Annotated in this window: 57 protein-coding genes (2 of these 57 running past the window's edge); 27 read left to right on the forward strand and 30 right to left on the reverse strand. The window is 60.3% G+C overall.

Translation table 11 applies throughout. The features are described 5' to 3' along the window. The 8 genes from FHX08_RS07075 to FHX08_RS07110 all read left to right on the forward strand — a co-directional run. A protein-coding gene (locus tag FHX08_RS07075) for an RNA methyltransferase (protein WP_132651635.1) crosses the window boundary here: on the forward strand, positions 1–620 show its 3' portion. Its footprint begins 211 nt before the window's first position; only the last 620 of its 831 coding nucleotides appear in the window; its start codon lies off the left edge, out of view; it ends in the stop codon at positions 618–620. Beyond that, positions 601–1,401 (forward strand): glutamate racemase, encoded by an 801-nt coding sequence (murI, locus tag FHX08_RS07080; RefSeq protein WP_132651634.1) that lies wholly within the window; start codon positions 601–603, stop codon positions 1,399–1,401. Before FHX08_RS07075 ends, murI begins: the two co-directional genes overlap by 20 nt. 130 nt (positions 1,402–1,531) lie before the next feature. Beyond that, the gene (locus tag FHX08_RS07085; protein WP_132651633.1) at positions 1,532–3,043 is read left to right on the forward strand and encodes an ATP-binding protein; all 1,512 of its coding nucleotides are present in this window, start codon (positions 1,532–1,534) and stop codon (positions 3,041–3,043) included. A gap of 225 nt (positions 3,044–3,268) precedes the next feature. Continuing rightward, the gene (rpsD, locus tag FHX08_RS07090) at positions 3,269–3,886 is read left to right on the forward strand and encodes a 30S ribosomal protein S4 (RefSeq protein WP_132651632.1); all 618 of its coding nucleotides are present in this window, start codon (positions 3,269–3,271) and stop codon (positions 3,884–3,886) included. A gap of 166 nt (positions 3,887–4,052) precedes the next feature. Beyond that, positions 4,053–4,982, forward strand: a complete 930-nt coding sequence (locus tag FHX08_RS07095; RefSeq protein ID WP_132651631.1) for a glutaminase — start codon at positions 4,053–4,055, stop codon at positions 4,980–4,982. Between the two features lie 59 nt (positions 4,983–5,041). After that, positions 5,042–5,908, forward strand: coding sequence for a tRNA 2-thiocytidine(32) synthetase TtcA (gene ttcA / locus FHX08_RS07100; protein WP_132651630.1), 867 nt, complete (start codon positions 5,042–5,044; stop codon positions 5,906–5,908). A 44-nt stretch (positions 5,909–5,952) separates the two neighbouring features. Further along, complete coding sequence (locus FHX08_RS07105) at positions 5,953–6,783, forward strand: inositol monophosphatase family protein (RefSeq protein ID WP_132651629.1); 831 nt, start codon at positions 5,953–5,955, stop codon at positions 6,781–6,783. 18 nt (positions 6,784–6,801) lie between these two features. Continuing rightward, positions 6,802–7,626, forward strand: a complete 825-nt coding sequence (locus FHX08_RS07110) for an inositol monophosphatase family protein (protein ID WP_132651628.1) — start codon at positions 6,802–6,804, stop codon at positions 7,624–7,626. A gap of 4 nt (positions 7,627–7,630) precedes the next feature. On the opposite strand, the gene hisC is transcribed toward FHX08_RS07110, so the two are convergent. The 5 genes from hisC to FHX08_RS07135 form a co-directional block, all read right to left on the reverse strand. After that, entirely contained in the window at positions 7,631–8,689 is a 1,059-nt protein-coding gene (hisC, locus tag FHX08_RS07115) for a histidinol-phosphate transaminase (protein ID WP_132651627.1), read from the reverse strand. 85 nt (positions 8,690–8,774) lie between these two features. Further along, the gene (locus tag FHX08_RS07120) at positions 8,775–10,055 is read right to left on the reverse strand and encodes a multidrug effflux MFS transporter (protein ID WP_132651626.1); all 1,281 of its coding nucleotides are present in this window, start codon (positions 10,053–10,055) and stop codon (positions 8,775–8,777) included. Positions 10,056–10,187: 132 nt separating this feature from the next. Continuing rightward, on the reverse strand, positions 10,188–11,435 hold the full coding sequence (locus tag FHX08_RS07125) for a multidrug effflux MFS transporter (RefSeq protein ID WP_184327369.1): 1,248 nt from the start codon (positions 11,433–11,435) through the stop codon (positions 10,188–10,190). Between the two features lie 137 nt (positions 11,436–11,572). After that, positions 11,573–11,908 carry a Grx4 family monothiol glutaredoxin gene (gene grxD / locus FHX08_RS07130; protein ID WP_112567585.1) on the reverse strand — a complete coding sequence of 112 codons (336 nt, stop codon included), beginning with the start codon at positions 11,906–11,908 and terminating at the stop codon, positions 11,573–11,575. 146 nt (positions 11,909–12,054) lie between these two features. After that, a complete protein-coding gene (locus FHX08_RS07135; protein ID WP_132651625.1) occupies positions 12,055–12,876 on the reverse strand; it encodes a c-type cytochrome in 822 nt (273 codons plus the stop codon). A 435-nt stretch (positions 12,877–13,311) separates the two neighbouring features. Between FHX08_RS07135 and FHX08_RS07140 the strand changes: the two genes are divergently transcribed. Continuing rightward, positions 13,312–14,523 (forward strand): hypothetical protein, encoded by a 1,212-nt coding sequence (locus tag FHX08_RS07140; RefSeq protein ID WP_245508210.1) that lies wholly within the window; start codon positions 13,312–13,314, stop codon positions 14,521–14,523. Positions 14,524–14,593: 70 nt separating this feature from the next. On the opposite strand, the gene FHX08_RS07145 is transcribed toward FHX08_RS07140, so the two are convergent. The 4 genes from FHX08_RS07145 to FHX08_RS07160 form a co-directional block, all read right to left on the reverse strand. Beyond that, complete coding sequence (locus FHX08_RS07145) at positions 14,594–14,827, reverse strand: BolA/IbaG family iron-sulfur metabolism protein (protein ID WP_007826248.1); 234 nt, start codon at positions 14,825–14,827, stop codon at positions 14,594–14,596. A gap of 19 nt (positions 14,828–14,846) precedes the next feature. Continuing rightward, positions 14,847–17,081, reverse strand: coding sequence for a phosphoribosylformylglycinamidine synthase subunit PurL (gene purL, locus FHX08_RS07150; protein ID WP_132651624.1), 2,235 nt, complete (start codon positions 17,079–17,081; stop codon positions 14,847–14,849). A gap of 239 nt (positions 17,082–17,320) precedes the next feature. After that, entirely contained in the window at positions 17,321–17,902 is a 582-nt protein-coding gene (locus FHX08_RS07155; RefSeq protein ID WP_132651622.1) for an acyloxyacyl hydrolase, read from the reverse strand. A gap of 124 nt (positions 17,903–18,026) precedes the next feature. Then, positions 18,027–19,445 (reverse strand): PLP-dependent aminotransferase family protein, encoded by a 1,419-nt coding sequence (locus tag FHX08_RS07160; protein WP_132651621.1) that lies wholly within the window; start codon positions 19,443–19,445, stop codon positions 18,027–18,029. Positions 19,446–19,525: 80 nt separating this feature from the next. Between FHX08_RS07160 and FHX08_RS07165 the strand changes: the two genes are divergently transcribed. Further along, entirely contained in the window at positions 19,526–19,780 is a 255-nt protein-coding gene (locus FHX08_RS07165; protein WP_132651620.1) for a DUF1127 domain-containing protein, read from the forward strand. Between the two features lie 17 nt (positions 19,781–19,797). Here the strand turns inward: FHX08_RS07165 and FHX08_RS07170 are convergent, their stop codons facing one another. The 7 genes from FHX08_RS07170 to FHX08_RS07200 form a co-directional block, all read right to left on the reverse strand. Next, positions 19,798–20,202 (reverse strand): hypothetical protein, encoded by a 405-nt coding sequence (locus FHX08_RS07170; RefSeq protein ID WP_132651619.1) that lies wholly within the window; start codon positions 20,200–20,202, stop codon positions 19,798–19,800. 46 nt (positions 20,203–20,248) lie between these two features. Beyond that, complete coding sequence (gene purQ, locus FHX08_RS07175; protein ID WP_132651618.1) at positions 20,249–20,920, reverse strand: phosphoribosylformylglycinamidine synthase subunit PurQ; 672 nt, start codon at positions 20,918–20,920, stop codon at positions 20,249–20,251. Beyond that, on the reverse strand, positions 20,917–21,471 hold the full coding sequence (locus tag FHX08_RS07180; RefSeq protein ID WP_132651617.1) for an RNA 2'-phosphotransferase: 555 nt from the start codon (positions 21,469–21,471) through the stop codon (positions 20,917–20,919). Before FHX08_RS07180 ends, purQ begins: the two co-directional genes overlap by 4 nt. 44 nt (positions 21,472–21,515) lie before the next feature. After that, positions 21,516–21,758, reverse strand: a complete 243-nt coding sequence (purS, locus tag FHX08_RS07185; protein WP_132651616.1) for a phosphoribosylformylglycinamidine synthase subunit PurS — start codon at positions 21,756–21,758, stop codon at positions 21,516–21,518. A 17-nt stretch (positions 21,759–21,775) separates the two neighbouring features. Next, positions 21,776–22,540: a phosphoribosylaminoimidazolesuccinocarboxamide synthase gene (gene purC / locus FHX08_RS07190; RefSeq protein ID WP_132651615.1), complete on the reverse strand. Its 765-nt coding sequence runs from the start codon at positions 22,538–22,540 to the stop codon at positions 21,776–21,778. 244 nt (positions 22,541–22,784) lie between these two features. Beyond that, positions 22,785–25,100: a putative bifunctional diguanylate cyclase/phosphodiesterase gene (locus FHX08_RS07195; protein WP_132652000.1), complete on the reverse strand. Its 2,316-nt coding sequence runs from the start codon at positions 25,098–25,100 to the stop codon at positions 22,785–22,787. 82 nt (positions 25,101–25,182) lie between these two features. Beyond that, the gene (locus FHX08_RS07200) at positions 25,183–25,737 is read right to left on the reverse strand and encodes an RBBP9/YdeN family alpha/beta hydrolase (protein ID WP_132651614.1); all 555 of its coding nucleotides are present in this window, start codon (positions 25,735–25,737) and stop codon (positions 25,183–25,185) included. Between the two features lie 161 nt (positions 25,738–25,898). Between FHX08_RS07200 and FHX08_RS07205 the strand changes: the two genes are divergently transcribed. Both FHX08_RS07205 and FHX08_RS07210 read left to right on the forward strand, forming a co-directional pair. Continuing rightward, positions 25,899–26,693: a DUF2189 domain-containing protein gene (locus FHX08_RS07205; RefSeq protein ID WP_132651613.1), complete on the forward strand. Its 795-nt coding sequence runs from the start codon at positions 25,899–25,901 to the stop codon at positions 26,691–26,693. A 115-nt stretch (positions 26,694–26,808) separates the two neighbouring features. Continuing rightward, positions 26,809–27,279: a low affinity iron permease family protein gene (locus FHX08_RS07210; protein ID WP_132651612.1), complete on the forward strand. Its 471-nt coding sequence runs from the start codon at positions 26,809–26,811 to the stop codon at positions 27,277–27,279. A 44-nt stretch (positions 27,280–27,323) separates the two neighbouring features. On the opposite strand, the gene purB is transcribed toward FHX08_RS07210, so the two are convergent. The 5 genes from purB to FHX08_RS07235 all read right to left on the reverse strand — a co-directional run bounded on the left by purB (position 27,324) and on the right by FHX08_RS07235 (position 31,734). Beyond that, positions 27,324–28,631: an adenylosuccinate lyase gene (purB, locus tag FHX08_RS07215; RefSeq protein WP_132651611.1), complete on the reverse strand. Its 1,308-nt coding sequence runs from the start codon at positions 28,629–28,631 to the stop codon at positions 27,324–27,326. 61 nt (positions 28,632–28,692) lie between these two features. Next, on the reverse strand, positions 28,693–29,178 hold the full coding sequence (locus FHX08_RS07220) for a hypothetical protein (RefSeq protein WP_184327058.1): 486 nt from the start codon (positions 29,176–29,178) through the stop codon (positions 28,693–28,695). 2 nt (positions 29,179–29,180) lie between these two features. Then, positions 29,181–29,912: a DUF2259 domain-containing protein gene (locus tag FHX08_RS07225; RefSeq protein ID WP_132651609.1), complete on the reverse strand. Its 732-nt coding sequence runs from the start codon at positions 29,910–29,912 to the stop codon at positions 29,181–29,183. Continuing rightward, positions 29,913–30,590, reverse strand: coding sequence for a ribulose-phosphate 3-epimerase (rpe, locus tag FHX08_RS07230; RefSeq protein ID WP_132651608.1), 678 nt, complete (start codon positions 30,588–30,590; stop codon positions 29,913–29,915). A 61-nt stretch (positions 30,591–30,651) separates the two neighbouring features. Beyond that, positions 30,652–31,734 (reverse strand): branched-chain amino acid ABC transporter substrate-binding protein, encoded by a 1,083-nt coding sequence (locus FHX08_RS07235; protein ID WP_132651607.1) that lies wholly within the window; start codon positions 31,732–31,734, stop codon positions 30,652–30,654. A 172-nt stretch (positions 31,735–31,906) separates the two neighbouring features. Here FHX08_RS07235 and FHX08_RS07240 point away from each other — a divergent pair, with 172 nt between their 5' ends. Together FHX08_RS07240 and FHX08_RS07245 are read left to right on the forward strand one after the other, a co-directional pair. Then, positions 31,907–32,401: a flavin reductase gene (locus FHX08_RS07240; protein WP_132651606.1), complete on the forward strand. Its 495-nt coding sequence runs from the start codon at positions 31,907–31,909 to the stop codon at positions 32,399–32,401. 130 nt (positions 32,402–32,531) lie between these two features. After that, the gene (locus FHX08_RS07245) at positions 32,532–32,849 is read left to right on the forward strand and encodes a TfoX/Sxy family protein (RefSeq protein ID WP_132651605.1); all 318 of its coding nucleotides are present in this window, start codon (positions 32,532–32,534) and stop codon (positions 32,847–32,849) included. Here FHX08_RS07245 and FHX08_RS07250 read toward each other — a convergent pair whose 3' ends face one another. The 5 genes from FHX08_RS07250 to FHX08_RS07270 all read right to left on the reverse strand — a co-directional run bounded on the left by FHX08_RS07250 (position 32,850) and on the right by FHX08_RS07270 (position 37,640). Further along, complete coding sequence (locus FHX08_RS07250; protein WP_132651604.1) at positions 32,850–33,272, reverse strand: NUDIX domain-containing protein; 423 nt, start codon at positions 33,270–33,272, stop codon at positions 32,850–32,852. Positions 33,273–33,279: 7 nt separating this feature from the next. Next, positions 33,280–34,827 (reverse strand): DEAD/DEAH box helicase, encoded by a 1,548-nt coding sequence (locus tag FHX08_RS07255; RefSeq protein ID WP_184327059.1) that lies wholly within the window; start codon positions 34,825–34,827, stop codon positions 33,280–33,282. Between the two features lie 98 nt (positions 34,828–34,925). Next, positions 34,926–36,245: a peptidoglycan DD-metalloendopeptidase family protein gene (locus FHX08_RS07260; protein WP_132651602.1), complete on the reverse strand. Its 1,320-nt coding sequence runs from the start codon at positions 36,243–36,245 to the stop codon at positions 34,926–34,928. Positions 36,246–36,351: 106 nt separating this feature from the next. Then, positions 36,352–37,167 (reverse strand): ferritin-like domain-containing protein, encoded by an 816-nt coding sequence (locus FHX08_RS07265; protein WP_132651999.1) that lies wholly within the window; start codon positions 37,165–37,167, stop codon positions 36,352–36,354. Beyond that, positions 37,167–37,640 carry a peroxiredoxin gene (locus FHX08_RS07270; protein ID WP_132651998.1) on the reverse strand — a complete coding sequence of 158 codons (474 nt, stop codon included), beginning with the start codon at positions 37,638–37,640 and terminating at the stop codon, positions 37,167–37,169. Before FHX08_RS07270 ends, FHX08_RS07265 begins: the two co-directional genes overlap by 1 nt. Before the next feature lie 139 nt (positions 37,641–37,779). Here FHX08_RS07270 and FHX08_RS07275 point away from each other — a divergent pair, with 139 nt between their 5' ends. Then, positions 37,780–41,169, forward strand: a complete 3,390-nt coding sequence (locus tag FHX08_RS07275; RefSeq protein WP_132651601.1) for a DUF3971 domain-containing protein — start codon at positions 37,780–37,782, stop codon at positions 41,167–41,169. Positions 41,170–41,184: 15 nt separating this feature from the next. Then, on the forward strand, positions 41,185–41,667 hold the full coding sequence (locus FHX08_RS07280) for a GNAT family N-acetyltransferase (protein ID WP_132651600.1): 483 nt from the start codon (positions 41,185–41,187) through the stop codon (positions 41,665–41,667). A gap of 72 nt (positions 41,668–41,739) precedes the next feature. Here FHX08_RS07280 and tyrS read toward each other — a convergent pair whose 3' ends face one another. After that, positions 41,740–42,996, reverse strand: coding sequence for a tyrosine--tRNA ligase (gene tyrS / locus FHX08_RS07285; protein ID WP_132651599.1), 1,257 nt, complete (start codon positions 42,994–42,996; stop codon positions 41,740–41,742). A gap of 121 nt (positions 42,997–43,117) precedes the next feature. Between tyrS and FHX08_RS07290 the strand changes: the two genes are divergently transcribed. After that, the gene (locus FHX08_RS07290; RefSeq protein WP_132651598.1) at positions 43,118–44,242 is read left to right on the forward strand and encodes an anhydro-N-acetylmuramic acid kinase; all 1,125 of its coding nucleotides are present in this window, start codon (positions 43,118–43,120) and stop codon (positions 44,240–44,242) included. Beyond that, positions 44,239–44,766 (forward strand): GNAT family N-acetyltransferase, encoded by a 528-nt coding sequence (locus tag FHX08_RS07295; RefSeq protein ID WP_132651597.1) that lies wholly within the window; start codon positions 44,239–44,241, stop codon positions 44,764–44,766. Before FHX08_RS07290 ends, FHX08_RS07295 begins: the two co-directional genes overlap by 4 nt. Here the strand turns inward: FHX08_RS07295 and FHX08_RS07300 are convergent. Continuing rightward, on the reverse strand, positions 44,759–45,436 hold the full coding sequence (locus FHX08_RS07300; protein ID WP_132651596.1) for an alpha/beta hydrolase: 678 nt from the start codon (positions 45,434–45,436) through the stop codon (positions 44,759–44,761). The two genes, FHX08_RS07295 and FHX08_RS07300, sit on opposite strands and share 8 nt — an antisense overlap. Before the next feature lie 216 nt (positions 45,437–45,652). On the opposite strand from FHX08_RS07300, the gene FHX08_RS07305 reads away from it, so the two are divergent. The 8 genes from FHX08_RS07305 (at position 45,653) to FHX08_RS07340 (ending at position 53,562) form a co-directional block, all read left to right on the forward strand. Continuing rightward, complete coding sequence (locus tag FHX08_RS07305) at positions 45,653–46,819, forward strand: cysteine desulfurase family protein (protein ID WP_184327060.1); 1,167 nt, start codon at positions 45,653–45,655, stop codon at positions 46,817–46,819. Between the two features lie 146 nt (positions 46,820–46,965). Next, positions 46,966–48,435 carry a Fe-S cluster assembly protein SufB gene (sufB, locus tag FHX08_RS07310; protein ID WP_132651594.1) on the forward strand — a complete coding sequence of 490 codons (1,470 nt, stop codon included), beginning with the start codon at positions 46,966–46,968 and terminating at the stop codon, positions 48,433–48,435. Between the two features lie 234 nt (positions 48,436–48,669). Further along, positions 48,670–49,425, forward strand: coding sequence for a Fe-S cluster assembly ATPase SufC (gene sufC, locus FHX08_RS07315; protein WP_132651593.1), 756 nt, complete (start codon positions 48,670–48,672; stop codon positions 49,423–49,425). A 23-nt stretch (positions 49,426–49,448) separates the two neighbouring features. After that, positions 49,449–50,723 carry a Fe-S cluster assembly protein SufD gene (gene sufD / locus FHX08_RS07320; protein ID WP_132651592.1) on the forward strand — a complete coding sequence of 425 codons (1,275 nt, stop codon included), beginning with the start codon at positions 49,449–49,451 and terminating at the stop codon, positions 50,721–50,723. Positions 50,724–50,735: 12 nt separating this feature from the next. Then, the gene (locus tag FHX08_RS07325; protein ID WP_132651591.1) at positions 50,736–51,977 is read left to right on the forward strand and encodes a cysteine desulfurase; all 1,242 of its coding nucleotides are present in this window, start codon (positions 50,736–50,738) and stop codon (positions 51,975–51,977) included. A 10-nt stretch (positions 51,978–51,987) separates the two neighbouring features. Further along, positions 51,988–52,362: an SUF system Fe-S cluster assembly protein gene (locus FHX08_RS07330; RefSeq protein ID WP_132651590.1), complete on the forward strand. Its 375-nt coding sequence runs from the start codon at positions 51,988–51,990 to the stop codon at positions 52,360–52,362. Positions 52,363–52,438: 76 nt separating this feature from the next. Continuing rightward, complete coding sequence (gene sufA, locus FHX08_RS07335) at positions 52,439–52,834, forward strand: Fe-S cluster assembly scaffold SufA (protein WP_132651589.1); 396 nt, start codon at positions 52,439–52,441, stop codon at positions 52,832–52,834. Positions 52,835–52,941: 107 nt separating this feature from the next. Beyond that, on the forward strand, positions 52,942–53,562 hold the full coding sequence (locus FHX08_RS07340; protein ID WP_132651588.1) for a LysE family translocator: 621 nt from the start codon (positions 52,942–52,944) through the stop codon (positions 53,560–53,562). A gap of 14 nt (positions 53,563–53,576) precedes the next feature. Here the strand turns inward: FHX08_RS07340 and FHX08_RS07345 are convergent, their stop codons facing one another. Continuing rightward, positions 53,577–53,882, reverse strand: coding sequence for a flagellar basal body protein (locus FHX08_RS07345; protein ID WP_132651587.1), 306 nt, complete (start codon positions 53,880–53,882; stop codon positions 53,577–53,579). Positions 53,883–54,005: 123 nt separating this feature from the next. After that, complete coding sequence (locus FHX08_RS07350) at positions 54,006–54,590, reverse strand: TetR/AcrR family transcriptional regulator (RefSeq protein ID WP_132651586.1); 585 nt, start codon at positions 54,588–54,590, stop codon at positions 54,006–54,008. A 135-nt stretch (positions 54,591–54,725) separates the two neighbouring features. Here FHX08_RS07350 and FHX08_RS07355 point away from each other — a divergent pair, with 135 nt between their 5' ends. Continuing rightward, a protein-coding gene (locus FHX08_RS07355) for an SDR family NAD(P)-dependent oxidoreductase (RefSeq protein ID WP_132651585.1) crosses the window boundary here: on the forward strand, positions 54,726–55,279 show its 5' portion. Its footprint extends 415 nt past the window's final position; only the first 554 of its 969 coding nucleotides appear in the window; its start codon is at positions 54,726–54,728; its stop codon lies beyond the right edge, outside the window.

Here is a 55,279-nt window from a genome sequence, read left to right on the forward strand (position 1 = left end):
CCAAGGTCTTCGATACATTGGAAGAGGCGATCGCCGATCTCAACTTCGTCTACGCGACGACGGCGCGCAGCCGGGACAATTACAAGCCTGTCCGTTCTCCGGTTTTTGCCGCGCAAACGCTGCGTACGAAATTCCGGGCAGGCGAGGCGACCGGCATCCTCTTCGGCCGCGAGCGCTGGGGGCTGACGAACGAGGAAGTGGCGCTTGCCGACGAGATCGTCACGTTCCCGGTCAATCCGGCCTTCGCCTCGCTCAATATCGCGCAGGCCGTGCTCTTGATGTCCTATGAGTGGATGAAATCGGGCATGGAGGATCTGGAAGCGGTGCCGTTCCAGGCGCTCGAACAGCGGCCCTCGACCAAGGAGCAGTTGTTCGGCCTGTTCGACCAACTCGAGGAAGCATTGGATTCGCGCAACTATTTTCATCCGCCCTCGAAAAAGCCGAAAATGGTCGACAATCTCCGCGCCGTTCTCTCCCGCCGGGCATTCACGGAGCAGGAAATCAGCGTGTTGCGCGGTGTCATCTCCTCCCTCGACCGCTTTTCGCGCAACAGTCCGCGCAAGGGCGGTTTCACCAGATCCCGCAAGGAAGCGCCCACAGATGACAGCGCCGACGAATGAGCTGAAACCCGTCCTCGTCTTCGATTCAGGCATAGGCGGGCTGACCGTGCTGCGCGAGGCGCGCGTGCTGATGCCGGAACGCGGCTTCATCTATGTCGCCGATGATGCCGGTTTTCCCTATGGCGGATGGGAAGAGCAGGCGCTGAAGGAGCGGATCATCGGGCTCTTTGCCAAGCTGCTCGCAGACTACGATCCGGAAGTCTGCGTCATCGCTTGCAACACGGCCTTCACGCTCGTCGGCGCGGATCTGCGCGCAGCCTTCCCGCAGATGACCTTCGTCGGCACGGTACCGGCCATCAAGCCTGCGGCCGAGCGCACGCGCTCCGGCCTCGTCTCCGTGCTTGCGACCCCCGGCACGGTCAAGCGCGCCTATACACGGGATCTCATCCAGTCCTTTGCGCAGCAGTGCCATGTGCGGCTGGTCGGCTCGGAAAACCTGGCGCGCATGGCGGAGGCCTACATCCGTGGTGACGCCGTTTCCGACGACGCCGTGCTTACCGAAATCGACCAGTGCTTCGTCGAGAAGGACGGACGCAAGACCGATATCGTCGTGCTCGCCTGCACACATTATCCCTTCATGGCCAACATGTTCCGGCGGCTCGCTCCATGGCCGGTGGACTGGCTTGACCCTGCGGAAGCCATCGCGCGGCGGGCGCGCTCGCTGGTGCCGCAGGTTGCGGATGCGGTTCATCCCGATAATTTCGACTTTGCCGTCTTCACGTCCGGCAATCCGGATTTTGCCACGCGACGGCTGATGCAGGGGTTCGGGCTGAGCGCCTGACAGGGCGGCACAATCTCTGTGGGTTGCCTCAATCCGCTCCTGATATCAGTCGGATTCTTTGATAGACGGAAGGCCGCCATTTCTGGAAGGATGGCACGTCGCTGATTTGAGTCTCTGAAGAGGTTTCGCATTGCAGGTTGGGATCGATATGGGATTGGCGTCCGGCGCTCCGGCGACACTCGATATCGAGGAGTTGCTGGCGACGCGTCTGCTCGTGCAGGGCAATTCCGGTTCCGGCAAATCGCACCTGTTGCGGCGCCTGCTGGAACAATCCGCCCAATGGGTGCAGCAGGTCATTATCGATCCCGAAGGTGATTTCGTCACGCTGTCCGATCGCTTCGGCCATGTCGTCGTCGATGGCGAGCGCACCGAGGCCGAGCTTGCCGGCATTGCCAACCGTATTCGCCAGCATCGTGTTTCCTGCGTCCTGACGCTGGAAGGGCTCGATATCGAGCAGCAGATGCGGGCGGCAGCGGCCTTCCTCAACGGCATGTTCGATGCCGATCGCGAATATTGGTATCCGGTTCTGGTCGTGGTCGACGAAGCGCAGATGTTTGCGCCTTCTGTCGGCGGTGACGTGTCCGAAGATGCGCGCAAGGCTTCGCTCGGCGCCATGACCAACCTGATGTGCCGTGGGCGAAAGCGCGGCCTTGCCGGCGTCATCGCCACGCAGCGTCTCGCCAAGCTTGCCAAGAACGTCGCGGCAGAAGCCTCCAACTTCCTGATGGGCCGAACCTTCCTTGATATCGACATGGCGCGCGCGGCCGACCTGCTCGGCATGGACCGCCGTCAGGCGGAAATGTTTCGTGATCTCAAGCGCGGCCATTTCGTCGCCCTCGGCCCCGCACTTTCACGCCGCCCGCTGCCGATTCAGATCGGAAGCGTCGAGACCTCGGCGCGTTCCTCCAGCCCCAAGCTGATGCCGCTGCCGGAATCGCCGCAGGATGTAGAAGACTTGATCTTCACGCCCGACCCAGAAGAATTCCAGCGTCCGGTCGTACGCCGCGCGCCGCCGGCGCCGCGCCCGACCACCGATATCCTTGCTGAGCTTTCACGCTCGACGCCGGCAGCCAGCCCCATCCAGGCAGAGCCGCGGGTGGTGCAGCCGGAGATCTCGGCCGAGGAGCGCGAAGAACGGCTTGCCGGCGTGCTGTCGGAAATCCTCGACGATCCGGGCTCCGGTTTCCGCACCGATGCGGTTCTCTACCAGGATTTCCTGGTACGGCTGCGCATGCGCCGCGTTCCCGGGCCTCCAATGTCCCTGCCGGAGTTTCGACGCCGCGTGGCAGTTTCGCGCTCCGGCGTCGATGCCGAGACGGCTGCTTCGGAAAACTGGTCGACGGCGCTGTCGCTCTCTGCCTCTGTGACCGACGATCTGCAAGGCGTATTTCTGATGCTCGCCAAGGCCGCAGTCTGCGGCGAGCCTTGCCCGTCGGATGCGCGGATCGCACGCGCCTACGGCACGCATTCAGCCCGGCGCGCTCGCCGGCTTCTCGGCTATTTCGAGGAGCAGGGGAGCATTGTTGTGCATACCGATTTCTCCGGCAAACGGATCGTGGCTTTCCCCGATATCGGCTGCCAGACGGCTCCCGGCGATGCCAATGCCCCCGATGACAGCAACGGCCGGGAAGCGGCGGAATAAAGGCTTTCAGCGCCTTGTCGCTGTTGACATTTTCATGATGCCCGACTAAAGACCGCGCCAGCACCGGGCAGCAATGTCCGGTGTTTCATTTGACATGTCCCGTGGATCAGATCCGTTCGCGTAATGGAAAGATCCTGTCGGCTCCCGGAAACGGGATCAAAGGAGGGCGTGTTTCCTTCGCGCGGTTTGGCAACAAACCGTCACAACACCTTGAAAGGAAATACGATGAGCAAGCGCGAATCGTCCAAGTACAAGATCGACCGCCGTATGGGCGAAAACATCTGGGGCCGTCCGAAGTCCCCGGTGAACCGCCGCGAATACGGCCCGGGCCAGCATGGCCAGCGCCGCAAGGGCAAGCTTTCGGACTTCGGTGTGCAGCTGCGCGCCAAGCAGAAGCTGAAGGGTTACTACGGTGACCTGCGCGAGAAGCAGTTCCGCGCCATCTTCGCCGAAGCCTCCCGCCGCAAGGGTGACACTTCCGAAAACCTGATCGGTCTTCTGGAGTCCCGCCTCGATGCGATCGTCTACCGCGCCAAGTTCGTTCCGACGGTCTTTGCCGCCCGTCAGTTCGTCAACCATGGCCACGTCACGGTCAACGGTGTGCGCGTCAACATCGGTTCTTACCGTTGCAAGGTCGGCGACGTCATCGAAGTTCGTGAAAAGTCCAAGCAGCTCGTGACTGTTCTGGAATCCGTTTCGCTTGCAGAGCGCGACGTTCCTGACTATGTCGAAGTCGACCACAACAAGATGGTTGCCACGTTCGCACGCGTTCCGACGCTGTCTGACGTTCCGTACCCGGTCGTCATGGAACCGCATCTGGTCGTCGAATTCTATTCGCGCTAACGCATAACCTCGACAATCGATTCGATTGTCGGAAAGGCTTATGCGTCTCTAAAGTGCTACTGCGTCCTTAGCACATTTTCGATGTGCGGCGCAGCAGAGCGCGAGGCGTTTTCGCATTCTGGAAAAGCCGCCTCTCGGGGCGGCTTTTTCGTATCCGGAGGGGAAGATGGTGGATTTGCAGGCAGTCCTCGACAGCATCTACAGGGAATTGGCGCCCCGTATCGGCGAGGGCAAGGTCGCGGATTATATTCCCGAGCTCGCCAAGATCGATCCGAACCAGTTCGGCCTGTCGATCGTCACCGTCGACGGCAAGGTCTACAGTGTCGGCGAAGCCAATATACCCTTTTCCATCCAGAGCATTTCCAAGGTCTTCATGCTGACTTTGGCCCTCGGCAAGGTGGGTGAGGGGCTGTGGAAGAGGGTCGGCCGCGAACCTTCAGGCTCGGCCTTCAACTCCATCGTCCAGCTCGAGCATGAACATGGAATTCCGCGCAATCCCTTCATCAATGCCGGCGCGATTGCCGTCACCGATGTCGTCATGGCCGGCCACGCGCCGCGCGAGGCGATCGGCGAACTGCTGCGCTTCGTGCGCTACCTTGCCGACGACGAATCCGTCACCATCGATGAGAAGGTGGCACGCTCGGAGACGGCGACCGGCTACCGGAACTTCGCGCTTGCCAATTTTATGCGCTCCTATCGCAATCTCGATCATCCGGTCGATCATGTGCTCGGCGTCTATTTCCATCAATGCGCGTTGTCCATGACCTGCGAGCAGCTGGCGCGCGCCGGCCTGTTCCTGGCGGCGCGCGGCGGCAATCCGCTGACAGGCCATTCAGTGGTATCGCCCAAGCGTGCGCGACGCATCAACGCGCTGATGCTGACCTGCGGCCATTACGACGGGTCTGGCGATTTCGCCTATCATGTCGGCCTGCCGGGCAAGAGTGGCGTCGGCGGCGGCATCTTTGCGGTAGCACCCGGCATTGCCTCGATCGCCGTCTGGTCGCCCGGGCTGAACAAGGTCGGCAATTCGCAGCTTGGGGCGGTTGCGCTGGAAATGCTGGCGGCGCGCACCGGCTGGTCGGTTTTCGGCGATTGAGGCTGGGTTGGACTGCCGCTTTCTGTTAGAGAGGGCAGGCATATCGAACGGATGAAACAATGAATATCGCAGCCAATATCGCCGATGACCTGGAAACGGCGGATGCGGGCATCGGTCATGCGCTGTTTGCCGATGCGCCGCAATCGGTCTCCTTCAACAAGCTGCGTAAGCGCCTGCTGCGCCAAGTACGTCAGGCTTTCGAAGATTTCGACATGCTGAAGGACCAGAAGCGCTGGCTGATCGGCATTTCCGGCGGCAAGGATTCCTACGGGCTATTGGCGCTGCTGCTCGACCTGCAATGGCGCGGGCTGCTGCCGGTGGAGCTGATTGCGTGCAATCTCGATCAGGGTCAGCCGAATTTTCCGAAGCATGTGCTACCTGAATACCTTTCGAAGATCGGCGTCAAACACCGCATCGAATATCGCGACACCTATTCGATCGTGAAGGAAAAGGTGCCTGAGGGGGCGACCTACTGTTCGCTCTGCTCGCGCCTGCGCCGCGGCAATCTCTATCGTATTGCCAGGGAGGAAGGCTGTGATGCGCTGGTGCTCGGCCACCATCGCGAGGACATCCTCGAAACCTTCTTCATGAACTTCTTCCATGGCGGCCGGCTTGCCGCCATGCCGGCGAAACTTCTGAATGACGAAGGCAACCTGATGGTGCTCAGGCCGCTTGCCTATTGCGCCGAGGACGACATGGCGAAGTTTGCTGCTGCCATGCAGTTTCCAATCATTCCCTGCGATCTCTGCGGCTCGCAGGACGGTCTGCAGCGCAATGCGATGAAGGACATGCTGGCCGATATCGAGCGCCGCATGCCCGGCCGGAAGGACACGATGCTGCGCGCTCTCGCGCATGTAAACGCGTCACATCTGCTTGACCCAAAACTTTTCGACTTTTCCGCGCTCGCAGTCACCCAAACGTCATAATGGACTTGCTATGAACCTCAGCAGTTCCATGCAACGAGTCCAAAATGATTTTCTCAGACAGAGACATAGAGTTTCTCGGTGATTGCCTCCGGCATGTCGCTGAAGAAGAAATCATGCCGCGCTTCCGCAATGCGGCCGCGGCCAATGTTTCCGAAAAGACATCTTCCATCGATCTCGTCACGCAGGCCGACCTGCGCTCCGAAGCTTACCTGACAGCCGCCATCCGCGAGCGCTTTCCGAGTGCGCTGATCGTCGGCGAGGAGGCCTATGAGGCGGATCGTTCCGTCGTGCCGGCGCTGGCCGATGCCGATCTTGCTTTTGTCATCGACCCCGTCGACGGCACCTTCAATTTCGCGGCTGGCCTGCCGGTGTTCGGCACGATCCTGGCCGTGACCGCGAAGGGCGAGACGGTTGCGGGCATTATTCACGATCCGGCGCTTGGCGATACGGTCGTTTCGCTCAAGGGCGCTGGCGCCTTCCTGCAGAAGCGCAATTGTGAGCCTGTGCGCCTTGCCGTGGCAGAGCCAATCGAACTCGGCCGTATGGTTGGCGCCATGTCTTTCAGCCACATGGACGAGCCGGACCGTTCGCGCATTGCCGGCAATATGGCCAAGACCCGCATGACCTTCGCCTTCAATTGCTCTGCCTATGAGTATTGGATGGTTTCATCGGGCAAACTGCATTTCATCGGCCATGAGAAGCTGATGCCCTGGGATCACCTTGCCGGTGTGCTGACGCATCAGGAAGCCGGCGGCCATACCGCGAAATTCGACGGAACACCCTATCGGCCCGGCGAGATTTCCGGCGGCATCATCTCGGCTCCCGACAAGGAAAGCTGGCAGATGATCCGCAAGGAGATCGTCGGCTACCGATAAACCGAAAGGAACGAGGCCATGACGACTGCCATAGAGACGATGAAGCTTGCCGATCTTATGCGGCAGGCAGCGAAAGCGGAAATCCTGCCCCGCTTTCGCCGGCTGGGCAGCAGTGATGTGCGCGCCAAGACGGAAGCGACCGACCTCGTGACCGAGGCGGACGAACAGGCCGAACGCTTGATGAAGTCGGAGGCCCAGCGCCTCTGGCCGGATGCGCTCTTCATCGGCGAGGAATCGGTTGCCGCCGATGCCTCGCTGCTGGACAAGCTCGCAGGTGCGGATCTCGCCATTATCGTCGACCCCGTCGATGGAACCTTCAATTTCGCCTCGGGTATTCCGGCCTTCGGCGTCATGGCCTCGGTTGTCTCAAAGGGCGAGACCGTTGCCGGCATCATCTACGATCCGATGGGCGACGACTGGGTCATGGCGGAAAAGGGCGGGGGCGCCTGGCTGCGCCGGCCTGATGGAGAAGCGCAGCGGCTGCGGGTGGCCGAGCCTGTCGCGCTCGACCAGATGGTCGGCATGGCCTCCACCGGTTACCTGCCGCAGGCAAAGCGCGCTGAAATCCTCGGCAATCTCGCCAAGGTGCGCTTCCTCACCAACTACCGTTGTGCGGCCCACGAATACCGCACCTTTGCAGGCGGCCATGTTCATTACCTGATATACAACAAGCTGATGCCCTGGGATCATCTGGCCGGCACGCTGATCTCTCAGGAAGCAGGCGGTTATGCCGCCCGCTTCGACGGCTCGGCCTATCTGCCGCATCATGTTACCGGCGGATTGCTGATCACGCCTGATAAGGAGAGCTGGGACATCCTGCGCCGCGAGGTCGTCACAGTCTGAGCCGTCAGGCGAGAATCTGCTTCAGCGCGTCCAGAAGCTTGTCACATTCGGCATCGGTGCCGATGGTGATGCGCAGGAAATCCTGGATGCGTTCCTTGCGGAAATGCCTGACGAGGACAGCCTTCTTGCGCAGCTCCGCAGTCAGTTCCGCACCGCCCCGTTCGGGATGACGGGCGAAGACGAAATTGGCAGAGGAGGGCAGGACCTCGAAGCCGAGCTCATTAAGCTCGACAATCAGGCGCTCGCGGCTTGCAACGATCAGGTCGCAATGTTTCCCGAACCAGTCCCAATCCTCCCAGGCAGCCACGGCGCCAGCCTGGGTCAGCCTGTCCAGCGGATAGGAATTGAAGCTGTCCTTGACCCTTTCAAGCGCATCGATCAGCGGCCGCTGGCCGACGGCGAAACCGACGCGCAAGCCGGCGAGGCCGCGCGATTTCGAGAAAGTCTGGATGACCAGCAGGTTCGGATATCTCCTGACCAGCGGAATGGCGCTCTCACCGCCGAAATCCACATAGGCTTCATCGATGACGACAACCTGATCCGGATGTTCCGCGATCAGTGCCTCGATCGCTGCAAGCGGTAGCGCCGTACCTGTCGGCGCGTTCGGGTTGGGTAGGATTATGGCGCCGCAGGGCTGCCGGTAATCCTCTATGCGCACCTGCATCTTCTCGTCCAGCGGGACCTCACGGAAATCGATGCCGTAGAGGCCGCAATAGGTTGGATAGAAGCTGTAGGTGATGTCGGGATAGAGCAGAGGCATCTCGTGCTTCAAGAGTGCCTGGAAGGTGTGCGCCAGAACCTCGTCCGAACCGTTGCCGACGAAGACTTCGCCCGGATCGAGATCGTGGGTGGAGGCGATCGCCTTGCGCAGCTTCAGGCCCGTCGGCTCAGGATAGAGCCGCAGCGTGTCGTTGACCGCTTCCGAGATCGCCGCGAGCGCGCGCGGCGATGGACCGTAGGGGTTCTCATTGGTGTTCAGCTTGACGAGCCCATCGATAATGGGCTGTTCGCCCGCCACATAGGGCGTCAGCACATGGACAACGGGGCTCCAGAAACGGCTCATGGCAAACTTCCAGTCTAAACATGTCGCGCAAGAGTGCGCAGCGGTTTTGCGAAAGATCGCTGCACGCTTTAGGTCTGCTGCAGCATTACATGTGAACGGCGCCAGGGTCGATCTGTGGGCTGTCACCGGGATGGGTGAAAAGCTTGCCTTTTTCCGCCCAGAGGACCACGACGACAGTGATGGCACCAAAGAGCGCAAAGCCACCGAAAAGGGGCTGGACCGTGCCATTGAAGAGCTGGCCCACACCGCCGCCGAGAATGGCGCCGAACGTCGTCGAGACGAAACCGGTGATTGCCGTTGCCGTACCAGCGAGGTTGCCCATCGGCTCCAGGCTGATCGCGGTGAAATTGGTGGCGATCACGGCAAACATCATCAGGAGGATCGAGAAGAGCGCATAGGAGAAAGCGAACGCTGGCGTGCCGCCGAGTGCGACGACAAAGCCCAGCGCCGAAATGATGGTGAACAGCAGCATGGCGGCATGCGAGATGCGGCGCATGCCGAAGGTGCGCACTAGCATGCCATTGGCGAAATTGGCGACGGCAATGCCGCCGGCCGTTGCCGCAAAGGCGATCGGCAGCCAGTCGCCAAGACCATAGACTTCACCGAAGACCTGCTGCACCGAGATCACATAGGCGCTGATGACCCCGGTGAACATGGTCAGCCCGATCATGTAGCCGCAGGTGATGCGGTTGGTGAGAACCGTCTTGAAACCGTCGGCAACAGCAGCGACCGACAAGGGAATGCGCTCTTCCGGCGGCAGGGATTCCTTCAGGCGCAGTAGCGCCCAGACGAAGAGAATCGTGGCGACGATGCCGAGCAGGATGAAGATCCAGTTCCAATGGGCATAGGTGATGATGAGCTGGCCGACAGAGGGGGCGACGATCGGCACGATCATGAAGACAATCATGACATAGGACATGACGCGGGCCATCTCGCGGCCGCCAAAGCAGTCGCGCACGATCGACATGGTGGTGATGCGGACAGCCGCACCGCCGATGCCCTGAACGAAGCGCATGATCAGCAGCATTTCAAAGCTGCCAGTGGCGGCGGCCGCAAACATACCGATCATATAGCAAACCAGGCCGCCGAGCAGAATGTTGCGGCGGCCGAAAGCATCCGAGAGGCTGCCGAAGATGATCTGCGAGGCGCCGAAGCCCAAGAAGAAGACGCCGATGACGAGCTGCGCGTCATTGTTGCTGGTCACACCAAGCGAATGGCCGATATTGGGCAGCGCCGGTAGCATGCTGTCGATTGCCATGGCGATGCTGGCCGTCATGATGGCGATGGTGACAACGAATTCGACGAAGCCCATGCCGATACGGGCCGAGCCCTGGTTTTCCGTGTGCGGTTTGTGTGTCAGAGTCATTCGAACCCCCTGAATGACGGAAGAGCGGCCGGAAACCGGCCGAATATTGTGCGGGAGGGCGGCGAGCCCCTACCAAGATGCGCCGCCGCCTGATGTGTCTGTAGGCTTCAGTCCAGATATCGGCGCCCGGTATCAGTGCCCGACATCGGCGAAGCTTGAAATCGAATCGTCGTGCGAGAGCGGCGCGTGCTGCGCCCTGAACAGCCGACCTTTCTCGGCGATCAGCACGAAGACGATGCCGATCAGCGAGACGACGAAATAGCCCGCGATCATCGGCGTCGCCGTGCCGTCAAAGGCCTGTCCGATCAGAGCTCCGATCAAGGCGCCGCCGATCGTGCTCATGAAGCCGATCACCGAGGAGGCGGTGCCGGCAAGGTGACCGAGCGGCTCCATGGCGAGCGAGTTGAAGTTGGAGCCGATCCAGCCGAACTGGAACATGACCAGCGCGAAGAACACAATGAAGATCACGAAGGGCATCGGCTGCGGCCCTGATATCTGCACCACCAACCAGATGAAGCTCAATGCGCAGAAACCAAGGACTGATGCGTGCGACAGGCGGCGCATGCCGAAGCGGCCGACCAGTTGCGAATTGATGAAGGACGAAAAGGCCATGAACAGCGCCACACCGGCAAAGGCGACGGGCATATAGACACCGAGCCCGTAGATGCCGACATAGACCTGTTGGGCGGAGTTGATGAAGCCGAACAGCGCGCCGAAGAGGATCATGCTGGCAACGGTGTAACAGAGTGCGATGCGGTTGGAAAAGAAGATCGCAAAGCCCTGCGCCACCGAGCGGACTGTGAACGGACGGACATTGGCAGGATCCAGCGTTTCCGGCAGGCGCAGATACATCCAGATGCCGACGGCCGTCGCCATGGTGCCGATGAAGACGAAGATCATGTGCCAGGTGCTGACGAGCATGATGATCTGGCCGCTGCCCGGCGCAATGACCGGCACGACCATGAAGACCATCATGATGAGCGACATGACTTCGGCCATCTGTCTTCCGCCGTAGACATCGCGGACGATGGAAATAGTAATGACGCGGGTGGCGGCCGAACCGAGACCCTGGATGAAGCGCAGTGCCAGAAGCCCCGCGAAGGTCGGGACGACAGCGATGCCGAAGGCGGCAACAACGTAAACGCCGAGGCCGATCAGCAGCGGAATACGGCGGCCGAACCGATCGGAAAGCGGCCCGTAGAAAAGCTGGGCGAGACCGAAGCCGAAGAGATAAGCGGAAACGACATATTGGCGATGATTTTCGTTTTCGACACCAAGGCTGGCGCCGATCTGCTGCAGGGCAGGCAGCATGATATCGATTGCCAGCGAGTTCACGGCCATCAGGAAAGCCGCAAGCGCGATAAATTCCAGCTTGCCCATGGGCAAGCGGCCCGCGGACATGGCTTGTGATGAATGTGTCACAATGAAAATCCCATAAACAGGTCAAGGCGCTGCTTGGTGCAGCGCCTCGAACTCAAGATATAGATGTGGAAACCGGACGGACGCCCGGTGACCGATCAGGCGGCGCCCTTAACCGTGACGCCGTTTTCCTGGAGATGCTGCTGCAGCTCACCGGCCTGGAACATTTCCCGGACGATGTCGCAGCCGCCGATGAACTCGCCCTTAACGTAGAGCTGAGGGATGGTCGGCCAGTTGGAATAATCCTTGATGCCCTGGCGGATTTCCGAATCGGCGAGCACGTTGATACCCTTGTAGTCGACGCCGAGATAATCGAGGATCTGCACGACCTGGCCGGAGAAACCGCACTGCGGAAACTGCGGCGTGCCCTTCATGAAGAGGACGACGTCGTTGCTCTTGACTTCGTTGTCGATGAATTCGTTGATGCCGCTCATGGGACCTAATCCTTTCAACAGGCGGGTTAAAGGCCCGCCGTTTCAATCGTTTTTCTTAGATAGCATGTGGGGGCGGGAATTCCACCCGCCAAAACCAAAAAAAGACCAATCCGCGACACTCTGTGACTCGGATTGTTGCCCAAGCGTTACGGCTGCTTGGCGAGGTAGGCCTGGATCTGTTCGATCTCGGCATCGGTGAAGTGGCTGAAATCCCATTGGGAGACTTCGGTCATGACGCCGAGATCGCGTCCGCCCATGCCCTTGCCGGTGCGCAGCAGCGCCTTGAATTGCTCGGGCGGGTAGGATTGCGCCAGCGGCCGAAGGGCAGGGGCCTTGAAGGCCGGCGACTGCTTTTCGGTATCGAGATTGTGGCAGTGGCTGCAGTCCGTCTTCCACATATATTCGCCGATATCGGCTGGTCGGGCGGCAACCGGCTTGAAAGTCGGCGCGACGTCGTCGGCCTCGAAGGGAATCTGGTCGAGAGCCAGACCGATCCGGCCGACCGGACCCCAGCTCGTACCGCCCTGCACGGCATCCGGAAGCGGCTTCAGGCTGCGCAGCCAGGCAATGATGCCGGCCATATCCTCGTCCGAGATGTTCGAGAGATTGCTGGCGGGCATGATTACGACGCCGGTCCCGTCCCGCTTTATGCCATGGCGGACGAGGCGCACCAGTTCTGCATCGGTATAGCCGGGAACCACGCGCGTCAGGTTCGGCGCGACGATGCGGCCAAGGGCCGGATCATCCAGAAGGACGTTGCCGGCATCATGATGACAGCCGCCGCACATGAAGGTGCGGGCGCGCCGTTCCGCCTCATCAGGCGACAGCACCGTCTTCACGGCAAAATCGGTGGACGCTTGATCATATGTCTTGGCAAGCCGCCTCTCGGACAGCGCATAAATCGCGCCGACCGAGACAAGACAGAGCACGACCAGCGTTGCGAGAATGATTTTCAGAATGCGAACCATTTCTTGAGACCCCCCGGTAGAATACAGATCAGGCGACGCCCGGGCTGAACCTTACGGAGGCAGCCCGTTCGAATTGACTATAAGGCTTGAGCCGCGACACTCCCTCAGCGTTGCAAGCCAGTGTGTGACATTGGGGAAAGCGGAGAGATCGGCATCAGCGAAAGCGCGTGGGGCATCCTGGCATCGTCGTCCTGCCGAACGTCCTCTTCAGGAAATCCGTCAGCACGCGGCCGACGAGGTCGGACACCTGTTCATGCACGAGTTCGGCTGCAAAATCCCCTCAATCCCATCGAAACGAACCGTTCCCTATTGAATTCCGGAGGAGTTCGATTAGCAAGGCGGCTCGAAGATTTTATCCGGTTTTTCGCCGTATTTTCAGGCGAACCCGTCATCAGGTAGCGGCGCTCCCAACCCGCCGGAAAGAAGAAAAAGACTATGAAACTCGTCAATAAGCGGGTTGTGCTGCATTTCCCCGGCTTCGAGCCGCTTGATGGTGCAGCGCATCGGGCGCGGTATGAGCGTACCGCCCGGCAGAGTGCATCCGTCTGGGGCTATGATGTCGAAACAGGTGCAGCAGGCGAAGGGCACTATGTTTCCTTCGATGTCGGCACTGGCGCCGATGGCTGGCAGACGCGGACGCGCGTGCATGTGTTCGATCATAACGAACTGGTGCAGCAGTTGCGCATGGGCAATACGGCGAGCCGCATCGCGGCAGGCTTTCTAAGCTTCTTGCAGGTGGTGCGGGAAGGTGGCATGGCCGGCTATTTCCGCCACGCCTGGCGTTTCGGCCTGTTCTTTATCTTTCCCTTCCTGCTGACGGCATTTGCGATCCTCATCACGCTGCAGATCCTGACGCTGCCCTACTGGCTCGGACTTTCCGGCTGGCATTTCGGCTGGAGTGCGCCGCTGGCGGCGATCTTCTTCACCTTCGGCTTCCTGCCGTTTTCGGAACGTTTCCATACCCTGCATCTTTTCGCCGACTGGGACATGGCGGTGGCGCTGGCGCGCATGGACAGGACAGACTTCAACGACTGGCTCGAGCAATGCGCGACGTCGATGCGCGAGGCGCTCAACGAGGAGGCCGATGAATATGTCATCTCCTCGCACAGCATGGGATCCAGCGTCGCAGCCCATGTCGTCGGCATTCTGCTGGAACGGGAACCTGATGTCTTCAAGAGCAAGCGCGTGGTGTTTGCGACGCTTGGCTGCGCCATCCTGCAATGCGCGCTGATGTCATCGGCGACGCTGCTGCGCTCGCGCGTCGGCCTGATTGCACGTTGCCCGAATATTTTCTGGCTGGACGTACAGTGCCTGACGGACTCGATCAACTTCTACAAGGTGCCGGTCGTCAGTGTTTCCGGCCATCCGGATGCGCCGCAGGCCAGCATGATCCATATCCGCGTGCGGCAGATGCTGACACCGGAGCACTACAAGAAGATCCGTGCCGATCAGTTGCGTGTGCATCGCCAATATGTGCTGGGGCCGGACATGAAATCCTCCTTCGATTTCACGCTGCTGACGGCTGGACCCATGCCGGCCTCGGTCTTTGCCTATCCCGATGTGAGCAAACTGCCAGCCCGGGAGCACGAGGACAAAGAGGCGAGGGGCGCCGACCATTTCGTACCAATCGCTTCCGCTCCAAAATAAAGACCCGGCGGGATTTCCTGCCGGGTCGGTTCATTTCCGATCTTCGATCGGCCGAAGCCAGGATGTCGGCTCAATCCGGCGCCGAGGTCTGCAGAGCAAGCGCATGCAGAATGCCGCCCATATTGCCCTTCAGCGCCTCATAGACCATCTGGTGCTGCTGCACGCGGCTCTTGCCGCGGAAGGCTTCCGCCACGACTTCTGCGGCGTAATGGTCGCCATCGCCGGCCAGATCGCGGATCGTTACCTTGGCACCGGGAATACCGGCCTTGATCATATCTTCGATATCGCCGGGTTTCATGGCCATGATCGTTACTCCTTGCGCATCATTCCGCGGCGACAATTTCGCCGCGGTTATCCATGAAATCAGGGAACCACGATTCATAGGCATCGCGCAATTGCTGAATCGGCAGCGCAATCAGATCGTCGACGACAAGCGCATCGCCCTGCACGGTGCCAAGGCGGCGGAAGGGCACGCCGGCGCCTTCTGCGTTGGCGCAGACGAAATCGGCGACATCCTTCGGAACCGACAGCACATAGCGCGCCTGATCCTCGCCGAAAAGCAGGGCATGCGGCGCGCCCTTTCCTTCACTGAGGCTGATCTTGAGGCCCTTGCCTGATGCCATCGCCATTTCGGCAAGCGCGATCGCAAGACCGCCGGAGGAAATGTCGTGGCAGGCAGTCGCCTGGCCGTTGCGGATGACTGAGCGAACGAAATCGCCGTTGCGGCGCTCGGCAAAGAGATCGACGTGCGGGGCCGGGCCATCGGTGCTGCCGACGACATCACGCAGATAGACGGACTGGCCGAGATGGCTGCCATCGGAACCGATGAGCAGGACCCTGTCGCCTTCGGCAGCGCTGCCGATGCGGGCCATCTTGCGCCAGTCGGGCATCAGGCCGACGCCGGCAATGGTGGGGGTCGGCAGGATCGCGACGCCATTTGTTTCGTTATAGAGCGAGACGTTGCCGGAGACGATCGGGAAGTCCAGTGCGCGGCAGGCTTCGCCAATGCCCTTCACGGCGCCGACGAACTGGCCCATGATCTCAGGCTTTTCCGGATTACCGAAATTAAGGTTGTCGGTCGCAGCCAGCGGCTCAGCGCCGGTCGCGGTGATGTTGCGCCAGCATTCGGCAACGGCCTGTTTGCCGCCTTCGAAAGGATCGGCCTCAACGTAGCGCGGCGTAACGTCGGAGGAGAAAGCAAGCGCCTTCAGCGGATGGCCTTCGACGCGCACGACCCCGGCGTCGCCGCCCGGCAGCTGTAGCGAGTTGCCCTGGATCAGCGTGTCATACTGTTCGTAGACCCAGCGGCGGCTCGATTGATTGGGGGAGCCAACGAGCTTGAGCAGCGCTTCGTTGTAATCCTGCGGGGCTGCGACGAGGTTTGCCGGCAGTGGCGCCCGCTTGTCGGATTCGCGCCAGGGACGGTCATATTCCGGAGCCTGATCGCCGAGATCCTTGATCGGCAGATTAGCGACTTCCTCGCCCTGATGCATGACGCGGAAGCGCAGGTCGGCCGTGGTCTTGCCGACGATCGCGAAATCGAGGCCCCATTTCACGAAGATCGCTTTGGCTTCCTCTTCCTTTTCCGGCTGCAGCACCATGAGCATCCGCTCCTGGCTTTCCGACAGCATCATCTCATAGGCGCTCATGCGCTCCTCGCGTACCGGCACCTTGTCGAGTTCGAGCAGGATGCCGAGATCCCCCTTGGCGCCCATTTCAACAGCCGAGCAGGTGAGACCGGCCGCACCCATGTCCTGGATGGCGATGACGGCGCCCGTCTTCATCAGCTCGAGGCAGGCTTCGAGCAGGCACTTTTCGGTGAAGGGGTCGCCAACCTGAACGGTCGGGCGCTTTTCCTCGATCGACTCGTCGAATTCGGCCGAAGCCATCGTCGCGCCGCCGACCCCGTCACGGCCGGTCTTGGCGCCGAGATAGACGACAGGAAGGCCGACACCCTTGGCTTCCGACAGGAAGATCGCGTTCGACTTTGCAAGGCCGGCAGCAAAGGCATTGACGAGGATATTGCCGTTGTAGCGGGCGTCGAACTCCACTTCGCCGCCGACAGTCGGCACGCCGAAGGAATTGCCGTAGCCGCCGACACCGGCGACGACGCCGGCAACGAGATGGCGGGTCTTCGGATGATCCGGCTCGCCAAAGCGCAGCGCGTTCATGGCAGCGATCGGACGAGCGCCCATGGTGAAGACGTCACGCAGGATACCGCCGACACCGGTCGCAGCACCCTGATAGGGCTCGATATAGGAGGGGTGGTTGTGGCTCTCCATCTTGAAGACGACGCAGTCGCCGTCATCGATATCGACGACACCGGCATTTTCGCCCGGCCCCTGGATGACGCGCGGTCCCTTGGTCGGCAGGGTGCGCAGCCACTTCTTGGAGGATTTGTAGGAGCAGTGCTCGTTCCACATGGCCGAGAAGATGCCGAGCTCCGTGAAGCTCGGTTCGCGGCCGATCAGATCCAGAATGCGCTGGTATTCATCCGGCTTGAGGCCGTGTGAGGCGATGAGTTCCGGCGTAATCTTGATAGTGTTGGGAATGGTCATGAGCTCTCGAAAATCCCTGCCTAGAGCAATCCTGCAAAAGTGCGCAGCGGTTTTGCATCCGGAATTGCGTGAAAACAAAGAGATAGAGCATGACAGTGATTGGAAGAAAAACGGACATGCTCTAGCGCGTTTGCCGTGTCTTTAGCCTATGTAGGAACTATGCGCGACAGGAAAATGCCTGCCGTCAACAGAGGGCAGGCACCGCGAGTTCCGTACTGGCAATTTGCAGGGCGCAGCCTTCAGAATTTGTAGCCGACCATCAGTCCGGCGCGAGTCATGCCGTCGTTCGGACCGTCACAGAGGTTGGCGTTCGAGGAATGGGCGAGCTGCGCCATAACATTCCAGTTGCTGGTGAAGCGATAGCCGGCGCCGAGATATTCGTGAAACAGCACACGACAGCCGAGATCCGGCCCATCGTCATTGCCATCGATGTCACCGGTATGGATGACGCCGCCGAAACCGGCCTCCGCGAAGATCTTGTCGCTGAGGTCGACCGTCCAGGTGAAACCGGCGAAGAATTGCGTGGCTTCGCCAGCCGTACCGATCGAGGTGCCCAAATGAACGCGGGGATGCAAAAGCTGCTGCTTCCAGCCGGTTGCCTGCTCGAAGCCGAAGGGGTCAAAAAGGGCCGTTATTTCGGGGAAAACGCCGTCTTCATGCGAATGGCCGCCTTGAACGGAAGCGGATGCGCCGAAGCGCAATTCGTCGAAAACCTTATCTCCGGCTTGCGCCGCTGATGACATTCCCAGGCTGCATGCAAAGACTGCGACCGACGCGATACCTGACAGGCGCAGCAGGAGTGAACGGAATTCGAATTTCATCTGCTGTCCTTTGATTCTCGCCTAAACAGCGGAATGGGACAGAGGTAACATGCGAGAGGTCTCGGTAAAGCGCTATGTTTCGATTATGACCTTTTCCACAATGCTGACACCGATCTGCAACAGTTCAGATCTCGCCGTCATAGGCGGAGCCACCATTTTCCAGTAGGCGTTTCAATACCATAAGACCTGCGGCCAGCTCGTTTCTATCCTTCGGTGAGGAGAAGCCGATGCGCACGCGGTGATAGACTTTCTCCCCACGCGCCGCCTTGAACTCATCCTCGTCATCGACAAGCACGCCATCGCGGAAGGCAGCATTCTTGAAAGTGCCGGACAGCCAGGGCTCCGGCAGTTTCAGCCACAGGAAGGGGGCGTGCGGGTGGGATTCGAACTCGAACCCGCGCAATTGCTCGCGGGCGAGGCGAACGCGGGCCGATAGTTCGAGGACGCTGGCATTGCGGATCTCGTGCGCCTTGCCACTCTCAACAAGACGCGCACAAGTTTCGGCCAGAATGAAGGGCAGGCCGCCGGTGACCATTTTGTGCGTGACCTTGATGCGCTGGGCGAAGTGCGGCGGGCAGGCAACCCAGCCGCCGCGCACGCCAGCCGCGACCGACTTTGACAGGCCGTTGACGAGAAAGGTGCGATCAGGCGCGATCGAGGCGAGCAGAGGCGTATCGTCGTTAGCCATGCCGCCATAGAGGTCGTCCTCGATGATCCACACGCCATGTCGCCTTGCGATATCGGCAATGGCCACGCGCCGTTCATAGGACATGATGGCAAGTGTCGGGTTGTGGACGGTCGGCATTGTGAAGACGAGCTTCGGATGCTGCTGCTGGCAGAGCCGCTCGAAATCATCAGGGATGATGCCGTGTTCATCAGACTCGACGATCAGTGTGCGCCGGCCGAGCAGGCGCACACTGCGGCTCACCTGCGTATAGGTGAGGTTTTCGAAGACGATCTTGTCACCGGGCGCCGACACGGCGGCGATGACGGCGATGGCCGCGGCGTGTGCGCCGAGCGTCGGCACGACGTTTTCGACCTCCGGCGACCAGCCATTGCGTGCCAGCCACAGACGTCCGGCCTCAAACCAGTTCGGCGGAAAGCTGCGAGAATAAGAGGAGATTTCCGCCAGATGCTGTTCGCCGATCTCGGCCATGATGCCAGCGATGACCTTGCCTTGACCAAGATCGGGAGCAGCTGTCGTATCGAAGCGAAGCTTGTTCGGGGGCGCATCCGCGACGCGCGTGCCGCTTAGCGAAAGAGTGACGGGATCGACCTGCTCGCTAGGCGGCGTATTGGCGCGGTCAAGCACATAGGTGCCGCGGCCGACTTCGCCGGCGACAAGACCACGCTCATGCACAAGCGCATAAGCGCGGCCGATTGTCCCGATTGTCACCCCGATATCATAGGCGAGATTTCGCTGCGGCGGCAGCTTGCTGCCTGCCGGCAAGGCGCCGGAAGCAATGGCGGATTCAATGTTGTCCGCAAGCCGCATGTAGACCGGGCCGGAGCCCTGCGAAAGATCGGGGAGCCAATTTGTCATGGTGACAATGAATAAATTGTCACCCTATACCTGTCAAGACTATGAGACAATCCTGTCAGCGGAAGCAACAGGAGTCAAAGATGTCCGCTATACCCCAGGCCAAAGGTCATATTGTATCGATTGTCTCTATCGATAGTCCGCACGAGATCGTACTGCCCAGGCACAAGCCGGCCACGACACGGCTGATGCGTCTCTGGGTCGCCATTCTCATCTGGCATCAAAAGCGTGAGGGACGGCGCGCGCTTCGCCATATGACCGCAGATCAGCTGAAGGATATCGGTCTGTCGCAAACCGATGCCGCGCGGGAAATCAGCAAGTCGTTTTTCTGGGATTAGGCTCGTGATGTGGAGCCTTAGCTGCAGGCGCGGTTGCCGCCCGACCAGCGGGTGACGTCAGCGGCGATGCGGCCTGAGACCGGCTCGGACATCATCGGGCCAAAAGCCTGCATCTTGGCAGGACTGCCCTCGGCCTGCACGACGAGAAGCGGGCGGCTTTCAGGACTGCCCTTGTGGACGACAAGGATGCGCGGCCGGCCGGAGAAGGAATTGAGCTCCGGCGCCAGCCTATATGCGGCGAAAGCCGGGTCGCCCGACTTGAACCAGCAACTGTTGGCGCCGAGCGCCACACGCTCCATTGTCGATAGCGCGCTGCGGTCCGGCCCCTTTGCAGGTGTCGAGGACTGGCAGGCAGCAACCAGCGCAGAGAGGCCGGCAAAGGCTACAGCGTTGGCAGTAGCAGCAAAAAGGCAAGGGCGCATTCAGCTTGCTCCAGTGATCCGGCGACGGGCTTTCTGATGAAATGAATCAGGCAGCGACGACGTCGAGCGCCGAAGCGAAGAGGCCGCGGCCGTCCGACCCCCCGTGAGCGGCTTCTATAAGGTTTTCCGGATGCGGCATCATGCCGAGAACATTGCCCTTGGCATTCATGACGCCGGCAATGTCGTTGACCGAGCCGTTCGGGTTGGTGCCTTCGGCATAGCGGAAGACGACCTGGCCGTTGCCCTCGATGGCAGCGAGCGTCTCGGCATCGGCAAAATAGTTGCCGTCGTGATGAGCGACCGGGCAGCGGATGATCTGGCCCTTTTCGTAGGCGCGAGAGAAATCCGTGTCGGCATTGACGACTTCGAGTTTGATCTCGCGGCAGACGAATTTCAGCGAGGCATTGCGCATCAAGGCGCCCGGCAGAAGGCCGGCCTCGACAAGAATCTGGAAGCCGTTGCAGACGCCGAGAACCTTCACGCCCTTGTTCGCCTTCTCGATGATCGCCTGCATGACCGGCATGCGTGCTGCAATCGCGCCGCAGCGCAGGTAATCGCCATAGGAGAAGCCGCCGGGAATGACGATCAGGTCGACATCGGGGATTTCCGTCTCCGTCTGCCAGATCGTCACCGGCTGGCGACCGGAGATTTTGGTGAGAGCGGTGATCATGTCGCGATCGCGATTGAGGCCCGGAAGTTGAACGACGGCTGATTTCATGGGGTGCCTGCGTTTAGCGAAAGATATTGAACTGGAACGCTTTCGGCGAGCCATACTCCATTGTCCGAGACAAAGAAAGAATGTCCCTCTGAAAACATGCGGGCTGCGTCTATACGCAGGATAATATAGTCGCCCTTGCGGCGGGTTGCGACGATCTTCGCGGTATCGATATCGGCAGAAAGGTGAACGTGATGCCGTTCCATCTTCTGCAAGCCTTCGCGCTCGATCGCAGGCCAGCTTGCCCGCGACGTGCCGTGGAAGAGGATTGCCGGCGGCTCGACCGGCTTCAAGGCTAGGTCGATACCGACGCTGTGGCCCTGATTGGCGCGAATTCTGTCCTCGACAAGAGCAAAGCGCTTCTTCGGACTGTTTTCGATGATGCCGATAATATCGGCGCGCGAGACGTCATATTTCGACGTCAACGCCTTTTCGAACGCATCGAAGGAAACCCACCCTTCGGCATCAAGCGTCAGACCTGCGGCTTCCGGCGCATGGCGTAAGACATAGCTCATATATTTCGAGACTTCCGTCTCCAGCTTTGCTTCCATCATGACGCCTCATCCTGGAGGCTCGCCAGGTGGCGAGCCTGTGATCGTCAGTCGATCGCGATCGCGTAGTTCTCGATGACCGTATTGGCGAGGAGTTTCTCGCACATGGCCTTGAGATCCGTCTCGGCCTTGGCCTTGTCGGTGCCTTCCAATTCCAGATCGAAGACCTTGCCCTGGCGGACATGGCCGACGCCGCCGAAGCCGAGGGCGCCGAGTGCGCCTTCGATGGCCTTTCCCTGAGGATCGAGAACGCCGTTTTTCAGCGTGACGGTGACGCGAGCCTTGATCACTTGTTCTTCCCTGCCTTTTACTTGACCAAAACGGGGCCGGTGCCGCGCACGGGCTCGTTTTCATTGATGATGCCGAGACGGCGCGCAACTTCGGAATAGGCTTCCAGCAGCCCGCCCATATCACGGCGGAAGAGGTCCTTGTCCATCTTCTTGTGGGTCTCGATATCCCAGAGGCGGCAGCTATCCGGCGAGATTTCATCGGCCAGGATGATGCGCATCATGTCACCTTCGAAGAGGCGGCCGCACTCGATCTTGAAATCGACGAGCTGGATGCCGACGCCGAGGAAGAGGCCGGTCATGAAGTCGTTGACGCGGATGGCGAGTGCCATGATGTCGTCGAGTTCGGCCGGATTGGCCCAACCGAAGGCAGTGATGTGCTCCTCGGAGACCATCGGATCCTCAAGCGTATCGGACTTGTAATAGAATTCGATGATCGAGCGCGGCAGAACGACCCCTTCCTCGATGCCGAGGCGCTTGGCGAGTGAGCCGGCGGCGACGTTGCGCACGACGATCTCGAGCGGGATCATCTCCACTTCCCTGATCAGCTGCTCGCGCATGTTGAGCCGGCGGATAAAGTGGGTGGGAATGCCGATCTTGTTCAGATGGCTGAAGATATATTCAGAAATACGATTGTTGAGAACGCCCTTACCATCAATGACTTCGTGTTTCTTCTTGTTGAAAGCGGTGGCATCGTCCTTGAAGAACTGGATCAGTGTGCCCGGTTCAGGCCCTTCATACAGTATCTTTGCCTTGCCCTCGTAGATACGGCGGCGACGGTTCATTGTAGTTATTCTCTGCTGTTGGCGCTCTTGGGATAGCGCGCGTGGATCGATCTCGTGGCGTCCCCTTAAAGGAAAAGAGAGAGTTTCACAATCCGCCTGTCACTCCTTCCCCGGTTTCCGGCCGTAGCGGGAAAACCGCAAAGAGAATCGAATGTCTTCGCAAGAGGAGACTACCGCCTTTTTCTTTACGGTGAAATGAAGGCAAAATCTCGGAGCGGTTATACAGGTCTCTATCTGGAGGTCGTCACCTGGAAACCGTGCGGCCGACGGAACGGCGCAGGTCAGTCTGCAGCGCACGGGCCGCACTCTCCGGTTGCCGCCAGCTTTCGCTTTGGATGAAGGCCGGGATCTGCATCGCTGGCATCGGCCGTGCAAGTGCATAGCCTTGCAGCATATCGCAGCCAAGCTCCTGCAGGATGTGGACGTGATCGGCAGTCTCCACACCTTCGGCGGTGACGAGAATGTTCAGCGAGCGGCCGATCTCGATGATGGAACGGACGAGCTTGCGTTGCTCTGCCGATTGCGGCAGCTGGCTGATCAGCTCGCGATCGATCTTCAGCGTCTTCGGGCTCAGCCGCATCAGGCTGACGATCGAGGCGTGGCCGGTGCCGAAATCATCGACTTCGATGTCGATGCCGAGCTTCTTCAGTTTCTTGAGATTGGCGGTGACCGCGTCGTCGCAATCGTCGAGCGAGATGGATTCCAGCAGCTCGAATGACACCGTGCCCGGTTCGATCCTCAGCGAACGCAGCTTCTTGCCGAGCTGCGGATCGGAAAGTCTCCCGGCGGAGACATTGACGGAAATGCGGGGAATGGCGAAGCCTTCACGGACCCAGGTTTTGCGGTCGGCAAGGGCCCGCTGCAGGATCAAGGCATCGATCGTCGAGACGACGTCGAGGTCTTCAGCGATGTCGAGAAAACGATCGGGAGCAAGCACGCCGCGTTCCGGATGCTGCCAGCGGGCCAGGGTCTCGATGCCGGCGATATCCAGCGTGCGGGCATCGAATTGCGGCTGGTAGAAGGGTACGAATTCATTGCGCTCGAGACCGATCAGAATTTCATCGGCAAGGCGCTTGGCCGTCAGGATCGTTCGCCGTACAGCCTTGGAGAAGAATTCGTGGCGGTTGCGGCCGGAGGCTTTAGCCCGGTAGAGCGCGATATCGGCGTTGAGAAGAAGCTGCTTTTCATCGAGATTCGAGCCGCTATCGATGGCTATGCCGATACTGGCGCCGAAGCGGCAGTCATGCCCCTCATATTTGATTGGCTTCCTCAGCTCGCGGATGATGCGCTCGGCGACTGTGGCGATCTTCTTCGAAGCGGTGTTGACGACGCAGAGGACGACGAATTCATCGCCGCCGATGCGCGCGACGAAATCCGTGCTGCGAATGGAGTCGCGTAATACCCGAGCGGCATGTTTCAGCAAGTGGTCACCGGCGCGGTGGCCGAGCGTATCATTGATCTGCTTGAAGCGGTCGAGATCGATGTGGAGGATGGCAAGCGCCAGATCTTCTTCGCGGCACTGGGCGGAACGTTCTTCCAGCATCTTGTCGAGATAGCGACGGTTCGGCAGACCGGTGAGATAGTCATGAAGAGCCAGATGCTCGATGCTTTCCTTGGCGGCTTCGAGTTCGCGGTTGCGGGCTTCGGCAAGATCCTTGGCGCGCTGCAATTCGTTGCGCAGCGCCACTTCCTCCGTCACGTCCCAATTGGCGCCGATCAGTTTGCGGTAACCGTTGCCGTCGACGAAGAACGCCGCGCTGGCGCGGATGATGCGCTCGGCGCCATCACCCCTGATGATGCGGAATTCATGGTGAAAGCCGGTCCCGTTGTTGACGGTGCTTTCGACTGTGTCGAGCACCCGCTCGCGATCGTCAGGATGAATCCTTCCCGGCCACGCCGCGCCTGCCGTCAGGCGGTCGACGCCCTGCAGCCCATAGATGGCAATGAGGCGGTCGTCCCATTCGACGGTTCCGTGGTCGATATCGGCTTCGAATACGCCGATATCGCTGATCTGCAGGGCAAGGTCGAGGCGGCGGGAGAGCTGCGCCAGCATCTCCTCCGTCTGCTTGCGTGCGGTGATGTCAGTGTCCGTGCCGACGACACGCTGGGCCGCACCGTTTTCATCCCACTCAACCGGTGCGCCACGGCATTCGATCCAAACCCAATGGCCATCCTTGTGGCGCTCGCGATACTGGAAGATATGGTAGGCCGGGTCACCGGCATTCTGGCGCTCGATGGCATTAATGACGAAATCGCGATCATCGGGATGGATGAGCTGCAGCCAGGCCTCGTAATCACCATCGGCCGCCTCATCAGGCGCCATGCCGCGAATGGTCTTCCAGGTCTGCGAGTAATATTTCTTGTCGAGACGGTAATTGTGGTCCCAGACGCCGAGACCGGAGCCGACGAGCGCGTAGTTCCAGCGGCTTTCGCGCTCGGAAAGATCGGAATCATCCGTATAGCTCACCGGTCCATTTGCGGCCGGTGCGTCGCGGTCCGGGTCAGCGGCGTCTTGCGGATGGCTCTGCTTCACGGGCGCGCGCTCTCGCTTTTCTGGCATCAGCGCAGTCTGCGGTCTTTCCATTAAGAAATGCTTAGAAAGCGATCGCTCAATTCACTGGAAATACCGGAGTTTCCGGTTCTCAACCGGGCAGGCGGCTCAGAAACTGAGCAAAGACCATCGTGCCCTCGGGCCAGGGCCCATGACCAGAATCCGCATTGATGTGGCCGGATTCGCCGGCATCCACCAGGAAGGACCCCCAGCTGTTGGCGATATCGTCGGCATGTTCGTACGTGCCGAAAGGATCGTTGCGGCTTGCCACCGTAATCGAGGGGAAGGGCAGTGGATCGCGCGGGTAGGGACCGAAGGTCATCAGATGTTTCGGACGGATATCCGGATTGGCGACATCGGGCGGCGCGACGAAGAAGGCACCGGCAACCCGCTTTTCAAACAGCGGGATCGCATGAATCACCGAGGGTACGCCAAGGGAATGGGCGACGATCACGACGGGGCGTGTGGCGGCATTCACCTCCTCGGCGATGCGGGCGATCCAGTCCTCACGCACGGGCTTCGACCATTCCGCCTGCTCGACCCGGCGCGCGGTGGAGAGCTTTGCTTCCCAGCGGGTCTGCCAATGGTCGGGACCGGAGTTGGTGTAACCGGGAACGATGAGAATATCTGCTTCTGACGCTTTCATGGTGTCGCCGATGTGAGAAAGCTTGACGGCGATGTCAAGGGAGAGAGCGACTTGGCCTGAGAAATTTGCTATAGTCGCTGCCTGCCGGTTGCGTTTGCGTGTCGGCTTGTCGTTACCGACACGTTCGCCTCCGGCTCATCTTGGCTGAGGAGGAGAAAGCCATGGCGGCATTCCATATCATGACAGGTGCTGGCGACAGCTTCGCACGGCCTGCGATCAATCGCATCAGCATAGCAGACGTCTTCGACGCGCTCAGGCTCGGTTTCGAGGATTTCCGGGAAAAGCCTTCACATTACGTTTTCCTATGTCTCATGTATCCGATCGCTGGCATCTTCCTGACGATGTTGAGCTCGGGCGCCAATCTCGCGCCGATGATCTTTCCGTTGATGTCGGGTTTCGTGCTGATCGGCCCGCTCGCCGCGATCGGCCTTTATGAAATCAGTCGTCGACGCGAGGCCGGTCTCGACACCTCCTGGCAACATGCGCTCGATGTACGCCGCTCGCCGGCCCTGCCGTCGATCATCGCCGTCGGCCTCCTGCTGTTCGGGATCTTCGTCGTCTGGCTGGTCACGGCGCAAACCATCTATACGAGCCTTATCGGTGAGGTCTTCCCGCGCTCCATGTCGCTCTTCATGCAACAGGTCTTCGGCACGACTGAAGGCATACAGCTCATCCTGTGGGGCAATCTGGTCGGCCTCGGATTCGCGCTCGTCGTTCTGGCGATCACTGTCGTGACATTTCCGATTCTACTCGACAGGGATTGCGGAGCAGTGGCCGCGATGGTCGCCTCGATCCGGGCAACCTTCGCCAATCCTGTGCCGGTGCTCACCTGGGGTTTGATTGTGGCCGCATTGCTCGTCATCGGCACACTTCCGCTCTTTGCCGGCCTTGCACTCGTCATTCCGATCCTCGGCCATGCGACCTGGCATCTCTACCGGAAACTGATTGCCATGTGACGGCACCATTCCGGGTGTCGCAAGATTCCGCGATACCCGGAATTTTTTCTGCATACGGAACCGCGGAACGTTCCTTGGAGTTTGTCTTTGGCCGACTTCCAAGGAGGATTTCAAGGTGACGTTACGCCATGTGTTTGCCCGCTTTGCAACCAAGGTATCGGAGTGGGCGGGCAAGCCGGTGACCTTCATTCTGGCGCTTATCGCCGTCATTATTTGGGCCGCTCTAGGTCCCTTGTTCGACTATTCGGAAACCTGGCAACTCGTGATCAACACCGGCACGACGATCGTCACCTTTCTGATGGTCTTCGTGCTGCAGAACGCGCAGACGCGCGACACGCGCGCTATTCAGGCAAAGCTCAATGAAATCATCCTGACGAGCCACGCCGAGAACCGCTTCATCGGCATCGAAAATCTCGACGAAGAAGATCTCAAACATCTTGACCGGCTGGTGGCCAAGGCGGCCGAGGGCCGGGGCAGGACAGAGGCTTGCGAGGTAGCGGATTTACAGGCCGACATCTCGATTGCAAAAAGCGAGACGAAAAAACGCAAGACGCCAGTGGCTTCCACATCGCGCAAGCGGAAATGAAAACGGCGCCTCGTGGGCGCCGTTTCATGAGATATCTTCGGTAATTACACCTCGCCGAAGACGCGACGGAAAATCGTATCGACGTGCTTCGTATGATAACCGAGATCGAACTTCTCCCGGAGATCCGCCTCGGAGAGTGCGGCGCGGACTTCGGCGTCGGCAAGCAGTTCCTCGAGGAAGTCCTTGCCCTGTTCCCAGACCTTCATGGCGTTGCGCTGCACGAGGCGATAGGCATCCTCGCGGGAGACACCGGCCTGAGTTAGCGCCAGCAGAACGCGCTGCGAATGTACGAGACCACGGAACTTGTTGAGGTTCTTCATCATATTCTCGGGATAGACCACGAGCTTTTCAATCACACCGGCGAGACGGTTCAACGCAAAATCCAGCGTGATCGTCGTATCCGGGCCGATGGCGCGCTCGACGCTCGAATGGCTGATGTCGCGCTCGTGCCAGAGCGCCACGTTTTCCATCGCGGGAACGACGGACATGCGCACGAGGCGGGCGAGGCCGGTCAGGTTTTCGGTCAGAACCGGATTGCGCTTGTGCGGCATGGCCGAAGAGCCCTTCTGGCCTTGCGAGAAGAATTCTTCCGCTTCCAGAACTTCGGTGCGCTGCATGTGACGGATTTCGATCGCGACATTTTCGATCGAGGAGCCGATGACGCCGAGCGTGGCGAAAAACATCGCATGACGATCACGCGGGATGACCTGGGTGGAGACCGGCTCGGAAACGAGACCGAGGGCTGCGCAGACATGCTCTTCGACAACAGGATCGATATTGGCGAAAGTGCCGACGGCACCGGAGATCGCACCCGTGGCGATTTCAGCGCGAGCGGCGACCAGGCGCGCACGGTTGCGGCTCATCTCGGCATAGAAGCGGGCAAAGGTCAGACCCATCGTCGTCGGCTCGGCATGGATGCCGTGGCTGCGGCCGATGCGGATCGTATCCTTATGCTCGAAGGCGCGGGTTTTCAGCGCAGCGAGAACACGGTCCATATCGGCAAGCAGGATATCGGCAGCGCGCACGAGTTGGATGTTCAGCGTGGTGTCAAGCACGTCAGAGGAGGTCATGCCCTGATGGACGAAGCGGGCATCGGGGCCGACGATCTCGGCAAGATGCGTCAGGAAGGCGATGACGTCATGCTTGGTAACGGCTTCGATCTCATCGATGCGGGCAACATCAAAAGTTGCCTTGCCGCCCTTTTCCCAGATGGTGGCGGCAGCCGATTTCGGGATCACGCCGAGCTCTGCCAGCGCATCGCAGGCATGCGCCTCGATCTCGAACCAGATACGGAACTTGGTTTCTGGAGACCAGATGGCGACCATCTCGGGCCGGGAATAACGAGGGATCATGGGCGAGCGCCTTCATTTGTGACAGTAGCTGCGGCCCCTGTAGCAAAGACGGCCGGCAATCTCAACGCATGCGTTTGGCAAGAGCCAGGCTGATGACAAGCAGACAGACCAGTCCGACGGGCAAAAACAGCCCCAGACCGATAACGAGGAACTGATAGATGGCGCTGGCGCCGGTAAAGACGAACTGGAACATCCAGATGACAGAGCCGAAGGGCGCATGCCAGCGAGAATAGAAAATCCGGTAATCCATGGCGAAAAGAAAGGCCGTCATCAGCACCGTGCCCGTCGTCAACGCCAGGAAGAAGGCGGCAAAACGCGCCTCCAGCTCATGACCAAGCGCAAGATATCGTCCGGCAAGCAGATTGAAGGGCCAGGAGAGCAGCCCGCCGCCGAAATAGAGGAGGGCGAGATCAAGCACATGGCTCGTCTCCATGCCATTGCGCAGATAGAGGCCAACCATGGCCGAGATCAGCATCAGCACGCCCCAGAGGGGGGCGCCGATGAAAAGTTCTGAATAGGACGGCCATGCCACCCGCAGACGGTTCATTTTCAGGGCTTAACCGGAACGGCAATCCAGCGGCCGTTGCGACCGTCAGGCGCAGCGCTCAGCGCCAGAATGAGGGCGATGTGGACGGGTCTTCCGGCTTCCGGCTGATAGACGAGGGCGCCGCCCATCCGATATTCCACCGGGCAGCCGCGATCAGCGGGAATTGCCTTGTCCTGATGGACGATCTGGCGGTTTGGCGCGCCGTCCTTCTCGATGAGTTGGAGAGTGAAGCCAACAACGTGGTTGTTCAGGGTTTTGCAAGCATCGGGTGTCGCGACCTGCGCATCGCCGAGCAGCAGCGTGTAAGCGCCGCGCGCGAGGCCGTCAGTTGCAAGCGTCGTATAGCGGATCGTCTTCATCGGCGAGCCGAGTTCGGTCGGCGGATTGAACGCGGCGATCAGGCCGGGATTGGTCAGTAGGTCATATTTGTCCATTTGCTTGCGGGCCGCTGTCAGGTTCTGGCGCCGCGCTTTGGAGAGATCAGCATCCTTGTCTGTCAGCTCCAGATGAAAGGGCGTCTCTTCGAGATTTTCACCGGTGTCGGTATTGATGAAATAGGTATCCGAATAGGGGACCTTGCCATTCTTCATGCCGAATTCCTGGAAGGCGAAGACCTTGCCATCAGCTGAGAAACCGACAGGCTGGATATTGGCGATATCGCCGGCAAAGGCTGTGGCGGATATTCCCGTCAGCAGGGCGGCGAAAAGGCTGCCCATGAACATGCGCTTCGTCATTTAGCGAGCTCCCTCAGCCGCGTTGCGAAGGGCCGTGATCGCCTGCCGATAAGCCTCGAGCGAGCCGCCCTTGAAAATTGCCGACCCGGCGACGAGCACATTGCCGCCGGCCTTTGCCACGGCAGGAGCGGTATCCACCGTCACGCCGCCGTCCACCTCAAGCTCGATCGGACGGTCACCGATGAGTGACTTCGCCGCTGCGATCTTGTCTACCATTGCCGGAATGAATTTTTGGCCGCCGAAACCGGGGTTGACGGACATGATGAGAATGAGGTCGACATCGTCAAGCACGTTCTCGACGACCGAGAGCGGCGTTGCCGGATTGAGCGTGACGCCAACCTTCTTGCCGAGATGGCGGATCGTCTGCAGCGAGCGATGCAGATGCGGTCCGGCTTCTGCATGGACCGTGATGCGGTCGCACCCGGCCTTGGCGAAGGCCTCCAGATAGGGATCGGCAGGCGAGATCATCAGATGGCAGTCGAAGGTCGCATCGGTGTAGGAACGCAGCGACTTGATGACATCGGGGCCGAAAGAAATGTTCGGCACGAAATGGCCGTCCATGACGTCGAGATGGATCCAGTCGGCGCCGGCCGCGGTGACGTTGCGTACTTCTTCGCCGAGCTTTGCAAAATCTGCCGCCAGGATCGATGGCGCGATGCGGATGGGCAGTGTCGTCATGGGTCTCGGTCTCCGTCTCAAACCGGAAGCGGGTAAGCCGCCTTACGGCATGGTCAATAGGTCAGTCCGTGCCGCCAGCGGGCGGGACGAACGCGTCGCCGCGCCATTGGAGCAGGCGATAGGGATTCTGCGACAACTCATGGGCCGGTGTGAAGATAACCGGGCCGATCGGCGTATTGAATTGCGTTCCGATCAGCTTTTCTGCGATTGGCTTGCCCTCGGTCACCGCCGCCTGCACGGCCTGATCGGCAATCAGTGCGGCGGCTGCCGCAGGCAGGGCATAACCTTCGGGCTCTACTCCTGCCGCCCGCATCGCGTGGACGGTCGAATCTGCCTCCGGCAGAAGAGCGTATTCCGGAATCGCGACAGCGCGTACGCCGTCCGCAAGCGCAAGCGGCTGGTTGGGAGCGCGCATCGCATCGCCGCTCAGGATATCCAACGAGATGTTTTCAGCCTTGGCGTCACGCGCGATGGTGGCGACATCGTTCCTGTCGCCGCCGATGAAGACCTTGGTGGCACCTGCTCGCTTCAGGCGGCGCACGAGACCGATCTGCTGTTCCTGCCCCGGCCGGTAAGTATCAGTGAAGACGGGCTTGAGACCATTTTCTTCCAGTGCGTCGCGTACGGCTTCCGTCAATTCGCGGCCGTGGATCGTGCCGTCCTCGATGAGGGCGATCGGGAAAGCCGTCCATTGCTGCAGGATGATCTGGATGATCTTCTCCGCCTCATCGCCGTCCCGCGGCGCAAGACGGAAGAGGGGCCAGCCGTTCTTCAGCGAATCTTCCATCAGGATACGCGAGCGCACCGACACGGTAATGGCAGGGATGTTGGCATCCTTGAGCTTCGGCAACGCGCCTTCAAGCGTTTCGCTGCAGAGGAAACCGATGGCGATCTGAACTTTGGCGGCAATCAGCGCATCGGCGATCGCCGGGCCGCTATTGTCCTCACAGCTTTCGCTGATCGGAACGATCGTATCGCCGGCCTGCCCAATCTGGAAAACTGCGCCAGCACGAACTTGGGCGCCGAGCGAGGCGAAGGTGCCGTCTTGCGGGGCCACAACGCCGATCGTCACGCCGGCCGCGCGGCTTTCGGCCGTCAACGCCAGGAGCGACAGAAGGGCGGCTATGACACGCAGCGTCATCATGAAAGGTGCAGGTCTCTCGTCTAGTCCATGCCCTTTTATCTGCACGGCGGCAATCGTCAAAGAAAAACAAGCATATTCTTCAGCTTTTAGCGGCTGCTATTGTAGAAAAGGTAACTGATGCCCGCCATATTGGCGAAATAACAAAAACAAGACACTGATTGCGGAGAAGCATGTGTTGAACAGGCAGCATATTGATCCTGGCCTATATCGCGACGCCATGAGTCGCTATGCCGGCCACGTGCAGCTGGTGACGACGGCTCTCGGTGAAGCCCGCCGCGGCGTCACCATCACGGCCGCCTGCTCGGTGTCGGACAATCCGGCTTCCGTTCTCGTCTGCCTCAATAACACCAATGTGAAAAACGAGATCTTCTGGCGCAGCGGCATTTTCGCACTGAACTCGCTCGGCGCTCATCATCAGCGCGTGGCCGACGCCTTTTCTGGACGCACGCAACTGGAAAACGAAGAACGTTTCCTGAGTGCCCGTTTCGAAACGCTGGCAACGGGTGCGCCGGTGCTCGCCGATGCACTTGCCGTCTTCGACTGCCGGGTGACCGATATCAAGGAAATGCCGACCCATAACGTCATCTTCGGCGAGGTCGCTGCCGTCCGTTTCACCGAAATCCACCCGGCGCTTCTCTATCTGCACCGCGGTTATCATTCGATATAGCCTTACCCCGCATCGGCCTGAAAATCGGAATCGATTTTCGAAAAGCACGATGCTTAGATTCAAAGAGTTAGAGCGTCGCTTTGTGCGTCCGAATGGATGCAAGGCGCTCCAGTCAGAGGAGCGACCAGCCATGGACAATGCCGGCATCGAGGAAATGTTTCAGTCGCTTGGTCCCGTCACCATCAAACGCATGTTCGGCGGCAAGGGCATCTATCATCTCGGCCGTATCCTGGCGCTCGAAGTGCGAGACGAAATCCTGCTGAAGGCCGATGAGAAGAGCGCGCCAGAATTTGCGGCGGCGGGTGCCAGCCAGTGGTTTTACGAGGGCAAGAAGGGCGCGCCGGTAAAGATGCCTTACTGGAGCATTCCGGAAGAAGCCTATGACGATCCCGATATCATGGCCCGATGGGTGCGGCTTGCCTATGAGGCGGCGTTGCGCGCCGAATGATCAGCGCAATTCGCCCGCCGGAAGGCTGGCAATCGCTGCTCTGGTGAAGGCCGACAAAGGCTCCGGCAGGTCGGCAAGGCCGAACCAGCCGAAATCCGAAAGCTTGTCCGGCTCGGTCAACTGCGGCTCGCCCGTTACGTCGCGGGCGATGTAGAGCAGGGAAATCCAGTGCTGGCGGTCGGCTTCGATGATCTGCTCGGTCAGGCCTATGCGTTCGATACGGCCGATCGCGAGGCCGGTTTCCTCTTCCGCCTCGCGGCGCGCAGCCTCTTCGGCCGGCTCCATATGATCAACCTTGCCGCCGACGATATTCCAGTAGCCGGCTTCAGGCGGACGGATGCGCTTGTAGAGAAGGATCTTGCCGTCGCGCAAAATCACCAGGCCTACACCGAAGCCTGGGAAGTCGATGCCGGGCTTGCCCATGGGGCACTCAGATCTTGGCGTTGGCGGCAATCAGCATGAAGGCAGGGATATCGTCGCCGAAACCAATGGGCGTGGGGCCGTCATCATTGTCGCGATGGCGGCGGCGATCGCGGCTGTCGTCGTTCGCGGGGTAAGGCCGATTGCCGCGCGCGTTGTTCTGCGGCTTCTGTTCTGCTTTGCGCTCGTTCTTCACGCTGGCGGCCCTTGCTACTGCTTCCACGACTTCTGCACCATTATCTTCGGCGTTGATATCAGATTTATGACTCGAAGACCGACGCTCGCGGCCACGATCCTTATCCCGCTCACGACCCTTGCCGCGACGAGGAGAACGCTCGCTGTCACGGCTTTCTTCGGCCGGCGGCAGGGCGGAGAGGTCGCCGTTCAGCCATTCGACCTTTTCGCCGATCAGCTTTTCGATCGCGTCGGCATATTTTTGGTCGTGGCGGGTGACGATAGTGAAGGAAGCGCCGGAACGGCCGGCACGGCCGGTGCGGCCGATGCGGTGAACATAATCTTCCGAATGGATCGGCACGTCGAAATTAAAGACGTGGCTGACATCGGGAATATCGAGGCCGCGGGCGGCGACGTCGGAAGCGACGAGCAGCTTGATGTTGCCGTCCTTGAAGTTGGCGAGCATTGTCATGCGCGAGCGCTGGTCCATGTCGCCATGGAGCGCGCCAACGGAGAAACCGTGACGGTCTAGCGAACGGAAGAGTTCGGCGACATCCTTCTTGCGGTTGCAGAAGATGATCGCGTTCTTGAGGTCTTCCTGGGCGCGGATCAGATCGCGCAGCACGGCGCGCTTCTCGTAATCCTTACCGTGCGAGGCGACGAAACGCTGCACGATGGTGCTCGACGCCGAAGCCGGCTTGGAGACTTCGATACGCTCAGGGTTCTGCAGGAAGCGGTCCGCAAGCTTCTGGATTTCCGGCGGCATGGTGGCCGAGAAGAACAGCGTCTGGCGGGTGAAGGGGATCAGCTTGGCGATGCGCTCGATATCGGGGATGAAGCCCATGTCGAGCATGCGGTCTGCTTCGTCGATGACGAGGATTTCAACGCCGCTCATCAGAAGCTTGCCGCGTTCGAAATGGTCAAGAAGGCGGCCGGGGGTGCAGATCAAGACGTCTGCGCCACGCTCGAGCTTACGGTCCTGCTCTTCGAAGGAAACGCCGCCGATCAGCAGGGCGACGTTCAAGCGGTGATTCTTGCCGTATTTCTCGAAGTTTTCGGCAACCTGGGCAGCCAGTTCGCGGGTCGGCTCCAGGATCAGCGTGCGCGGCATACGGGCACGGGCGCGGCCTTTTTCCAGAAGCGACAGCATGGGAAGAACGAAAGATGCCGTCTTGCCGGTGCCGGTCTGCGCGATACCGCAAATATCGCGGCGCTCAAGCGCGAAAGGGATTGCCCCGGCCTGAATGGGGGTGGGGGTCGTATAGCCCGCATCGGTAACAGCGGAGAGCACTTTGGGGCTCAAACCAAGGTCAGCAAATGTCGTCAAAGGGAAAACTGTTTCCGTTTCGTTCGGCCGGTCTCTGGCGAGTCGGCAGGATTGCATGCCGCAATGGTGGGCGACATAGTCCTAAACGGCCGGCAAGTCAAGGGAGAGCGTCTCCACCCCAGGTAGCGAGGTGAAGCATTCGTTACCGCGACCGGCTATTTTATATAAGTGGCAAGTTTAAGGCCGGCATTCATGAAATAAATCGGATCGACGGCGTGTCCATCCTGCCGCACTTCGTAATGCAAATGCGTGCCGGTGGAACGGCCGGTGCTGCCGGCAAGTCCGATCACATCGTTGCGGTCTACGGTGTCGCCAACCTTGACCAGAATTTCAGACATATGGCCATAGCGCGTCGAAATGCCATTGCCGTGATCGACCTCGACCATATTACCGTAGCCGCCGGTCCAGCCGGCAGCGATCACCTTGCCGGGCGCAGTGGGACGGACCCTTTCGCCGGGCGAGAAACGGAAGTCGATGCCCGAATGCAGGGCAAGGCGGCCGAGGAACGGATCGCGCCGGTTGCCGAAGGGGCTGGTGATTTCCTTGCCAACAGCCGGATTGCGGAACGGCAGGGACTCGGCAGTGCTACGCACCGCTTCCAGCCGCGTCAGCGCGCTGTCGAGCTGCACCAGAGAATTGTTGAAGTCGTCGTTGCTTTCAGGCTCGACATAGGGACCGCCGACGGCGTCTTCGTCCTCTTTCGCCGCTGATGTCTCCGACGGGACCGGGATATGGAAGCGGCCGAGCACGCCTTCGATCGCATCGGCGGCACTGCCGGCGTCACTCGTCAGTTGGTCGACGCGGCTCTTCTGATCCTGTTCGACATTCTTCAGCGAGAGAGTGACCTTAGAAAAGATGCGGTCGGCACGGTCGCCGACCGTTTCCTCCGATGGAACATAGGCGAGGGTGGAATTGTCGGGAGCGCCGGCATCAGCCGGCTTGTTATCGCCTGCCAGAAGCTTGTCGATCGCCTGCACGCCGCCGGAAAGCGACGCACGTTTGTCCTTGATGTCAGGCGCATAGGCCTGCGCCGGCACGTCTACGGTAGGCGCCTCCTTGCCCGTCAGGCCAGAGCTTTCGGCGCGGTCGAGCAGGTTGTCGAGCTTCCCATGACGCGAGGTCAGCGCCATCTGCTGCTCCATGAGCTTGTCAACCTTGTCCTCGACGACCTGCTGATCGAGAAGCTGGCGGGATGTGATGCGGTCGACCTGTGCACGCAGTGCCGCGATGCGGTCTTCATAATCGTGCTGCATGCGTGCCTGCCGGGCCATGGTCGCGCCAATCAGGTCGTCGCGCAGGACAAGGTAGGAGGTGGCGAGCAGATAACCGATTGCGAAGACCCCAACGAAGCAGAAGGCCAGCGCCGCCATCCACGGCTTCACCGTCATGTGGCGCACCTTGTCGCCGCTGGCGAGAATGAGGACATACTCCTGTGCCCTCTTGCCGAATACCCGACTGTGATGTCCGCTCGTCACGGAGGGTCTCCCAAAGATTCGCTTTTCAGCGCCCGCCTCATTGGGAAACGATTACATACATTTATGGTTAATAGTCGGTTTACGCAGCCCTGTTGGAGCTTGGCGGTCAGCTTTGGCTGGTCGACGTCAGCGCGCGGTAAAAGGAGGGCGTCAGCCCGGCTTCGGCGCGCGCCACATCATTGAACGGAGCCTTCAGCGGACTGCGGAAATTGGCACGCACCAGCTCCTGGAATGTCCTTGCCGGATCGCGTTTTTCACGGGCGCAGAGGAAGCGGAACCATTTGGCGCCGACGGCAACATGGCCCTTTTCGTCGTTATAGATCACATCCAGAACCGCGGCACTTTCGAGATCGCCGGTCTCACGCATCTTGGCCTGCAGCGACGGTGTGACATCGAGGCCGCGGGCTTCGAGGATCAGCGGCACGACGGCAAGCCGTGCCGTGAGAGCGTTGCGTGTCGAATGCGCCGCCTGCCAGAGACCGTCATGGGCGGGAAGGTCACCATAGTCGGCGCCGAGATCGTTGAGCCGCTTGCGCACCATACGGAAGTGCTTGGCCTCTTCGTAAGCCACCTGCATCCAGCCGTCAAAGAAGGAGTTTGGTACATGGGCGGAGGCGAATCGCGCCACGATATCGAGCGCCAGATCGACGGCGTTAAGCTCGATATGGGCGATAGCATGCAACAACGCGATGCGACCGGGCAGGGTGTGCAGCGAGCGCTTCTCGACCTGGGTCGGGGGCACGAGAACCGGCTTCGCCGGGCGGCCGGGACGTTCCGGCAGAGGTGCGTCGAGCGGCGAGCGCAGGGAGATGCGACGGGCGAACCATCTGTCGGCGCTTTCCTGCGCCAGTTCCGTCTTGCGGTCGAGGTCGGCGGACCGGATCGCATCGATCGCGCCGCCGCGCAGCGAGGTGATCGTCATCACGCGGCCAGATTTCTCACGGCTTCCAGCACCGTTGCGGCATGACCCGGCACTCGAACCTTCTGCCATATGGTGGCGATGGTGCCGTCCTTGCGGATCAGGAAGGTCGTGCGCTCGACACCCATGAAGGTGCGCCCATACATTTTCTTCTCCTTCCACACGCCATAGGCCTGCAGCACGGTCTTCTCCTCGTCGGAGGCCAGAGCGACCGTCAGCTTGTGTTTCTTGATGAAGCGATCGTGGCACGCCGCCGAATCCGGCGACATGCCGACGACAGCAGCACCCGCTGCTGCGAAATCATCGGCAAGCGCTGTGAAATCCAGCGATTCGGTCGTGCAGCCCGTCGTATCATCCTTGGGGTAGAAGAACAGAACCACCGGCTTGCCATGGTAATCGGAAAGCGAAATGCGGCCGCCGCCATCGCGCGGGAGGCTGAAATCAGGAGCAACGGAGCCAATACCGGGAGCGGACATCACAGAACTTTCTTTTGCCGGGTTTAGGAGAGATACTATATCGAACGAACCGGTATATAGTGGACGACCCGGCGTCCCGCCCAGCTGTTTCAAACGAAATTGGGGCGATTCGAACAAGTTCAGGAGTTTCCCAACGCGCATGTCAGCCATCCGCGGCGAGAAGGTTACGTTCCGTAAGAAGGACATCGTCGCCTTGCATAACCTGCCTTCAGCGCAAGTTGAGGATCCTCTTATCGTGCACTGCCCGCCGCCGCGCTCGCGCGTTCGCCGCACGGCGAAGGCTACGGGCGGATTCTGCGCGGTCATCCTGTTCATCCTGGCGGCAATCGTTTTCACGATTGAAAGCGGGGTCATCGACGCGCCGCTGTCACAGCAGGCGCAGTCGGCGCTGAACAGCGCGCTCGGTCCACGCTACCGAGCCGAAGTCGGCTCCACCGCCATCCGCTTCACCTCAGGGCTGCGGCTGGCGCTGGAAGCGCGCGACGTCAACATGGTCGACCAGCAAAGCGGCCAGCATCTTTCCACGACATCGTCCATGCGTATGGCGCTCGATCCGCTGCAGCTCTTCCGCGGCCGGATCGCTGTGACATCGTTGGAAGCTGACGACATTGCGCTGGATACCTCGCTGCTTCCCTCCGGTAATCCGGTGAAGCTTGACGATCTCAGGGTCGATGCCATTCCAGCGGCCGCGGAAACGATCTTCTCGCATCTCGACATTTTCGAGACCTTCGTCGAGCGGGGCGGCACCGACACGGTGCGCATTTCAGGCATCGACATCAAGCTGGCAGATACAGCGAACGGGCCGGTTTCGCTTGTCGTGGACAATCTCGCCTTCGAACGTGTCGGGCCGAACTCGCTGCAGCTGAACGGCGAGATTTCCATCAATGGTGAGACAGCTAATCTCAATGTCGTCACCGAGCAGGCAGGCGGACGGGCATCCAGGCTCGTCGCGACACTGTCGCATGCCGACCTGACACCCTTTGCACTCAAGCGCAACGAACAGGGCGAGATCCGCCAGGGTCTCAACACGTTCGGCGATCTCACCATCTCCGCGGTCAGGGCCGCCGACGGCGTCAAGCCGTCGCTCGATGCGGCGCTCAGACTCGATCCGGGTCTCATCTATGTCGACGGCGACTCTCAGGAGCTGACGGACGGGCAACTCAACCTTGCCTATGATTTTGACAAGCAGACGCTCGAGATCGCCAAATCGCAGCTGCATCTTGGCGCGACCATACTGCCGTTCAGCGGCGCGCTGATCGATCTCGACAAGCTCGACCCCAATGCCGGCAAAGGCTTCGGTATCGACGCACTGATCAGCGGCGGCACGGCAGCACCCAATTCCGGCGAGCAGCCGCTTTCCTTCGACCTTCAGGCGACCGGACGCTATCTCGTCGCCGGGCGCGAATTCCAGTTCACCAACATGGTGGCTTCCTCGCCGCTCGGTTCCCTCTATGGGGCGCTGCATATACGGCTGAATGAAAAATCGCCGGAAATCAGCTTTGCCGGTCAGTCGCAGCAGATGCAGACGACGGCGGTCAAGCAGCTCTGGCCATTCTGGATGGCATCCAAAGCGCGGGTCTGGGTGCTCGCAAACCTCTTCGGCGGCACGGTAACCGACGCCTCAATTTCCGTCTACATTCCGCCAGGGCGTCTGGATGAGGCGGCGGGAGGACGCGGTCTACGGCTGGATGAAAACCAGCTCCGCATTGCCTTCGATATTGCCGGCGCACGCATGAATGTGGCAGGCGATATTCCGCCGGTGCGGGATACAGCGGCGCATTTCGACCTGACGGGCGGAAAGGCGACGATCTCACTCAAAAGCGGCACCTCTTATTTCCAATCCGGGCGTGCGGTAGCGCTGCAGCCGGGTACCTTCATAATGCCGTCAGTCTACGACAAGCCGCTGATGGCCGATGCCGACATTTTCGTTTCAGGCTCAGCCGATGCAGTAGGCGAGCTTTTGACCTACAAGCCGATCAAGGTTCTGCAGCGCGCAGGTTTCGTGCCCGACGACCTCAAGGGCAATATCGAGGCGCATGTGCAGGCGCATTTCGGCCTGCTCTCCTCGCAGAACCCGCCGCCGCCTGAGTGGAAGGCGCAGATGAAGCTCACCGATGTCGCGCTCGCCAAGCCGTTTTCAGGGCGTGTCATCACCGATCTCGACGGTATGCTCGATGCCGATCCGCAGCAGGTGAACGTCAAGGGAAAGGCTGCCATCGACGGCGTTTCCGCCGATATCGATATGTTGGAGCCCGTCGACAAGTCTTCCGGCATCGAGCCGCAGCGCGTGATTACGGCAACACTCAACGGCGAGCAGCGCGACAGGCTGCTGCCTGGCCTGTCCGATATCCTCGGCGGCAGCGTCAAGATGGTGCTGACACGCCTTGATGAAGACCGGCAGGACGTGCAGCTCGATCTCGGAAAGGCATCGCTCGATCTGCCCTGGATTGGCTGGTCGAAGGGCAGCGGCATTCCCGCTAATGCCGAATTCGAGGTTTCAGGTCCGGCTGACAACACGCAGATCAAGAATTTCCGCCTGAAAGGGGATGGCTTTGGAGCAACCGGGGCGCTCGCCATCGGCAAGAGCGGCCTGATCTCGGCAGATTTCGACAGCGTAAAGCTGTCTTCGGTCGATGATTTCGGGCTGTCGCTGAAGCGCAGCAAGGGCGGCTTCGATATTTCCGTCTCCGGCGCCAGCGCAGACGCACGGCCGATCATCGCTCGGCTGAAATCAGATTCGAGCAGCGGCGACGGCAGCGACAGCAGCAGCGTCACCGTGAAGGCGAAACTGCAGAAGATCATCGGCTTCAACGACGAACAGATTGGCAATTTCCAGGCGCAGATCGCCATGAGCGGCAGCCGGCTGCAGTCACTGAATTTCTCCGGCATCACCGATAGTGGCGAGGCGGTCGTCAGCAAGATGCAAGGCGGCGGCGTCATCAACATCACCAGCGGCGATGCCGGCTCCGTCTCGCGTTTCGCCGATCTCTACCAGCATATGCAGGGTGGCCTGCTCAACCTGGCGATTCGCCTCGGTGCCGGCGGCGGCTGGGACGGCTCGCTCGATGTGCGCCGCTTCTCGATCATCAACGAACAGCGGCTGCGGTCCATCGTCTCGACGCCGGTTGGATCGGATCAACGCAGCCTGAGCGAGGCGGTCAAACGCGACATCGATACGTCCTCGCAGCACTTCCAGCGCGGCTTTGCCCGCGTCGTCTCACGCGGCGGAGCAGTCTCCATCGAAAACGGCGTACTGCGCGGCGACCAGATCGGCGCCACCTTCCAAGGCGTGGTGCGCGATGCGAGAGGCAACATGGACATGACCGGCACCTTCATGCCGGCTTACGGCCTCAACCGGCTGTTTGCCGAATTGCCGCTGATCGGCGTCATCCTTGGCAATGGTTCGGACCGCGGCCTGATCGGCATTACCTTCAAGCTGACCGGCAAGTTCGACCAGCCGAACCTGCAGATCAATCCGCTCTCGGTGATAGCGCCCGGCGTCTTCCGGCAGATTTTCGAGTTCCAGTAAATCGCGGATGCTCCAATGAAGAGCTCGATCCTGATCAGGCCCTATAGGCCCACAGATAGCGATGCGACGATCGAGATTTTTCTGCGCGCCATCCGCGAGGTCTCCTCGAAAGACTATTCGCCCGACCAGATCAATGCCTGGGCGCAGGTGGAAGATCCTGCCAAATGGGCCGAGCGCAGGATCAGCCGCCCGGCCTGGATTGCGGAGATTGGCGGCAAGCCAGTCGGCTTCTCCGATCTCACGCCCGACGGCTGCCTCGACATGATGTTCGTGCATCCAGAATTTCAGGGGCTCGGCGTTGCTGGCCGCCTACTGACGCGCGTTGAGGAAGAGGCGCGGCGATTGGGAATGGAGCGGATCTACACGCAAGCCAGCCTGACGGTGCGGCCATTTTTCGAGCGCAAGGGATTCCGGGTCTTCACACGGCAAACCGTCGAACGGCGCGGGCAGCGGCTCGATAATTTCGTGATGGAGAAATTCTACTCACGGTGCTGCTGAGCTTTCGGCTCAAGGCAGACAAGCAAAAAGCCGGCGCGAAGGCCGGCTTTTTGCTTTGTATCCTTGTGCGGCTCAGGCTGCGCGGCGGATCAGAATGTGCTTCTTCTTGCCGAGCGACAGCTTGATGACGCCATCCGCCGTGATTTCGCCGCTGCCGATGACCTTGCGCTCGTCGCTGACGGCTTGGTCGTTGATACGCACGGCACCGCCCTGAACGTGTCGGCGGGCTTCACCGTTCGAGGCGGCGAGACCAGCGCGCACAATCAGGGAGAGCAGGCCGATGCCGGCGTCCAATTCGGAGGCGGGAACGTCGACGGAGGGGAGGTTCTCGGAAAGGCCGCCTTCTTCGAAAGTCTTGCGGGCCGTTTCGGCCGCCTGCTCGGCGGCTTCACGGCCGTGCAGGATCGCCGTGACTTCGGTCGCCAAAATCTTCTTGACCTCGTTGATTTCGGAGCCGGCAAGGGCGGAAAGGCGAGCGATCTCATCCATCGGCAGCGTGGTGTAGAGCTTCAGGAAGCGCGAGACGTCGGCATCCTCGGTGTTGCGCCAGTACTGCCAGAAATCATAGGCCGAGAGCATGTCGGCATTCAGCCAGACCGCGCCCGTCGCAGACTTGCCCATCTTGGCGCCGGAAGAGGTGGTCAGCAGTGGCGAGGTCAGCGCATAGAGCTGTTTTGTCCCCATGCGGTGACCGAGATCGATGCCGTTGACGATGTTGCCCCACTGGTCGGAACCGCCCATCTGCAGACGGCAATCATAGCGCTTGGCAAGTTCGACGAAGTCGTAGGCCTGGAGGATCATGTAATTGAATTCCAGGAAGGACAGCGACTGCTCGCGATCAAGGCGTGTCTTGACGCTGTCGAAGGACAGCATGCGGTTGACCGAGAAATGCCTGCCGACATCGCGCAGGAACTCGAGGTAGTTCAGCGAGCGCAGCCATTCGGCATTGTTGATCATCAGCGCGTCCTTCGGACCTTCACCATAGGTGAGGTAGTTGGAGAAGACGCGCTTGATGGAGGCAATGTTACCTTCGATCGTATCGACGGTCATCATCTGGCGGGCTTCCTCCTTAAAGGAGGGGTCGCCGACCATGCCGGTGCCGCCGCCCATCAGCGAAATGGCGCGATGGCCGGTCTTCTGCATCCAGTGCAGCATCATGATCTGGATGAGCGATCCGGCATGCAGGCTAGGCGCAGTCGGATCGAAGCCGATATAGGCCGTCACGGTTTCCTTGGCGAAGAGGTCGTCGAGGCCGCGTTCATCGGAGATCTGATGAATGAAGCCGCGCTCTTGCAGCGTGCGGAGGAAATCGGACTTGAACTCGGACATGGGCTTCGTCTCTTGAACGTCGAACGGGATTTGGAATTGACGCTTGTTGAACCGTCGCGGCGCGTTTAGCACTGTTTTTCCCAAAGTGCATCCGGGAATCGCATGAAAGGCTCGCGGCGCAATGGATATCGTCAGGACTGCGATCGGCTTGATGAGCGGCACCTCGATGGACGGCATCGATGTGGCATTGCTCAGGACAGACGGGCGAGGCTTCATCGAACGCGGCGCTTTTTTGGGCGTGCCCTATGATGGCGGTTTTCGCGAGCGACTGAAGCGCGCGCTCGATCTGGCGCGGCCGCTGACGGATCGTGCTGCACGGCCGGACGAACTTCGGCAGATCGAGATTGAACTCACCGAACGTCATGCGGATGCCTTGACGGCATTTCTCGATAAATTCGGGCTCGGCAAAGACGAGATCGACGTGCTCGGCTTCCACGGTCAAACGGTGCTGCACCGGCCGGATGATGCGCTGACGATCCAGATCGGCGACGGAGCGCTGCTGGCCGAGCGATCGGGCATTCCTGTTGTCTGTGATATGCGCGCCAATGACATGGTGCACGGCGGGCAGGGCGCGCCGCTGGTGCCAGCCTATCATGCCGCACTCGCCGGCCGGTTCCAGAGGGACGGGCAGAGCGTCTGCTTCGTCAATATCGGCGGCATCTCCAACCTCACCTATATCGGCGCGGAAGGACGCATCGCCGCCTTCGACAGCGGCCCCGGCAATACCTTGATCGATCAGTGGGTGGAGATGCAGACTGGCCAGACCTTCGATCCTGGCGGCAAGATCGCCGGCCGTGGGCAGGTGGTGCCTGATATCGCAGCCCGTTATCTCGGCAGCCCATTCTTCGGCGGCAATATCCGCCGCTCGCTCGACCGCGGCGATTTCAGGCCACTTGCCGATGGCGAGGCGAGCCTCGAGGATGGCGCTCGCACGCTGGCGCATGTCGCCGCTGCCTCTATCATCAAATCCGCCTCCTATCTGCCGGAAAATCCGTCCGTCTATATCGTCTGCGGCGGCGGACGGCTGAATGGTACGATCATGGCGGAGTTTGCCGATATGGCTGCCAGGAATCGTTCATCGGTCATGAGCGCCGAACAGGCCGGTTTTGACGGCGATGCCATGGAAGCGGAAGCCTGGGCCTATCTTGCCGTGCGCTCGCTGGAAGGCCTGCCGCTCACCTATCCCGGCACGACGGGCGTCAGTCATCCAGTCACTGGCGGTGTGTTAGCGGAGCCGGTGCGATGAGCGGCGAGGTCATTTTCGAAACGCCGCGCCTTGTCGCCCAAATGTGGGAAGACGGTGATGCCGATCTGATCCACGATCTGCATTTAACGATCGAGACAACGCGCTACATGTCCGGCGCCGCATCCTGGTCACGCGAAAAGGCGGAGGAACGGCTGCGGTCCTATCTCACCGAGCAGGCACGCGACGGCACCACGAAATACAAAATGCTTAGCCGCGAGGACGGCCGTTATATCGGGCGTGCCGGCATATCGCTCTTTCATACCGGCGAATACGAGCTTGGTTATGCCTTCTACGCCCGCGAATGGGGCAAGGGCTATGCGACGGAGATCGCGGCAGGTCTCGCCGACTGGTTCTTTGCCAAGGGGATTGCGCAGCATTTCGTCGCCTTCACCCACCCCGACAATCTTGTCTCACAGCACATTTTGAAAAAGATCGGCATGCGGGAGCGCGGGCCGATCTTTATCGAAGGTGTTCAGGGTGTGGAATTCGAGATAACGGCCGCCATGCGGCAGGCCGTTACCTGATTCGCTTTGCTGCCGGCTCCGGCACCAGTTCGCCGTTGAGGCGGCGGTCGAGATAGTCCTCACACTCGGCCATCAGCGTTTCCACCTGGCCATTGAAGAAGTGATTGGCACCTGGCACCGTGCGATGGGTGATAAGGATACCCTTCTGGGTCTTCAGCTTCTCGACGAGGCCGTTGACATCCTTTTCCGGTGCCACCTTGTCCGCTTCGCCATTGATGATCAGGCCGGAAGACGGGCAGGGCGCCAGGAACGAAAAGTCGTAGGTGTTCGGCTGCGGCGCGATCGACATGAAGCCTTCGATTTCCGGACGGCGCATCAGAAGCTGCATGCCAATCCAGGCGCCGAAGGAATAGCCGGCAACCCAGCAGGTCTTCGAATCAGGATGCAGGCTCTGCACCCAGTCGAGGGCGGAGGCGGCATCCGAAAGTTCGCCAGCGCCATGGTCGAATTCGCCCTGGCTGCGACCGATTCCGCGGAAATTGAAGCGCAGTGTCGTAAAACCGCGCTTCTGGAACATGTAGAAGAGTTGGTAGACGATCTGGTTGTTCATCGTGCCACCAAACTGCGGGTGCGGGTGCAGAATGACGGCAATCGGTGCGCTTTTTTCCTTGGAGGGCTGGTAACGACCTTCAAGACGGCCGGCTGGGCCGTTGAAAATAACTTCGGGCATCGGTACTCCGGGTTTTATTTCGCGTTCGCACCACGTTTGGCGACAACATGACTTGACGACAGTTGTCAACTTTTCTAAAACGCAGTTTAGAACAATTCGAAACTTGCATGGCAATCCACGCAGCGTGGAACGTGTCATACGGCAAGCCCGGCGGAAATTTCAAGGAAAATGCGCCGCCACGCCAGAGCAAGCTCGTCAAGCGCAGGACCAAAGACAATGGCGCCGTCACGCCTTTATCTCGATTGGAACGCGACATCGCCGATGCATCCCGCGGCGCGTGAAGCCGTCATGCGCGCCGTGGATATCTTCGGCAATCCCAATTCCGTGCATGGCGAGGGCCGTGCTGCGCGCGCAGCCATCGAGGGCGCGCGCCGCAAGGTGGCGCTACTGACCGGCACCGACCCGGCCAACGTTGTCTTTACGAGCGGCGCGACGGAAGCTGCCAATATGGTTCTCACGCCTGATTTCAGCATGGGCCGCACGCCACTGAAACTCGGCCGTCTCTATCATTCCGCCGTCGAGCATCTGGCTGTCCGCGAGGGCGGCCGGTTCCCGAAGGACAAGACGACCGAGGTACCGGTGACGGATGCCGGCATCGTCGACCTGAAGGCGCTTGCAGCACTTCTCGACGCTCATGACAAGGCGACGGGCCTGCCTATGGTGGCGATCATGTTCGTCAACAACGAGACGGGCATCGTCCAGCCTGTCGAAGAAGCAGCCAGGATCGTGCGCGCCCATGGCGGGCTCTTCGTCGTCGATGCCGTGCAGGCGGCCGGCCGTCTGCCGATCGAGATCGAGCGCATCGGCGCGGATTTCATGATCATCTCCTCCCACAAGATCGGCGGTCCGAAGGGTGCAGGGGCGCTGATTGCCCGTGGCGAGGCGTTGATGCCGAAGGCGTTGATCCGTGGCGGCGGACAGGAAAAGGGTCACCGCTCGGGGACGCAGAATTCACTGGCGCTAATCGGCTTCGGGGCAGCGGCGGAAGCCGTGACGCAGAATATCGAGGAACGGAACGCTGCGATTGCAGCACTGCGCGACCGGCTGGAAGCCGGCATGCGCGCTGCAGCGCCCGATGTCATCATTCACGGCGCCAGTGGTCCGCGTGTCGCCAATACCATCTTCTTCACGCTTCCCTGCCTGAAGGCGGAAACCGGCCAGATTGCCTTCGATCTCGAAGGTGTGGCGCTTTCGGCGGGCTCCGCCTGCTCCTCCGGCAAGGTCGGTGAAAGCCATGTGCTAATGGCGATGGGGTGCGACCCGAAGCTCGGGGCCTTGCGCATGTCGCTCGGTTTTTCGACGACGGAAGAAGACGTGGATCGGGCGATTGCCGCCTTTGCGAAAATTGCCTCTCGGCGAAAGCCGGCGGGCGAGGCGGCCTGAACGCCTCATATAATCTTGCGGAAACGCAATTTTCTGCTTGCTATCAGGGCTGAAAAGTCCCTTTTGGCCGCTTATATCAGGGGCAAAAGAAAATTGCCCGCACGACAAGCTGCCGGACCTTTTCTCCGGCGAGATTGGAGAACGACATGCCTGCTGTCCAGGAAACAGTCGATCGCGTTCGTCAGATCGATGTGGACCAGTATAAATACGGCTTTGAAACCGTCATCGAAATGGACAAGGCACCCAAGGGCCTGTCCGAAGACATCATCCGCCTCATCTCCGCCAAGAAGCAGGAGCCGGAATGGATGCTCGAATGGCGCTTGGAAGCCTACAAGCGCTGGCTGACGATGGAAGAGCCGACCTGGGCCCGCGTCAACTATCCGAAGATCGATTTCAATGAGATCCACTATTATGCGGCACCGAAGAGCACTTCGGGTCCGAAGTCGCTGGACGAAGTCGATCCCGAAATCCTCAAGGTCTACGAAAAGCTCGGCATTCCGCTGAAGGAACAGGAAATTCTCGCCGGCGTCGAGAAGTCGAAAATCGCCGTCGATGCGGTCTTCGATTCCGTCTCGGTCGTGACGACCTTCAAGGAAGAGCTGAAGAAGGCCGGCGTGATTTTCATGTCGATCTCCGAAGCGATCCGCGAACATCCCGAACTGGTGCAGAAATATCTCGGTTCCGTCGTTCCGACGACCGACAACTATTATGCGACGCTGAACTCGGCGGTCTTCACCGACGGCTCCTTCGTCTTCGTGCCGAAGGGCGTGCGTTGCCCGATGGAGCTTTCTACTTATTTCCGTATCAACGAGAAGAATACCGGCCAGTTCGAGCGTACGCTGATCATCGCCGAGGAAGGCGCTTACGTGTCCTACCTCGAAGGCTGCACTGCGCCGCAGCGCGATGAGAACCAGCTACATGCCGCCGTGGTCGAGCTGATCGCGCTTGATGATGCCGAGATCAAGTATTCGACGGTCCAGAACTGGTATCCTGGCGACAAGGACGGCAAGGGCGGCATCTACAACTTCGTCACCAAGCGTGGCGATTGCCGTGGCGACCGCTCGAAGATCTCTTGGACGCAAGTCGAGACCGGTTCGGCAATTACCTGGAAATATCCGTCCTGCATCCTGCGCGGCGATGACTCCAGAGGCGAGTTCTATTCGATTGCCGTGTCCAACGGCCATCAGCAGATCGATAGTGGCACCAAGATGATCCATCTCGGCAAGAACACGTCGAGCCGCATCATCTCCAAGGGCATTGCTGCCGGTGTTTCGCAGAATACCTATCGCGGTCAGGTTTCGGCCCACCGGCGTGCCACGAACGCCCGCAACTTCACGCAGTGCGACTCCCTGCTCATCGGCGACAAGTGCGGCGCGCATACAGTGCCTTATATCGAGGCGAAGAATTCGACGGCGCAGTTCGAGCACGAGGCAACCACCTCGAAGATCTCCGAAGATCAGCTCTTCTATTGCCTGCAGCGCGGCATTCCCGAGGAAGCGGCGATCGCGCTGATCGTCAACGGCTTCGTCAAGGAAGTCCTGCAGGAACTGCCGATGGAATTCGCCGTCGAGGCGCAGAAGCTGATCAGCATTTCGCTGGAAGGCTCGGTCGGCTAAATACGGCTCCGTCATCCTCGGGCTTGTCCCGAGGATCTGCTGCGGCCGAAGGCCTCTGCGACGGATCGATGAAATCGAGAATATCTATCGGCCATATCCCAACACATGGGGGTGGAGCGATTACAATTGAAGGCTTAGATCCTCGAGACAAGCCCGAGGATGACGGATCGAGACCGGTGCGACGGTCAATTGGGTGGGTCTTTGAAACCTGCCGGATAACAGGAAAGAATAAAGATGCTTGAAATCAAGAACCTTCATGCCCGCATCGCCGAAGACGGCACCGAGATCATCCGTGGCCTGAACCTTAGCGTGAAGGCCGGCGAAGTTGCCGCCATCATGGGCCCGAACGGCTCCGGCAAGTCGACGCTCTCCTATATCCTCTCCGGCCGCGAAGACTATGAAGTGACCGAAGGCGATATCCTCTATAATGGTGAGAGCATCCTCGAGCTTGACGCTGCCGAACGTGCTGCCAAAGGTATCTTCCTGGCCTTCCAATATCCGGTCGAAATTCCAGGTGTTGCCACGATGCAGTTCCTGAAGGTTGCGATGAACGAGCAGCGCAAGGCGCGCGGTGAAGACGAGCTGACGACGCCGGATTTCATGCGGCGCGTCAAGGACGCTGCGGCCAAGCTGCAGATCAACCAGGATATGCTGAAGCGCCCGCTGAATGTCGGCTTCTCCGGCGGTGAAAAGAAGCGCGCCGAAATTCTGCAGATGGCACTGCTCGAGCCAAAGCTTTGCGTGCTCGACGAAACCGATTCCGGCCTCGACATCGACGCGCTGAAGATCGTTGCCGATGGCGTCAACGCGCTGCGTTCGCCCGATCGCGCTGTCGTCGTCATCACGCACTACCAGCGCCTGCTCGACTATATCGTGCCGGACACCGTCCACGTTCTCTACAAGGGCCAGGTGATCAAGTCCGGCGACAAGACGCTGGCGCATGAGCTGGAAGCCAACGGTTATGCCGATATCATCGGCGCCGCAGCCTGACCGTGGCGGAAAGGACGACGTCCATGAACATGCAAACGACGAGCCGCCTGACAGCGGCCGAAACGGCGCTGATCGAAGCGTTCAACGAAAAGATCGGCGAACTGCCGGGCAATGGCGCGGTGACTGCGCTGCGCGACCGACTGCTCGACGATCTGAAGAAGCAGGGCCTGCCGACACGCCGCATTGAGGCCTGGCACTATACGGACCTCAAGAACCTGCTGCGCACCGTTCCGGCTCCTGCCGGTGACGCCGGCTCCGAAGCGCTGGAGCCGCTGGTCGAGGGTTCTCCGGTTCTTGCCGTCATTCAGGGCAGGGCTGTCAACAAGGCCTCAGTCGGCGAGTTGACGGTTTTCCCCTATTCGGAACAATTGACGGACGGCTCGGCTGTCGCGGGCCTCGACGCGCTCGGTCGTGACGATGCGGTCGGCCGCATCAATGGCAGCTTCGTCAAGGACGGATACGCCGTCGAGGTGCCAGATGGCGCCGAGCTTGAAGAGCCGCTGGAAATCCAGTTCGTGCATGCCGGGGGCGATGTTCATACCCGCCTGCCGGTTGCCTTCGGCGCCAATGTGAAGGGTGTCGTCATCGAGCGTCACCAGTCGATGACTGGCGATGCCGCGCTCGTGTCGCATGTCAGTGACATTACGGTCGGCGAGGGCACGGAGCTGACCTGGATCATCCTGCAGCAGCAGGGGACCGAAGATACGCATCTCGGCCAGATCCGCGTCGATCTCGGCACTGATGCCAAACTGAAGCTCTTCGTCATCAACGCCGGCGGCAAGCTGGTCCGTCAGGAGCTGAACCTCAAGGTCACAGGCGAAGGCGCCGATCTCACACTACGCGGCATAAATCTGCTCGGCGGCGACACGCATACCGACGTGACGATGGTGCTCGGCCACGACGTGCCGCACACCGGTTCGACCGAAGTGATCCGCAATGTCGTCTTCGATCGTGCCAAAGGGATCTTCCAGGGCATGATCCGTGTCGCACCCGATGCGCAGAAGACCGATGCCAAGATGGCCTGCAATACGCTGCTGATGTCGGACGATGCCGAGTTCTCGGTCAAGCCGGAACTCGAAATCTTCGCCGACGACGTCCAGTGCGGCCATGGTGCGACGGTTGCCGATATCAACGACGACCATCTCTACTACATGATGGCCCGCGGCATCCCGGAGAAGAAGGCGCGCGCCATGCTGGTCAACGCCTTCGTTGCCGAGATCGTCGAAGAACTGGAAGACGAAGCCCTGGTCGAGGCGCTGGAAGGCGTCATCTCGGCCTGGCTGGACAAGCACGCCTGATCGGACAGCGCCATGGACAAGATCGTACCGGCAACCGCCTATGATGTAGAAGCCATCCGCAGGGATTTCCCGATCCTTGCGGAGAAGGTGCATGGCAAGCCGCTGGTCTATCTGGATAACGGCGCATCCGCCCAGAAGCCGCAGGCGGTGATCGATGCGATCTCGCATGCCTACGGCCACGAATATGCCAATGTGCATCGCGGCCTTCACTACCTCTCCAATGCGGCGACGGAAGCCTATGAAGCAGCGCGCGAAAAGGTGCGCCGCTTCCTAAATGCACCTGATATCAACGACATCGTCTTCACCAAGAACTCGACCGAGGCGATCAACACGGTCGCTTACGGCTGGGGCATGCCCAAGATCGGCGAGGGCGATGAGATCGTGCTGACGATCATGGAGCACCATTCCAATATCGTGCCCTGGCATTTCATCCGCGAGAGGCAGGGTGCCAAGCTCGTCTGGGTGCCGGTCGACGATGAAGGCGCCTTCCATATCGAAGAATTCGAGAAGAGCCTGACCGACAGGACCAAGCTCGTCGCGATCACCCATATGTCGAATGCGCTCGGCACCATTGTTCCTGTCAAGGAAGTCTGCCGCATCGCCCATGAGCGCGGCATTCCGGTCCTGATCGACGGTTCGCAGGGCGCGGTGCATCTGCCCGTCGACGTGCAGGATATCGATTGTGACTGGTATGTCATGACCGGCCACAAGCTCTATGGTCCCTCAGGCATCGGCGTGCTCTACGGCAAGAAGAATCGGCTGAAGGAGATGCGGCCGTTCCAGGGTGGTGGCGAGATGATCTTCGAAGTGACCGAGGATATCGTCACCTACAACGATCCGCCGCACCGTTTCGAGGCCGGCACGCCGCCGATCGTGCAGGCGATCGGGCTTGGTTATGCGCTCGACTATATGGACAAGATCGGCCGCGGGAATATTGCAGCCCACGAGGCGGATCTGACGGCCTATGCGGAAGAACGGCTGCGGGCGGTCAATTCGCTGCGCATCTTCGGCAGTGCACCGGGCAAGGGCGCGATCTTCTCTTTCGAGCTTGCGGGCATCCACGCCCACGACGTCTCGATGGTTATCGACCGCCGGGGTATCGCCGTTCGCGCCGGCACGCATTGCGCCATGCCGCTCTTGAAACGCTTCGGCGTGACCTCCACATGCCGGGCATCTTTCGGCATGTATAATACCCGCGCCGAGGTGGATGCGCTTGCCGATGCGCTCGACCATGCGCGCAAGTTCTTTGCTTGAGGAAGAAGCCATGAGCCTGAATGAAGAGAAGATCGACGTGCGCGAAGGCATCGTGCATTCCAGCATTCCCGAAGAGGAACTGGCGCGTCTCAGCGATGACGTAATCGGCGCTCTCAAGACGGTCTACGATCCGGAAATTCCGGCAGATATTTTCGAGCTCGGCCTCGTCTACAAGATCGACATCGAAGACGACCGCATGGTCAAGATCGTCATGACGCTGACGGCACCGGGCTGCCCGGTTGCCGGCGAGATGCCGGGCTGGGTAGAAAATGCCGTCGGCGCCGTCGAAGGCGTTTCGGGCGTCGAAGTCGAAATGACCTTCGATCCGCCGTGGACACCGGACCGCATGTCCGAAGAGGCGCAGGTCGCGGTTGGCTGGTATTGATCGATTAAGGTCATCGCCTTACATTTGAATCACGAAGCACCGGATCTTGAACCCGGTTGTGGAAGGAGAAGAGCCGATGGGCTTTGCAGTGATGAGCATGACGACAGCCGCCGCAGACCGCGTGAAGGCGATCGTTGCGAACGGCGGACCGGATGCCAAGGGCATTCGCGTCGGCATCAAGAAGGGCGGCTGCGCCGGGATGGAATATACCATCGACATGGTGACCGAGCCCAATGCCAAGGATGATCTGATCGAGCGCGATGGCGCCAAGGTCTGGATCGAGCCATCGGCCGTTCTCTACCTCCTTGGCACCGAACTCGGCTTCGAAACGACCACGCTGCGGTCCGGCTTCACCTTCACCAACCCGAACCAGACCTCGGCCTGCGGCTGCGGCGAATCCGTGGAACTCAAACCTGCCGATCTCGCAGCGCTTGCTGCACGCGGCGATGCTGTGGTTCCAGCGCAGCATTAAGCATTTTTTCGTTGAATTTGCCTGATGGCCGCCATAATTGGCGGCCTTTTGATTTTGACGAGCCTGTCCGAAGACCGACAAGCGACCAAGAAGAAGAAAAGCGGACAATGCTCTTTCTATTCCTGAAAGGCGCCCTGCTGGGTGTCATCATCACCGCGCCGCTCGGGCCGATTGGAACGCTCTGCATCAATCGCAGCCTCGAGAAGGGCTTCTGGTTCGGCTTTTCCGGCGGGCTCGGAACGGCACTGGGTGACGCGACCTATGCGCTGGTCGCGGTTGCCGGGCTTGCGGTCTTCTCGGAGACCATGTCGACGGCCACCATTCCGCTGGCACTCGGCGGTGGAATGATGCTGCTCTGGCTCGGCTGGCGCGGACTGCAGAACAGGGGGATCGTGAAGGCGGCAAAGATCGATGCGGCCGACTTTCTGCATACGACCATTTCAACCTTCCTGCTGACCATCTCAAATCCGGCGACGATCCTGTCTTTCGGCGCATTGTTTGCCGGGTTTGGCCTGACAGAGGAGACACGCCGATACAGCTCGGCCGTGATCGTCTCCGGCGTCTTTATCGGGTCGCTGCTCTGGTGGTTCTGTCTGAGTGCAGCCGTCAGCGTTGCACGGGACCGGTTATCGAGCGATTTCACGGCCAGGGTTGGCCGCGCGACGAGCTATATGCTGATCGCTTTCGGCGCCGTGGCACTCGGCTCCGTGGCCTATTCGATTGTCTGAAAGCCCGAGGCGCTTTAGTCGCGCTTGATGCTCATCAAGACGTCCCAGAGATCGGCGCCCGTCTCGAAAACCGTGGCATTTGCCTTGTAGCTCTGCTCGGTCTCGATGAGATCGGTGAGCTCTGTCGCAAAATCCACGCGCTGATCCGTCTCGGTGACATCAGCCTGAACGCCTGCGGGTTCGAAGGACTGGAAGCTGGTGTTCAGCCGGCCATAGCCCGGCGTGCTCGCATTGGCGACATTGTTGGCGACCGCGCCCGCGCGCCTCGTCTGTGCGAGCATTCCCGAGAGAGCCGTATGCGTGATTGCAGAAATGCTCATCGACCGTTTCCCTGTTTCCGGACACCAGGTGTTTTACCGGCAAGGATTTAGGGAAAGCTGAAAGGCTTCGGTTAGCGAAAGGAGAAGGAATTGAGAACGGCTGTGCCGTAATGGTACGAAGCCTCAGCGGTTGGCTTTCATGCCCGCAATCAGGATATCGATGAGCTGCCGTGCCGCCTCCCGCCAGGCGGGGCCACAGCTGATGCTTGCGCCACCGGCGAGCGCGCGCAGAAGGTCGAGCGGATCCATCGTCAGGCGGATTTCACCGGACACCGTTGCACGGTCGATCAGCAGATTGACGGCATCGGTGATCGGGGCAACGGACTCCGCATAGAGCTCGGATGTGCCGCCAACAAGCGAATCCAGCAGCTCGGACATGCCCTTTTTCGCCACAACATAGTCCACGAACTGCACCAGCCACAGCCGCAACGCCTCGACGGGCGGATGCATCTCGGTAAGGCTCTTTGCAGCAGCAGCAAGCTGCGCCGTCTCATTGCGGTAGACGGCAGAAACCAGAGCATCGCGGGTCGGGAAGTGGCGATAGAGCGTACCGATGCCGACACCTGCGGAACGGGCAATTTCCTCGAGGCTAGCGCTGGAACCCTTGTCGGCAAAGACAATCTTGGCCGTTTCGATCAGCAGAATTCGATTGCGTTCGGCATCCGCGCGCGGCTTTCGGGCGGCGGACCCGTCACTTTTTTCGGCCATTTCCGGGACGTCCCCTTGATAAACGGAGGCACCCTCCGTATTTATCTGGAGGCATCCTCCTTTTATTCCATTAGAGGCCGGTGGGCAATGGTCCACCAGCTCGGAGCGGTGCGTCCATTGATCAAGGAGATAATCATGAATGGACATTTTGGCGCAACATCGACGACCGACGAGGTGCTCGCCGGCGTCGACCTCTCGGGCAAGCGCGTCCTGGTGACGGGCGTTTCCGCCGGCCTCGGCGTAGAAACCGCACGCGTACTGGCCGCCCATGGGGCTCAGGTGGTGGGCACCGCCCGCGACCTTGCAAAGGCGAGGGCGGCAACCGAGGTCGTGCGCGCCGAGGTGGCCAACGGCGGCAGCCTTGATATCGTCGAGCTCGATCTTGCGTCGCTCGCAAGCGTGCGCGCCGCTGCGGATGCGCTCCTTGCCGATGGCCGCCCCTTTGACGTCGTCATCGCCAATGCCGGCGTCATGGCCGCGCCTTTCGGCCGCACTGCCGATGGTTTTGAGACGCAGTTTGGCACCAATCATCTTGGTCATTTCGTACTCATCAATCGCATCGCGCCGCTCATCAAATCGGGCGGGCGCGTCGTCATCGTCGCGTCGTCGGGTCACCGCATGGCGCCCTTCAGCCTCGACGACCTCAATTTTGAGAACAGGACCTATGAACCTTGGGCGGCCTATGCCCA

It is taken from the genome of Rhizobium sp. BK529, from assembly GCF_014194105.1.
GTDB lineage: Bacteria > Pseudomonadota > Alphaproteobacteria > Rhizobiales > Rhizobiaceae > Rhizobium.

What these genes read in the sequence shown, in the direction of transcription:
- murI (WP_132651634.1), top strand. Translation starts at nt 601, where the DNA reads ATGACAGCGCCGACGAATGAGCTGAAACCCGTCCTCGTCTTCGATTCA.
- rpsD (WP_132651632.1), top strand. Translation starts at nt 3,269, where the DNA reads ATGAGCAAGCGCGAATCGTCCAAGTACAAGATCGACCGCCGTATGGGC.
- FHX08_RS07095 (WP_132651631.1), top strand. Translation starts at nt 4,053, where the DNA reads ATGGTGGATTTGCAGGCAGTCCTCGACAGCATCTACAGGGAATTGGCG.
- ttcA (WP_132651630.1), top strand. Translation starts at nt 5,042, where the DNA reads ATGAATATCGCAGCCAATATCGCCGATGACCTGGAAACGGCGGATGCG.
- FHX08_RS07105 (WP_132651629.1), top strand. Translation starts at nt 5,953, where the DNA reads ATGATTTTCTCAGACAGAGACATAGAGTTTCTCGGTGATTGCCTCCGG.
- FHX08_RS07110 (WP_132651628.1), top strand. Translation starts at nt 6,802, where the DNA reads ATGACGACTGCCATAGAGACGATGAAGCTTGCCGATCTTATGCGGCAG.
- hisC (WP_132651627.1), bottom strand. Translation starts at nt 8,689, where the DNA reads ATGAGCCGTTTCTGGAGCCCCGTTGTCCATGTGCTGACGCCCTATGTG.
- FHX08_RS07120 (WP_132651626.1), bottom strand. Translation starts at nt 10,055, where the DNA reads ATGACTCTGACACACAAACCGCACACGGAAAACCAGGGCTCGGCCCGT.
- FHX08_RS07125 (WP_184327369.1), bottom strand. Translation starts at nt 11,435, where the DNA reads ATGGGCAAGCTGGAATTTATCGCGCTTGCGGCTTTCCTGATGGCCGTG.
- grxD (WP_112567585.1), bottom strand. Translation starts at nt 11,908, where the DNA reads ATGAGCGGCATCAACGAATTCATCGACAACGAAGTCAAGAGCAACGAC.
- FHX08_RS07135 (WP_132651625.1), bottom strand. Translation starts at nt 12,876, where the DNA reads ATGGTTCGCATTCTGAAAATCATTCTCGCAACGCTGGTCGTGCTCTGT.
- FHX08_RS07140 (WP_245508210.1), top strand. Translation starts at nt 13,312, where the DNA reads ATGAAACTCGTCAATAAGCGGGTTGTGCTGCATTTCCCCGGCTTCGAG.
- FHX08_RS07145 (WP_007826248.1), bottom strand. Translation starts at nt 14,827, where the DNA reads ATGGCCATGAAACCCGGCGATATCGAAGATATGATCAAGGCCGGTATT.
- purL (WP_132651624.1), bottom strand. Translation starts at nt 17,081, where the DNA reads ATGACCATTCCCAACACTATCAAGATTACGCCGGAACTCATCGCCTCA.
- FHX08_RS07155 (WP_132651622.1), bottom strand. Translation starts at nt 17,902, where the DNA reads ATGAAATTCGAATTCCGTTCACTCCTGCTGCGCCTGTCAGGTATCGCG.
- FHX08_RS07160 (WP_132651621.1), bottom strand. Translation starts at nt 19,445, where the DNA reads ATGACAAATTGGCTCCCCGATCTTTCGCAGGGCTCCGGCCCGGTCTAC.
- FHX08_RS07165 (WP_132651620.1), top strand. Translation starts at nt 19,526, where the DNA reads ATGTCCGCTATACCCCAGGCCAAAGGTCATATTGTATCGATTGTCTCT.
- FHX08_RS07170 (WP_132651619.1), bottom strand. Translation starts at nt 20,202, where the DNA reads ATGCGCCCTTGCCTTTTTGCTGCTACTGCCAACGCTGTAGCCTTTGCC.
- purQ (WP_132651618.1), bottom strand. Translation starts at nt 20,920, where the DNA reads ATGAAATCAGCCGTCGTTCAACTTCCGGGCCTCAATCGCGATCGCGAC.
- FHX08_RS07180 (WP_132651617.1), bottom strand. Translation starts at nt 21,471, where the DNA reads ATGATGGAAGCAAAGCTGGAGACGGAAGTCTCGAAATATATGAGCTAT.
- purC (WP_132651615.1), bottom strand. Translation starts at nt 22,540, where the DNA reads ATGAACCGTCGCCGCCGTATCTACGAGGGCAAGGCAAAGATACTGTAT.
- FHX08_RS07195 (WP_132652000.1), bottom strand. Translation starts at nt 25,100, where the DNA reads ATGCCAGAAAAGCGAGAGCGCGCGCCCGTGAAGCAGAGCCATCCGCAA.
- FHX08_RS07200 (WP_132651614.1), bottom strand. Translation starts at nt 25,737, where the DNA reads ATGAAAGCGTCAGAAGCAGATATTCTCATCGTTCCCGGTTACACCAAC.
- FHX08_RS07205 (WP_132651613.1), top strand. Translation starts at nt 25,899, where the DNA reads ATGGCGGCATTCCATATCATGACAGGTGCTGGCGACAGCTTCGCACGG.
- purB (WP_132651611.1), bottom strand. Translation starts at nt 28,631, where the DNA reads ATGATCCCTCGTTATTCCCGGCCCGAGATGGTCGCCATCTGGTCTCCA.
- FHX08_RS07220 (WP_184327058.1), bottom strand. Translation starts at nt 29,178, where the DNA reads ATGAACCGTCTGCGGGTGGCATGGCCGTCCTATTCAGAACTTTTCATC.
- FHX08_RS07225 (WP_132651609.1), bottom strand. Translation starts at nt 29,912, where the DNA reads ATGACGAAGCGCATGTTCATGGGCAGCCTTTTCGCCGCCCTGCTGACG.
- rpe (WP_132651608.1), bottom strand. Translation starts at nt 30,590, where the DNA reads ATGACGACACTGCCCATCCGCATCGCGCCATCGATCCTGGCGGCAGAT.
- FHX08_RS07235 (WP_132651607.1), bottom strand. Translation starts at nt 31,734, where the DNA reads ATGATGACGCTGCGTGTCATAGCCGCCCTTCTGTCGCTCCTGGCGTTG.
- FHX08_RS07245 (WP_132651605.1), top strand. Translation starts at nt 32,532, where the DNA reads ATGGACAATGCCGGCATCGAGGAAATGTTTCAGTCGCTTGGTCCCGTC.
- FHX08_RS07250 (WP_132651604.1), bottom strand. Translation starts at nt 33,272, where the DNA reads ATGGGCAAGCCCGGCATCGACTTCCCAGGCTTCGGTGTAGGCCTGGTG.
- FHX08_RS07255 (WP_184327059.1), bottom strand. Translation starts at nt 34,827, where the DNA reads ATGCAATCCTGCCGACTCGCCAGAGACCGGCCGAACGAAACGGAAACA.
- FHX08_RS07265 (WP_132651999.1), bottom strand. Translation starts at nt 37,167, where the DNA reads ATGACGATCACCTCGCTGCGCGGCGGCGCGATCGATGCGATCCGGTCC.
- FHX08_RS07270 (WP_132651998.1), bottom strand. Translation starts at nt 37,640, where the DNA reads ATGTCCGCTCCCGGTATTGGCTCCGTTGCTCCTGATTTCAGCCTCCCG.
- FHX08_RS07275 (WP_132651601.1), top strand. Translation starts at nt 37,780, where the DNA reads ATGTCAGCCATCCGCGGCGAGAAGGTTACGTTCCGTAAGAAGGACATC.
- FHX08_RS07280 (WP_132651600.1), top strand. Translation starts at nt 41,185, where the DNA reads ATGAAGAGCTCGATCCTGATCAGGCCCTATAGGCCCACAGATAGCGAT.
- tyrS (WP_132651599.1), bottom strand. Translation starts at nt 42,996, where the DNA reads ATGTCCGAGTTCAAGTCCGATTTCCTCCGCACGCTGCAAGAGCGCGGC.
- FHX08_RS07290 (WP_132651598.1), top strand. Translation starts at nt 43,118, where the DNA reads ATGGATATCGTCAGGACTGCGATCGGCTTGATGAGCGGCACCTCGATG.
- FHX08_RS07295 (WP_132651597.1), top strand. Translation starts at nt 44,239, where the DNA reads ATGAGCGGCGAGGTCATTTTCGAAACGCCGCGCCTTGTCGCCCAAATG.
- FHX08_RS07300 (WP_132651596.1), bottom strand. Translation starts at nt 45,436, where the DNA reads ATGCCCGAAGTTATTTTCAACGGCCCAGCCGGCCGTCTTGAAGGTCGT.
- FHX08_RS07305 (WP_184327060.1), top strand. Translation starts at nt 45,653, where the DNA reads ATGGCGCCGTCACGCCTTTATCTCGATTGGAACGCGACATCGCCGATG.
- sufB (WP_132651594.1), top strand. Translation starts at nt 46,966, where the DNA reads ATGCCTGCTGTCCAGGAAACAGTCGATCGCGTTCGTCAGATCGATGTG.
- sufC (WP_132651593.1), top strand. Translation starts at nt 48,670, where the DNA reads ATGCTTGAAATCAAGAACCTTCATGCCCGCATCGCCGAAGACGGCACC.
- sufD (WP_132651592.1), top strand. Translation starts at nt 49,449, where the DNA reads ATGAACATGCAAACGACGAGCCGCCTGACAGCGGCCGAAACGGCGCTG.
- FHX08_RS07325 (WP_132651591.1), top strand. Translation starts at nt 50,736, where the DNA reads ATGGACAAGATCGTACCGGCAACCGCCTATGATGTAGAAGCCATCCGC.
- FHX08_RS07330 (WP_132651590.1), top strand. Translation starts at nt 51,988, where the DNA reads ATGAGCCTGAATGAAGAGAAGATCGACGTGCGCGAAGGCATCGTGCAT.
- sufA (WP_132651589.1), top strand. Translation starts at nt 52,439, where the DNA reads ATGGGCTTTGCAGTGATGAGCATGACGACAGCCGCCGCAGACCGCGTG.
- FHX08_RS07340 (WP_132651588.1), top strand. Translation starts at nt 52,942, where the DNA reads ATGCTCTTTCTATTCCTGAAAGGCGCCCTGCTGGGTGTCATCATCACC.
- FHX08_RS07345 (WP_132651587.1), bottom strand. Translation starts at nt 53,882, where the DNA reads ATGAGCATTTCTGCAATCACGCATACGGCTCTCTCGGGAATGCTCGCA.
- FHX08_RS07350 (WP_132651586.1), bottom strand. Translation starts at nt 54,590, where the DNA reads ATGGCCGAAAAAAGTGACGGGTCCGCCGCCCGAAAGCCGCGCGCGGAT.